General features: G+C 41.8%; 45 protein-coding genes (2 of these 45 running past the window's edge). 19 read left to right on the top strand and 26 right to left on the bottom strand.

Annotation, left to right across the window (positions count from 1 at the left end):
- From BMZ58_RS14645 to murJ, 3 genes are all read right to left on the bottom strand, one after another.
- Positions 1-910: the 5' portion of a glycosyltransferase gene (locus tag BMZ58_RS14645; RefSeq protein ID WP_208601422.1), read on the bottom strand. 173 nt of this gene lie to the left of the window's left edge; 910 of the gene's 1,083 nt are visible here — the first part of the coding sequence; its start codon is at positions 908-910; its stop codon lies off the left edge, out of view.
- 20 nt (positions 911-930) lie between these two features.
- Positions 931-1,722: a PIG-L deacetylase family protein gene (locus BMZ58_RS14640; protein WP_167360093.1), complete on the bottom strand. Its 792-nt coding sequence runs from the start codon at positions 1,720-1,722 to the stop codon at positions 931-933.
- A gap of 96 nt (positions 1,723-1,818) precedes the next feature.
- Entirely contained in the window at positions 1,819-3,330 is a 1,512-nt protein-coding gene (gene murJ / locus BMZ58_RS14635) for a murein biosynthesis integral membrane protein MurJ (protein ID WP_075037303.1), read from the bottom strand.
- A 329-nt stretch (positions 3,331-3,659) separates the two neighbouring features.
- On the opposite strand from murJ, the gene BMZ58_RS14630 reads away from it, so the two are divergent.
- Positions 3,660-4,646, top strand: coding sequence for a C40 family peptidase (locus BMZ58_RS14630; RefSeq protein ID WP_075037302.1), 987 nt, complete (start codon positions 3,660-3,662; stop codon positions 4,644-4,646).
- Between the two features lie 651 nt (positions 4,647-5,297).
- Here the strand turns inward: BMZ58_RS14630 and BMZ58_RS14625 are convergent.
- Positions 5,298-6,665, bottom strand: a complete 1,368-nt coding sequence (locus BMZ58_RS14625) for an N-acetylmuramoyl-L-alanine amidase (protein ID WP_075037301.1) — start codon at positions 6,663-6,665, stop codon at positions 5,298-5,300.
- 362 nt (positions 6,666-7,027) lie between these two features.
- Positions 7,028-11,371, bottom strand: a complete 4,344-nt coding sequence (locus tag BMZ58_RS14620; RefSeq protein WP_075037300.1) for a S8 family serine peptidase — start codon at positions 11,369-11,371, stop codon at positions 7,028-7,030.
- A gap of 221 nt (positions 11,372-11,592) precedes the next feature.
- On the opposite strand from BMZ58_RS14620, the gene secA2 reads away from it, so the two are divergent.
- Both secA2 and BMZ58_RS14610 read left to right on the top strand, forming a co-directional pair.
- Positions 11,593-13,980, top strand: coding sequence for an accessory Sec system translocase SecA2 (secA2, locus tag BMZ58_RS14615; protein ID WP_075037299.1), 2,388 nt, complete (start codon positions 11,593-11,595; stop codon positions 13,978-13,980).
- The gene (locus BMZ58_RS14610; protein WP_083412806.1) at positions 13,973-14,890 is read left to right on the top strand and encodes an accessory Sec system S-layer assembly protein; all 918 of its coding nucleotides are present in this window, start codon (positions 13,973-13,975) and stop codon (positions 14,888-14,890) included. The genes secA2 and BMZ58_RS14610 overlap by 8 nt, the downstream gene beginning before the upstream one ends.
- A 291-nt stretch (positions 14,891-15,181) precedes the next feature.
- On the opposite strand, the gene BMZ58_RS14605 is transcribed toward BMZ58_RS14610, so the two are convergent.
- Positions 15,182-15,400, bottom strand: coding sequence for a hypothetical protein (locus BMZ58_RS14605; RefSeq protein ID WP_075037298.1), 219 nt, complete (start codon positions 15,398-15,400; stop codon positions 15,182-15,184).
- A 173-nt stretch (positions 15,401-15,573) separates the two neighbouring features.
- On the opposite strand from BMZ58_RS14605, the gene BMZ58_RS14600 reads away from it, so the two are divergent.
- Positions 15,574-17,031, top strand: a complete 1,458-nt coding sequence (locus BMZ58_RS14600) for an S-layer homology domain-containing protein (protein WP_075037297.1) — start codon at positions 15,574-15,576, stop codon at positions 17,029-17,031.
- 55 nt (positions 17,032-17,086) lie between these two features.
- On the opposite strand, the gene BMZ58_RS14595 is transcribed toward BMZ58_RS14600, so the two are convergent.
- The 5 genes from BMZ58_RS14595 to BMZ58_RS14575 all read right to left on the bottom strand — a co-directional run bounded on the left by BMZ58_RS14595 (position 17,087) and on the right by BMZ58_RS14575 (position 26,034).
- Positions 17,087-19,297, bottom strand: a complete 2,211-nt coding sequence (locus BMZ58_RS14595; protein ID WP_139207349.1) for a 5'-nucleotidase C-terminal domain-containing protein — start codon at positions 19,295-19,297, stop codon at positions 17,087-17,089.
- Positions 19,298-19,634: 337 nt separating this feature from the next.
- Entirely contained in the window at positions 19,635-20,867 is a 1,233-nt protein-coding gene (locus tag BMZ58_RS14590; RefSeq protein ID WP_075037296.1) for an S-layer homology domain-containing protein, read from the bottom strand.
- Positions 20,868-21,052: 185 nt separating this feature from the next.
- Complete coding sequence (locus BMZ58_RS14585; protein WP_075037295.1) at positions 21,053-22,267, bottom strand: S-layer homology domain-containing protein; 1,215 nt, start codon at positions 22,265-22,267, stop codon at positions 21,053-21,055.
- Positions 22,268-22,465: 198 nt separating this feature from the next.
- Positions 22,466-23,206 carry a hypothetical protein gene (locus BMZ58_RS14580; RefSeq protein WP_075037294.1) on the bottom strand — a complete coding sequence of 247 codons (741 nt, stop codon included), beginning with the start codon at positions 23,204-23,206 and terminating at the stop codon, positions 22,466-22,468.
- A 74-nt stretch (positions 23,207-23,280) separates the two neighbouring features.
- Positions 23,281-26,034, bottom strand: coding sequence for an S-layer homology domain-containing protein (locus tag BMZ58_RS14575; RefSeq protein ID WP_075037293.1), 2,754 nt, complete (start codon positions 26,032-26,034; stop codon positions 23,281-23,283).
- Positions 26,035-26,561: 527 nt separating this feature from the next.
- Here BMZ58_RS14575 and BMZ58_RS14570 point away from each other — a divergent pair.
- Both BMZ58_RS14570 and BMZ58_RS14565 read left to right on the top strand, forming a co-directional pair.
- A complete protein-coding gene (locus BMZ58_RS14570) occupies positions 26,562-27,974 on the top strand; it encodes an MBOAT family O-acyltransferase (RefSeq protein WP_075037292.1) in 1,413 nt (470 codons plus the stop codon).
- Positions 27,975-27,990: 16 nt separating this feature from the next.
- Positions 27,991-29,202, top strand: a complete 1,212-nt coding sequence (locus tag BMZ58_RS14565) for a DHHW family protein (RefSeq protein ID WP_075037291.1) — start codon at positions 27,991-27,993, stop codon at positions 29,200-29,202.
- Between the two features lie 129 nt (positions 29,203-29,331).
- On the opposite strand, the gene BMZ58_RS14560 is transcribed toward BMZ58_RS14565, so the two are convergent.
- Both BMZ58_RS14560 and BMZ58_RS14555 read right to left on the bottom strand, forming a co-directional pair.
- The gene (locus tag BMZ58_RS14560; RefSeq protein ID WP_167360091.1) at positions 29,332-30,969 is read right to left on the bottom strand and encodes a S8 family peptidase; all 1,638 of its coding nucleotides are present in this window, start codon (positions 30,967-30,969) and stop codon (positions 29,332-29,334) included.
- Between the two features lie 65 nt (positions 30,970-31,034).
- The gene (locus BMZ58_RS14555) at positions 31,035-32,432 is read right to left on the bottom strand and encodes an N-acetylmuramoyl-L-alanine amidase (RefSeq protein WP_075037290.1); all 1,398 of its coding nucleotides are present in this window, start codon (positions 32,430-32,432) and stop codon (positions 31,035-31,037) included.
- 386 nt (positions 32,433-32,818) lie between these two features.
- Between BMZ58_RS14555 and BMZ58_RS14550 the strand changes: the two genes are divergently transcribed.
- From BMZ58_RS14550 to csaB, 4 genes are all read left to right on the top strand, one after another.
- Entirely contained in the window at positions 32,819-34,771 is a 1,953-nt protein-coding gene (locus BMZ58_RS14550; RefSeq protein WP_075037289.1) for an S-layer homology domain-containing protein, read from the top strand.
- A gap of 290 nt (positions 34,772-35,061) precedes the next feature.
- Positions 35,062-35,793: a WecB/TagA/CpsF family glycosyltransferase gene (locus BMZ58_RS14545; RefSeq protein ID WP_075037288.1), complete on the top strand. Its 732-nt coding sequence runs from the start codon at positions 35,062-35,064 to the stop codon at positions 35,791-35,793.
- Positions 35,790-37,343: a putative polysaccharide biosynthesis protein gene (locus tag BMZ58_RS14540; RefSeq protein WP_075037287.1), complete on the top strand. Its 1,554-nt coding sequence runs from the start codon at positions 35,790-35,792 to the stop codon at positions 37,341-37,343. The genes BMZ58_RS14545 and BMZ58_RS14540 overlap by 4 nt, the downstream gene beginning before the upstream one ends.
- Before the next feature lie 23 nt (positions 37,344-37,366).
- Positions 37,367-38,437 (top strand): polysaccharide pyruvyl transferase CsaB, encoded by a 1,071-nt coding sequence (gene csaB / locus BMZ58_RS14535; RefSeq protein ID WP_075037286.1) that lies wholly within the window; start codon positions 37,367-37,369, stop codon positions 38,435-38,437.
- A gap of 30 nt (positions 38,438-38,467) precedes the next feature.
- Here csaB and BMZ58_RS14530 read toward each other — a convergent pair whose 3' ends face one another.
- Positions 38,468-39,181, bottom strand: a complete 714-nt coding sequence (locus BMZ58_RS14530; protein ID WP_075037285.1) for a WecB/TagA/CpsF family glycosyltransferase — start codon at positions 39,179-39,181, stop codon at positions 38,468-38,470.
- A 16-nt stretch (positions 39,182-39,197) separates the two neighbouring features.
- On the bottom strand, positions 39,198-40,475 hold the full coding sequence (locus tag BMZ58_RS14525; RefSeq protein WP_075037284.1) for a nucleotide sugar dehydrogenase: 1,278 nt from the start codon (positions 40,473-40,475) through the stop codon (positions 39,198-39,200).
- Positions 40,476-41,020: 545 nt separating this feature from the next.
- Between BMZ58_RS14525 and BMZ58_RS14520 the strand changes: the two genes are divergently transcribed.
- Positions 41,021-42,472 carry an O-antigen ligase family protein gene (locus tag BMZ58_RS14520; protein WP_075037283.1) on the top strand — a complete coding sequence of 484 codons (1,452 nt, stop codon included), beginning with the start codon at positions 41,021-41,023 and terminating at the stop codon, positions 42,470-42,472.
- A 110-nt stretch (positions 42,473-42,582) separates the two neighbouring features.
- Positions 42,583-43,599: a GNAT family N-acetyltransferase gene (locus BMZ58_RS14515; protein ID WP_075037282.1), complete on the top strand. Its 1,017-nt coding sequence runs from the start codon at positions 42,583-42,585 to the stop codon at positions 43,597-43,599.
- A gap of 102 nt (positions 43,600-43,701) precedes the next feature.
- Here the strand turns inward: BMZ58_RS14515 and BMZ58_RS14510 are convergent, their stop codons facing one another.
- From BMZ58_RS14510 to BMZ58_RS14475, 8 genes are all read right to left on the bottom strand, one after another.
- The gene (locus BMZ58_RS14510; RefSeq protein WP_075037281.1) at positions 43,702-44,805 is read right to left on the bottom strand and encodes a glycosyltransferase family 4 protein; all 1,104 of its coding nucleotides are present in this window, start codon (positions 44,803-44,805) and stop codon (positions 43,702-43,704) included.
- A gap of 578 nt (positions 44,806-45,383) precedes the next feature.
- Positions 45,384-45,947 carry a hypothetical protein gene (locus tag BMZ58_RS14505; protein WP_075037280.1) on the bottom strand — a complete coding sequence of 188 codons (564 nt, stop codon included), beginning with the start codon at positions 45,945-45,947 and terminating at the stop codon, positions 45,384-45,386.
- 8 nt (positions 45,948-45,955) lie between these two features.
- Positions 45,956-46,093, bottom strand: a complete 138-nt coding sequence (locus BMZ58_RS14500; RefSeq protein ID WP_083412800.1) for an anti-repressor SinI family protein — start codon at positions 46,091-46,093, stop codon at positions 45,956-45,958.
- A gap of 38 nt (positions 46,094-46,131) precedes the next feature.
- Positions 46,132-46,350 carry a helix-turn-helix domain-containing protein gene (locus tag BMZ58_RS14495; protein WP_075037279.1) on the bottom strand — a complete coding sequence of 73 codons (219 nt, stop codon included), beginning with the start codon at positions 46,348-46,350 and terminating at the stop codon, positions 46,132-46,134.
- A 319-nt stretch (positions 46,351-46,669) separates the two neighbouring features.
- Positions 46,670-47,857 carry an AraC family transcriptional regulator gene (locus BMZ58_RS14490; protein ID WP_075037278.1) on the bottom strand — a complete coding sequence of 396 codons (1,188 nt, stop codon included), beginning with the start codon at positions 47,855-47,857 and terminating at the stop codon, positions 46,670-46,672.
- Positions 47,858-47,937: 80 nt separating this feature from the next.
- Positions 47,938-48,060 carry an anti-repressor SinI family protein gene (locus BMZ58_RS14485; RefSeq protein WP_083412798.1) on the bottom strand — a complete coding sequence of 41 codons (123 nt, stop codon included), beginning with the start codon at positions 48,058-48,060 and terminating at the stop codon, positions 47,938-47,940.
- A 235-nt stretch (positions 48,061-48,295) separates the two neighbouring features.
- On the bottom strand, positions 48,296-48,736 hold the full coding sequence (locus BMZ58_RS14480; protein WP_341864790.1) for an IDEAL domain-containing protein: 441 nt from the start codon (positions 48,734-48,736) through the stop codon (positions 48,296-48,298).
- Between the two features lie 480 nt (positions 48,737-49,216).
- On the bottom strand, positions 49,217-50,923 hold the full coding sequence (locus tag BMZ58_RS14475; RefSeq protein ID WP_075037276.1) for a phospho-sugar mutase: 1,707 nt from the start codon (positions 50,921-50,923) through the stop codon (positions 49,217-49,219).
- 271 nt (positions 50,924-51,194) lie between these two features.
- Here BMZ58_RS14475 and BMZ58_RS21200 point away from each other — a divergent pair, with 271 nt between their 5' ends.
- Positions 51,195-51,335: a hypothetical protein gene (locus BMZ58_RS21200; RefSeq protein WP_167360090.1), complete on the top strand. Its 141-nt coding sequence runs from the start codon at positions 51,195-51,197 to the stop codon at positions 51,333-51,335.
- Here BMZ58_RS21200 and BMZ58_RS14470 read toward each other — a convergent pair.
- Positions 51,332-51,553 (bottom strand): hypothetical protein, encoded by a 222-nt coding sequence (locus tag BMZ58_RS14470; protein WP_075037275.1) that lies wholly within the window; start codon positions 51,551-51,553, stop codon positions 51,332-51,334. The two genes, BMZ58_RS21200 and BMZ58_RS14470, sit on opposite strands and share 4 nt — an antisense overlap.
- Before the next feature lie 363 nt (positions 51,554-51,916).
- On the opposite strand from BMZ58_RS14470, the gene BMZ58_RS14465 reads away from it, so the two are divergent.
- The 3 genes from BMZ58_RS14465 to thrB are packed head-to-tail and all read left to right on the top strand — an operon-like array spanning position 51,917 to position 55,174.
- Positions 51,917-53,209 carry a homoserine dehydrogenase gene (locus tag BMZ58_RS14465; protein ID WP_075037274.1) on the top strand — a complete coding sequence of 431 codons (1,293 nt, stop codon included), beginning with the start codon at positions 51,917-51,919 and terminating at the stop codon, positions 53,207-53,209.
- Between the two features lies 1 nt (position 53,210).
- On the top strand, positions 53,211-54,266 hold the full coding sequence (thrC, locus tag BMZ58_RS14460; protein ID WP_075037273.1) for a threonine synthase: 1,056 nt from the start codon (positions 53,211-53,213) through the stop codon (positions 54,264-54,266).
- Complete coding sequence (gene thrB / locus BMZ58_RS14455; protein ID WP_075037272.1) at positions 54,263-55,174, top strand: homoserine kinase; 912 nt, start codon at positions 54,263-54,265, stop codon at positions 55,172-55,174. The genes thrC and thrB overlap by 4 nt, the downstream gene beginning before the upstream one ends.
- A 92-nt stretch (positions 55,175-55,266) precedes the next feature.
- Here the strand turns inward: thrB and BMZ58_RS14450 are convergent, their stop codons facing one another.
- Positions 55,267-55,770, bottom strand: coding sequence for a VanZ family protein (locus BMZ58_RS14450; protein ID WP_075037271.1), 504 nt, complete (start codon positions 55,768-55,770; stop codon positions 55,267-55,269).
- 153 nt (positions 55,771-55,923) lie between these two features.
- Here BMZ58_RS14450 and BMZ58_RS14445 point away from each other — a divergent pair, with 153 nt between their 5' ends.
- On the top strand, positions 55,924-56,304 hold the full coding sequence (locus BMZ58_RS14445; protein WP_075037270.1) for a hypothetical protein: 381 nt from the start codon (positions 55,924-55,926) through the stop codon (positions 56,302-56,304).
- A 37-nt stretch (positions 56,305-56,341) separates the two neighbouring features.
- On the opposite strand, the gene BMZ58_RS14440 is transcribed toward BMZ58_RS14445, so the two are convergent.
- Positions 56,342-56,836 carry a sigma-70 family RNA polymerase sigma factor gene (locus BMZ58_RS14440; RefSeq protein ID WP_075037269.1) on the bottom strand — a complete coding sequence of 165 codons (495 nt, stop codon included), beginning with the start codon at positions 56,834-56,836 and terminating at the stop codon, positions 56,342-56,344.
- Positions 56,837-56,996: 160 nt separating this feature from the next.
- Between BMZ58_RS14440 and BMZ58_RS14435 the strand changes: the two genes are divergently transcribed.
- Both BMZ58_RS14435 and BMZ58_RS14430 read left to right on the top strand, forming a co-directional pair.
- Positions 56,997-57,479 (top strand): sigma-70 family RNA polymerase sigma factor, encoded by a 483-nt coding sequence (locus BMZ58_RS14435; protein WP_075037268.1) that lies wholly within the window; start codon positions 56,997-56,999, stop codon positions 57,477-57,479.
- 43 nt (positions 57,480-57,522) lie between these two features.
- Positions 57,523-57,671, top strand: the 5' portion of a protein-coding gene (locus tag BMZ58_RS14430) for a hypothetical protein (protein ID WP_075037267.1). 136 nt of this gene lie beyond the right edge of the window; the window shows 149 of its 285 coding nt (coding positions 1-149); it begins with the start codon at positions 57,523-57,525; its stop codon lies off the right edge, out of view.

Below are 57,671 nucleotides of genomic sequence, written 5' to 3'. Positions count from 1 at the left end.
TCTTCAACAAATAGGATAAGCCGCCGACATCAGAGGCAACCACCGGAGTGTGACAGGACATCGCTTCCAGTGCCACTAAACCGAAACCTTCGATGTGAGACGGAAGCACAAAAAGATCGGCAGCCGCCATCCATTGCGCTACTACTTTCTGGTCTTTTGTTCCATGAAAGTGGACGAGTTCTCTATTCTCTGGTACAATACTTGCCTTCAGTTCATGGAGAAAATTTATATTTTTTTTACTACCAAGGATGTGCAGTTCTATTTCCTTGTTTTCCTGTCGAAGTTGTTGAAAGGCGGAAAGCAACTCGCGCAATCCTTTTGCTTCTATTAAATTTCCGACAAACAAGATATGCTGACTGTCCAGTGATAAATTCAGTTCTTTTTTAGCCTCTTCCGTATCTATCGGGGCAAAGACTTGACGGTTGACTCCCATATTGATTAGGGAGACTTTTTCTTCGTTCACGCCAAAATTCGTTGTGACCTCTTCCTTCAACGCTTCCCCCACCACAATCACATGGTCTGATTCCTTTAAAATGTACTCCGTCATTTTACGGATCCACCTGTTCTTTTTCGCCATCTGATCAAGATCCCCGCCGTGGGAAGTGACGACTAGTTTTGTATGAAAAAGCTTTTTGAACAAAAGGGCAGGTAACCCGCTCGGAAAGATATAGTGAGCATGAACCACATCAAAACTACGGCCTTTCCGAAGTTTTATCAGAGTCTTCAAAAGCCATATTCCATATTTCTTCAGTACGTTTACTTTTCCACCACGGTTATCCTTGTTGACGGCTATCTCAATATCGAGCCCCTTTTCCTTTAAGGCTTCCACTTGGTTCTTTACAAAAATTCCATAGGTTGGATTTTTACGACTAGGGTACATATTGCTGATTACGAGTACGCGTTTTCCCATGTTGAGCTCCTTCCTGACAACTAAAGAGAGTGGCGATAGAAATCTTTCTTTTGATCGTAATTCTTGAAGATTGCCCATAGAAGGGTATCTGTCCTGTTGACTTGTTTGAAAAGCTTCGGAAAGTTCAGTTGCTTTTGTTGTAAAGCATCGCAATGCTTGATAAAGTCTCTTTTCTCTAGTTCGATGAATCCCTCTGCGGATGGAATTCGATCTTTCGCTAAGTTCCCTTTCAATTGGTTCAACTCGAGAAAACCATCAAAAGCGATCGTCTGAGAAGCAAACACTTCGGTCGCTTGTACTTTCTTTCCATACTGGTCTGTCGTATCAATCAAACAGTTAATAAAGTCTGGCGGAAAAGCACAGTTGATTTCATACATACGGACAACGACTTCACGATTTATTTCTTTCAATGTATCCGCTAGAAGCTGAGCTGTTGCTGTATGGTCCGTATGTGCGTCAATGTATGGTGTCGTATAAATCACATCAGGGTTCAGTCTTTCGATCGTTTCTTTAAGATATCGAATGTTTTCCGGCTCACTACTCACCCCGCCATCAGGGAGATCCATATAGGAGACACTCGACAGCTTTAGAATGTTTACGACTTGTTCGATTTCATCTCGACGGCTTTGTTTCAATTCTTCTTCGCTCATATCACTGACACTGCCGCCACCATCTGTGATAAAAATACAGTGGATTTCCGCGCCATGTTCGGCATGCTTTCTTAATGTCGCTCCAGGGCCGATGGTTTCGTCATCCATATGGGGAGCAAGCACCAATATCGTCTGCTCCTTTTCCACCTGTTTTGTTTCCATGGATCCACTGTAATGATTTTTCAAGATGTTCCTTGTTAAAGGTCGATTGACGGGTCTAGTTACATTCATCAACCATTCTTTTTTTATTCATACCATTCACCCCTTACGTTTCGTTATGTTTCTTAATAAGAATAGGAATGCATGAGCTTTTAATAAATAAGCTGCCCCAATGAAGAAAATAGCCCCGACGATTGCCACAACGACGATTTCCAGTAGATTAGGCCAGCCTGCCACTAATTGCTGGACTCCTAAAACAGCCCCACTCATCACAGCAACGGCCAAAGTAATCTTCAAATAATCTTTCAATAAATATTTGAAATCCAGTCCTCCGACCAAGCGGACAAATACGACTAAACAAGCAGCTGTATAGAAAAAAGCCATCAGGGAAGCTGCCAGCGGGATGCCTAAATAGCCGAGCCATTCGGCAAACAGGAAGTTGAACAATACGTTAAAAGCGATCGACACACTGCTGATGATCAGGATGAGGTGCCCTTTCTTCATCGTATAGAACCCTTTGTTAATGACATTGTTCAAACTAAAGAACACCACAGAACCGAAGTATAGGTATGCGACTTGTGTCGTTGCTACGGTCGCTTCCTCACTGAAAGCACCGCGTTCATAAAAGAGCTCGATCAGGTTAGGCATCAATAACATCATTCCGATGACTGCAGGCAAAAGGACCAGGTACATTGTAGTCAAACCTTTTTCAATGCCTCTTTTGAACTGGTCCGTATCGTTTACTGTCACTGCCTTCGATAACAACGGAAAAATAATGGTCGCAATGGTGACACCGAAAATCGCTTGCGGCATGTGGACAAGGTTTTTCGCGTAGTTGATGTATGTTACCGCACCTTCTCCCTGATGACTCGCAAAAATGACACCAACCATCAAGTTGACCTGCCCCACAGCGACGGTTAACCCGACGGGCAGGAAGATCCAGTAAAACTGTCTCACTTCTCCCCAATCGATCTTCTGTTTTACATCCATTACCTTCCGCGGCACGACTATAAACAGTTTGAAAATCAAAGAGAAGATCGTTCCGGCTAAATAACCGAGCGCCAGGGAATAGGCGCCGATCTGATTCGCAAACAGGAAAGCAGCAAATATCGAACTTAAAATGACGATGATTTGTGAAACAATCGATAAAGAGAACTTGCTCTCCGCATCAAAAAATGCTTCCAAAACACTATTCATGCCTACAAAAGAAATACAGGCGAAGAATATGATCGTCACCCATGTAGCTATTTGTGTCGCTTCTTCATTAAAGTCCGGATAAAGGAGCGGCATTAATACTGGGGCAATCAACATGCCGATAATCGACAAAATGAACGCTAGTACAAATGACCCTTTGAATACTTGCCCAAGATAAACTTTTCCTCTATTTTCTTCTACCGATTCGATATAACTCGGTACAAGCGCATTTTTCATTCCATTCGTCATGAACAGGATCAACATATTCGGGATGATGAATGCCGCTAAGTAAGCATCAGCCACATAACTATCCCCAAAGTAGTAAGCGATGACCATATCGCGGATTAATCCTGATACTTTCAGGAGCAATGTCGCTCCGATAAATAATATACTTGCGATTCCTAATTTTGATTTCAATGTATATACCTCTTTCAATCCATAGCTTTTCTATATCAATGATTATCACTATAAATCAACTGCCATGATTTTACCATAGAACGAAGCCGTCTTTCAGTGCACGGAAAGTACTTCTATTGATAATAGGAAACTTTATCTAATTCATAAGCCACCTAAAACCACTGTTTCCTATTAACATGATTAAACGGTGGATTTTACCCGTTTGCCAAGGCAGTAAAACCTATGAAACTTAAATGTTACACAAATGTAAAACTATGACGAATATTGTTGTGTTACGCTTATAAAGGATTAAGAGAGTAGACAAAAACACAAGGGGAGTATTACTACAAATGAGAAAAGTCTTTACGTCACTTGTCGCATTCGCCACGGTCTTTCTACTATTTACACCAAATGCTTTTGCAGGCCAAAAGGTTCGGGACCAAGTAGTAGATATTGCACATCAGTATTCTGGTTCACCATATGTTTACGGAGGAACATCTCCGAGCGGTTTCGATTGCTCTGGCTTTACACAATATGTTTTCGCTAAAGCAGGAATCGACCTCAACCGCACATCACGTTCCCAGTATCAGCAAGGCGAATACGTCAGTCGTTCTGACTTGAAGCCAGGGGACCTGGTTTTCTTCGGCAGCCCGATCTGGCACGTAGGTATTTACATAGGCAATAACAAAATGATTTCGGCTGAAAACTCAAGAGATGATATTGAAGTTGCCTCCCTTTCAGGCTATTGGGGCCGTAACTATACAGGCGCGAAACGTGTGATTGATGACGAACCTGTCAAAGTTGCTGAAAAACAACCGGAAACACTTGATCAATATAACGACGTACGCGTTGGCTATTGGGCAGCAGATCACATCGAGCACATGAGCAATGAGGGGATCATCGAAGGATACAATGGTTCTTTCATGCCAACGAATAACATTACGCGTGGTTCTGTAGCGAAGATGCTATCAACTGCTCTAGGAATCAGCCCATCTAACGATCAACAGTTCTCTGATGTTCCTTCTTCCCACTGGGCTTCTGGATATATCAACGCCCTTGCGAAGAAAGGTTATATCACTGGATATACAGACGGTAAATTCGCTCCAAATGATGATATTACACGTGAAGAGATTGCTGCTCTATTCAACAAAGTATTCGACTTGGGTGGTTCGACTTCTGACTTCTCAGATGTTAATAGTAATCACTGGGCATATGACGAGATTCAGAGCTTAGCAGCTTCTGGTGTAACACACGGTTATACGGATAATACTTTCCGTCCTACAAATGAAGCGTCTAGAAGTGAATTCACCGTATTCCTCTACCGCGCTACTAACTAATAAACCAAAAAGGTTCTCTGCACTTAGCAGAGAACCTTTTTTTATTCAGTTATAGCTCCCTTACCTCGAAGACCCAGTTTCGAGACTTTAGGGGGAGATTAGGGACTTCGGGAAAAGGTTCGTCCAGTTCCATCGCCCAGGGCGATTCCACATTTGAACACTTTCCGTGGGGCGGGCGCTGAGCCCACAGGAGTCTCACCATTTCCCTCCTCCCCTTTCCATGATAAGTATCTCGAAACCGCTTCAAGAATAAGCGAAAATGAAGGTTAGTACGCGTTTTCAAAACCATGCGTCCCATGTCGTATAACGCACTCTATTAACACAGGACAGGGGTATAATGGAAGACATACATTTTGGTAAAGGGGTTTGTTTCTCCTTTACTTCTGATGGGGTGGTGAGGAAGCTGCGAGACTCCCGTGGGAGAAGGAGGTAGGCGAGATCCCTCAGGGCTTCAGCCCGAGGAAGCTCGCCAGGTCCCCCACAGGAAAGCGAGTTGCTTCCCCACTACCCCTGACACTTCATACGGCAAGAACCCCGGTTATCTCAAAATCGAGTCTTCCAGAATACTGCCATATAGGGGAATAATGATAGGTTTAGTGAAAATAAAAAAGGGAAAGCAGAGGATGGTAGCCCTGCTTTCCCTTTTTTGTGTTAACTCTCTTTCCATTCGAAATAATCGATAATACCTTCAGAAATTGCCTTCGCCGCTCGGTCTCTCCAGTAACTGGATCCTAGCTTGGAGGCATCTGAAGCGTTTGTCGTAAACCCTAATTCGACTAGTGTCGAAGGAATCGGCGTGCTTCTGATCACCCGGTAAGGAACGTCTTTAACACCTCGATCTTTGGTATCAATCGCTTTGTATAAACGATTCTGAATGAATGTTGCTAATTGTTTACTATCTGTAACTCTCTGACTTTGTGAGGAATAATATGTTTCTGTCCCATTTGCACTGGGGTCACTGAATGCATTGGAATGAATACTGACAAACGCATCTGCACCATGATTTACTGCATAGGCATTACGATCATCCAGCGGAATAAACGTATCATCATCTCTTGTCATAATTACTTCTACGCCAGCATTTTCTAAGTAACCTCGTATCCGTTTGCTTACATTCAAATTGATTTCTTTTTCTACTAATCCATTAAATTGAGCTCCACCATCGGCACCGCCATGTCCTGCATCTATTGCAATAGAGCGGTTACCGCTTACTGTACTGGCGGTATAATCACTATGTACATAACCATTGAGGTTTCCAGTTGAGATTCTCAACCATTCTCCATCCACATGATGTACCTTCACCGTAGTTCCTCTGGTAATTTGGCCGACACGAGAGTAAGAAGTACTAGGACCAGACCGTACATTCAGTACACCGGCAGTTACGACACGTTCTTCAATCGTATCCCCTTCTTGTGAAACTTTGAAATCATCGTTCAATCCGCGAGCGACGAGTAAAGAAAACTCTGTTCTAGTAATAGTTTTTTCAGGTTTAAAAGTACCATCACTATAGCCGTTTGCAATCCCAGCTGTTGTTACCTTATTAATCGCTTCATATTGCGACCCTGCACTTTCTACATCTTTGTAGGACACTGGGCTTTGTCTTGAAAGAGAAAATGCTTTAGAAATAAGATAGGCCATTTCTCCTCGTGTCATCGATTCCTTCGGCTTAAATGTGCCATCAGGGTATCCTGTGATGATTCCTTGTTCGTAGGCTGATTGTATGTAACCTGATGCAAATGAATCTGCATCCACTCCCGGAAACACAGTATTTCTTTTATTTCCATTTAATCCTAAAGCTCTTCCGACCATTGTGGCTGCTTGTTCCCGTGTAACTTCATCATTCGGCACGAAATCTCCACTAGGATAGCCCTTAACAATTCCCCGTTCTACTAAATAATTGATTTCTGTTTTATATTTAGCAGGAATATCATGCATCGCATGGGCTTTTCCTTGCGGGATAAATACGGCAATGGCGAAAAGCAAAATACCCAAACATCCATATAACCATTTTTTCGACATGTTCGACTACGCTCCTCCTTTATCTTACAAGCTTCTGTATATACATTATCTATTATACTATCTTTTATTTGCTAATAAAGGGGATAAATCGACTCATTTCGCATTTTTTCCAATTTATTTTCTTGCCACCATTCAAAAATTTCAGAGACAAGATTTAGAAATAGAGAATGTTATCTTCTCCCTAAGGATACGGAGTCTGAGAAACGACGATTTTCTGTATTCTGGATGAGCTTGTAGAAACTACATGTAACCCGGTTTCCTTCCGCTCTTCTTGTGGACGTTTACCAGCCCCCTTTGCTTTCCCACTTTTATAAATGAAAAAAGGGACCATTCGGAGGAATGGTCCCTTTTTCTGTATGCTATTATTCTTTGAAACGATCGTCTTCCGCTCTTGCCAGGAACATAGCAAACTCGGAACGTCTTGTTTCGTTATCAGGCTTGAATGTTCCATCTGGATAACCAGTGGTAATTTCATTTGCTGATAGAGTATTGATATAAGGAGCTGCCCAGCTAGCCGGGGAGACATCCTCAAATCGTTTTGAAGTCGAACCTTCAAGGTCATAAGCTTCGACTACGATTTTCGCCATTTCTGCACGAGTAAGGGTCTTGTCCGGCATAAACTCACCCTTAGCTGAACCTACCATGATACCAGCATTGGCAATGGCTGCAATTTCACCATAAGCTCGATCATTTGTGGCTACATCTTTCAATCCCGGATCTTCGACATTAGAAGTATCAAGATCAAAAGCACGGACAATCATTTGTGCCGCTTGACGACGCGTGATCGGATCGTTGATTCCGAAATCACCATTTGGATATCCGTTGATGACACCAGCAACATTCAATTTCTCGATAGCTTCTTTAGCAAAGTAGCTTTCATTAATATCATTGAATGCTTTTGGTTCTTCCTCACTACGGTAAATCGTAACTGTTTTCTCAGTCATGTTTCCAGCAGCATCTTCCACTTCTACTTGGAAGGTATTCTTGCCATCATCCAATTGAACCGTATGCGTATAATCCTTGTCAGTATTCTTCATATCATATGGTGTCTTATTTCCTTGAGCATACACTTCGCTTCCATCGACATAAAGTCTTAATGAATCGTCATTATCTTTCATGTTAAGAGAAAGATCGACTTCGCTTTCACTTGTTACGTGTGGACCATCCACTGTCAATTCAGGGCTTGTAGAATCAAGCAAGAAACGACGAGTGAACGAGATATCATTTCCGCTATCATCAACTGCGATGAACTCCAATTCTTTCAACCCATCAGATTTAAAGTCGATCGTCGTGTTGAAGTCAAAACGTTTTTCGGCAGAGTTCCATGTCAGCTTCACGTCTTTACCGTTGATGGTGAGACTATCCACTTCCGAATCGTCCTTAACATAACCGATGACTTGTACAGCTTTATTCGTCTGGAATTCCAGCGCCTCCGGAGTCAATGCAGTAACGTAAGGAATCGTTCCATCCTCACCTTCAAGCGCACTATCTGTCGTACTGTTACCAGCATAGTCGTGTGCGACCACTCTTACACTTTCTACCTCTTCTGTTTCAAGTTCAAAAGACTTTGTATCCGCAGATAAAGGTTTTTCTGTTACAGTTTCCCCGTTGACAACTACTTCAAAGTGGGAAAGACCTGCCCCTTGATCGGCAGCTTCCCATGTCACTTCATTTGTTTCCCCGTCATAATCGACATTCAAGTCTGGAGTTGTGGTGTCCACACGGACTGGAATCACTTTAGACTGCCAGTCAGCATCTGGATAGTCGACAACAGACTTGATTTCATAATAATACAATCCATCTTCTACGACTTCTCCGTCGACTTTCCCATCCCACGCAGCTTGGTCATAAATCGTGTAAGAAGGAGCAGCGCCTCCGTCGTAGTAGTGTTTTCTTATTTCATCTTCTGTCCTTAATGTGCGAAGTTCATTCTTATCTTCATCCAGAATATTGAATTCTACTTCTTTCGCATTTCTTAAGAATGATAGGATCGGCATCACTGTATCCGCCATCCCATCTCCATCCGGGGAAAAACCAAGATGAAGCTCGGATCCAGTCAATGCTTCTTCTTCCCCAAGAAGTGGATCGACCCCAAGATAATAGAGCTCTGCTCCGAATGGTGTTAATAGACCTGTTTGACCATAGAAAGATTCACCTTCTGTTTCGTAGATGGTGTCATCTACAATTGGTGCTTCGTCCCATTCACCATTGAAACCGACGTAAGGAACATTCAATGTAGGGTTCACATCAGCCGGGTCTACCAGTGTGATGAATCCTTCGACAAAGTAACCATTTTCAAAGATTTCATCTAATGGCTGGTTTCCGTACCAATCAATTGCATCTTCAAGATCAACGGTTACAGTGATCTCGGTGGAAGATCCTGCTGGTACGAATACTTGATAGTCCTCTTCAACTTGACGACCATTATCCGAAGAAATCTCTAATGGATACTCCCCAGCGTATGGCGCTTCTTCACTGATGGTTCCTTCTTTGTAGATTCCTTGTGTTTCTTCCAGGCTTGCGCCATCTGCCATCATGTCTGTCTGGACCGTACCTTCCACATTATAAGTAGCTGCTTCATCACTGAAGTTTTCTACCGTCAAAGTGAAGGACTCTTTCCCGTCGATCTCTTTAAGAGCGACTTTACCAAGTCCTGTTTCTTTTTCTGTGGCAATGGCAGGTGTCTGCATAGCTGCATGCAAGTCCATCAATCCTGCTCCCTGTCTTCTTGGAGAGAAAGCCAGTCCTGATTGATAATGATCATTGTAAAGACCTGTATCCAGTTGTGGCACAGACGTGTTCATCAAAATATTTTTCGCCATTTCGACGCGGTCTTCACCTGACAGGTCGAATTCGTCCTCAATGCGCTGCATTACAAGAGCTGATCCACCAGCAACGTGTGGAGCAGCCATCGATGTACCGCTCATCAAGCCGTATTCATCATCCTGAAGTGTGGATAGGATATTCCCGCCCGGAGCCGTGATTTCCGGTTTGAAATCCAGATTCGGTGTAACCCCCCAGGAAGTGAAAGAAGATAAGTTTCCGAATTCAGGGTTGATCGATTGTACTTCTTCCCCTTCAAAGGAAATTTCTACTGTATTCCCTTCTACTAATTCATCTCTTAAATTCTCGCCCAAATCTTTCATGATGGACAATTGAGGAATGTTGATTTCTCCACTTGATGCCATACTGATATAACCAGAAACGTTGTTGAAAATGATGACACCTTTAGCGCCACGTTCCTGGGCGTTCAGTGTCTTACTGACGAAAGTAGATTCTCCACGTTGAATCAACGCGATTTTCCCTTCCACATCTACACCTTCAAAATCATTTGCTTCAGGAGCTACATCAGAATCCCCGGGAGTTCTTCCTAAACCTGCATAAACGACTTCATGGTACCCTTCTCCCAGAGAGTCAGGGTGAACATCGCTGGCAGATAGGAATGGTACAGGAGTTCCTTCTTCTCCATTGATCCGTGTGTTGAATCCTTCCAGCATCAAGTATTCATTTTCGAAGGACGCTACCTGCAGGGAATCCGTGGAAAGACCAGGAGCTCCCACAAGACCGATGTCAGGGTTGGATGCTAATGGAGCACCGAATCCTTCACCGAATTTAGCTGAGTTACCAGCTGAGATAGCCATCATCACACCATTATCGACCGCTCTTGCAATCGCTTTCTGTTCTGGATCTTCCTCATCGACAAAGCTTGCTGTAGAACCAAGACTCATGTTGATGACATCTGCCCCTAATAGGATTGCGTCATCAATCGCTTTGACGTAAATATCTCCATAAGTGGATGGCATTTCAGGGTCGTTACCGAAAACTTTCAATCCGAGGATCTGAGCTTCCGGAGCTACCCCTTTCAAGCCACCGTTGTCTTCATCGCCATTGGCGCCGACTGTACCGGATACGTGCATCCCGTGCATGCTTGCCTCAGGGCCAAGATCCAGGACTTCATTATTTTCATCCGCATAGTTGTACCCATAAGGGACCTTTTCTGTGAAGTACTTGCCGTCCAGTTCCCCTGTCTCTTTCAATGCATCGACATCGGATGGACTGATTTCCGGATCTGTTTCTTCACTGAGGACCATGTCCTGATGATCAGGGTCGATTCCTGTATCAATGACACCGACCGTCATTCCTTCCCCTTTATAACCATATTCCTGCCACGTCTTTTGAGCTTTCACCAGTTCTTTACTATAAAGCATTTCCGGCTGCTCTGTCGGACGCTCGTATTCATTTGTGATATGTACTTCGCCCACGTTCGGTAAGCTCTCTATCACTTCGACAGACTTATAAGTCACTGTTCCACTGAAACCATTGACTACAGTCGTAAAGCTTTCTTTGTAGTCCATAGGAATCGATTGGCTTTGTATGGATGCCTTCACTTGCTCCTGGGCATCCAATGCCGCTTTCCTTAGTTTCTGTTTATTCGAATCAGATAGTTCACTATAACTCTTGCCTAAACTTTGCGCAGAATAAATCGTCGGTTCATCTTCTAGCTCAACGATCACTCGTACTTCTTCATTCGCATCATATTCCTTGTCCTCATCATCCGTCTGGAACACTCTTTCCGCTGCCTTTTCAGCTTCAGCTGGACTGGATTCCCCTAAATTTTTGTCAGGGAGACCGGTTGCTGCAAAAGCGGAGTTTGAAAAGGCCAGAAGGAAAATAAAGAACAAAATTAAACTTTTTTTCAAATTCAAAAAGGTTCCTCCTCCGATAATTTTTAGCTGATTACTAAATACTCCTCTCCTTTCTAGTAATTTACATTTACAATTATATTCAAATAATTCACACAAATCAATCGAATATCCTAAATATTTCGTCACTAAAAATAGTTTGATTGGTAGGATTGTAGAAAAAAAGTCTGATAACATGCTAAGATATGATATAATGACTATTTTTTCAAGGAGCGTCTGTATAGATGATAGAATCAATGAAAAAGATTTTGCCTGCCAAGAATGAACGTCAATGGAAGAAATACGATTCATCTGTCCAGTCCATCAATGCTTATGAAGATGAAATGATCCGTTTGTCGAATGAAGAATTGAGAGAAAAGACCGTTCAGTTTCAACAACTTTTACATAATGGAACGAGTATATATGAGATAAGAGAAGAAGCTTTCGCCGTAGTCCGTGAAGCTGCCAAACGGGTTCTGGGGATGCGCCACTTCGATGTACAGCTAGTCGGAGGGCTTGTATTGACGGACGGGGATATTGCTGAAATGGCGACAGGAGAAGGAAAAACTTTAGTCGCCACACTTGCCAGTTATTTAAAAGCGCTGGAAGGTAAAGGCGTCCATGTCATCACTGTCAATGAATATTTAGCAAGACGTGACTTTGAAATGATGGGACCTTTGCATGAGTTCCTCGGTCTGACTGTAGGCCTCAACGTCCCTGGAATCTCCCAGGCTGAAAAGAAAGCGGCTTATCAAGCGGACATCACCTATGGTATCGGCACCGAATTCGGTTTTGACTTTCTCAGGGATCATATGGTGAAAGACATCAATCAGAAAGTCCAGCGTCCGTATCATTTTGCAATTGTGGATGAGATTGATAGTGTGCTTGTCGATGAAGCGAAAACCCCATTAGTCATTGCCGGTAAAATGCAATCCAGTGCCAACCTTCATAAAGTCGGGGCAAAATTGGCCCGTTCCTTCCAACGGGAAGAGGATTATCAATATGACGTGGAAACGAAAAGCGTGACTTTAACCGAAGATGGTATTACAAAGATCGAGCGGGCGTTCGGCATCGACAATTTGTTTGATATCGAACACCAAACACTCTACCATTATATGATTCAGGCTGTCCGGGCCTTAGTTATGTTTGAACGTGATGTCGACTATATTGTCGAAGGGCGTGAACTGAAGCTTGTCGATATGTTCACCGGTCGCTTAATGGAAGGCCGTTCAATGTCTGATGGCCTTCATCAGGCTTTAGAAGCGAAAGAAGGATTAGATATTACCGAAGAGAACAAACCGCAAGCATCCATCACTGTGCAAAACTATTTCCGTATGTACCCGACATTGTCCGGTATGACCGGGACAGCCAAAACAGAAGAAAAGGAATTTCAAACGGTTTATGGGATGGATGTTATTCAAGTTCCAACCAACAAGCCGATTTTACGTGAGGATAGACCGGATAAAGTTTTCTTGAATAAAGAACAGAAATATGAAGAGCTTGTCCGGGAAGTAGCAGCTGTCCATCAGACAGGGCAACCGATCTTGATCGGAACCTCTTCCATTCTTCAATCCGACAAAGCAGCGGAATACCTCGATGAGGCTGGTTTTTCCTATGAACTGTTGAATGCGAAAAGTATCGAACAGGAAGTACGCCTTATTTCACTAGCCGGTCAAAAAGGGACGATTACGATTGCAACGAACATGGCAGGACGTGGAACAGACATCATGCTTGGTGAAGGAGTCCAGGAACTGGGAGGGCTTCATGTCATCGGTACGGAACGTCATGAGTCACGGAGGATCGATAATCAACTGAAAGGGAGGTCAGGCCGCCAGGGAGACCCTGGTTCCTCCCAATTCATCATTTCTTTAGAAGACGATATGATTGAAAGATTCGCTAAAGTCGAACGGGACCGTAAGCTAAAATCGATTAAAACGGATGACAATGGACAGGTGTTGAATAAAGATTTTCATAAGTTCATTGATACGGTCCAAAAAATCAGTGAAGGAAGCAACTATAATATCCGGGAGTTCACATTGAAATTGGATGATGTCATCAATGACCAGCGGAAAGTCATTTATGAATTACGAGATCGAATACTCCAAGAGAAAAACACTATCGAACTTGTTTCCCCGATGGTCACGGATTACCTCCAAAGCGAAATCGATCGTTATTGTCCGGAAACTGTCGTACCAGAAAATTGGCCGCTGGAGCACCTGGAAGAGGAATTACGACGCGGGATTCCTTTCGTTCAAGAATCCGGGCTCTCTGAAGGTTCTTATGAAAGCAAGGAAGATTTGGAAGAAAAACTTGCTCCTTTCGTCGATCATTATTTAGGTGAATTGAAGAAGTTTGAAATGGACACGGTTCTTCAAACCCGCTGGAAACAAGGGGCTGTCACCGCCCTTGATCAGCTTTGGGTCCGCCATCTTGAGATGATGAACCGGTTGAAAGAAGGAATCGGCATCCGACAATATCAACAAGAAGATCCGATTCGCCTCTATGAGAAAGATGGTCTGGATATCTTCCAGCACAACTTTACCCAGATCAAGAAAGAGCTGGTCATTCTCATGGCAAAATTGTCCCGGGCTCCTAAGAAGAAGACAGCAAAGGAGGCAGCGTCTGATGTTTAATTTCCTGAAAAAGAAAGAGCTCCATGAAGATGGTACTTTTGATGAAAGTGGTGTAGATGCAGGCGATTTTGTCGATCAGAAGCCGTTAGATGAGAAGGAGAGTGAAATCTACACAGACCTTTCCATCCATCCAGAATGGCACCTTCCAGAAGAAGAAGTGTACGTGTACCGGTTCTTGAATCAGGAACTGCCGCCACTGCAACCGAACCAGGTAAGTGTGTATGGGGTTGAAATCAAGGAAAAAGACGGCGGACTAATCGTCGATGCCTTTGTTCGAAATTCATTATCCAAAGGGATACAAATGAAGCCCGCCGCTATTATAATTTTAGATAAACAAGGAGAAACCGTCGCTCGCCAACCGTTTGATTTGAGCGCGGTCGGAACAATCCCAGGTAAGTCAAGTCGCCCATGGACTTTCTTGTTCCCACCTTCCAGCATTCGTGATTCGGAAAAGGAAATACCCGCCCAGGGGTGGCGTCTTGCGCTCGAGCTGAAAAAGAAGCCAACCAAGCATTCCTTAGACCTTTCAGACCACTGGAAAGAAAGCCTGCCTCAGGAAGAGGCGCAAAGACTTCATCAGCTGGTCGATTCGATGAAACCTCCAAAGGCAGGAGAAGTGAATTTCTTTGGTCTCGACGCCCGTCAGGCGGATAATGGCGATCTTCACGTCACGCTTTTGATCCGCAACGGCAGCGAGCAGGGTTTGACTCTTCGTCAGTTACCGCTCCGTTTCGAAGATAGGTCAGAGGAAGTAGTAGCAGAAGGCGGATTCAAACTGAAATCACTGACGGTCAACATGAACACAAGTAAGCCATGGACGTTCATTTTCCCTGCTGAGTCTTTGAAAAAAACAGGATTTGGATTTGTCGAAATGGAGGGCTTATCCAGTACAGAAGTAATGGAGATATAGAGAATAGAATGGAGCACGGTAAGAAGAATAGGCGCTAATATAGTGCCTATCTTTTTATTTCACTAGTTGGAAGGAAATAACGGATGGGGGCTTCTGGTCTGGGATACGACGATTTGCTGTGTTTGGTACGAGCTTGTAGAAACTACACACGTTCTTGCTTTCATCCGTTTTTCTTGTGGGCGTTCCGCAGACCCTGAGGCCCTCCTTTTATTTGTGCTGAAAGCTTTGATGCTCTGCGATAAGAAAAGTATATGGAAAAAACCGCTACTTGGGAGGTAGCGGTTTTTTCGGTTAATCATTTCTATATTGATTTTCCAGATTGGTCTTAATCAATTCATACATATTGAACTGCTTGGAGGCTGATGAGCTCTCCGCGTGAGTCAATTGACGGAGGAAAAACTGGGTAGAGAAAGACATGAAAGCGCTTTTACTAATACCCAGCTCTTTTGCCTTCTTTTCAATTTCATTATTCAAACTCTCTTCGATACGGACACTGACCTGTTTTTTCATACATTTTACCCCCTACGAAAACCTAAGATGCCTTTTATGTATACCTTTTACAGCATCTATTATACTTACTTTCCCAATCGTTTGCTAGCATTCTAGCAATCACCTTTTTATACTACCCAGATTATGGTATTCTATAAACTACGAATATTGAACTAGGAAGGGGAACCCTACATATGAAAAAAATCACCATTAGTGCGATCATGATTTTTAGCTTTCTAGCTTTTACTAACATACCTGTACATGCGGAAAGCACCATTTCTGAAAAATGTAATCTGGAAAATCTACCAGAAGAAAATCCTGATCTTCAAACCGTCAACTGTTTACTAACAGAAACTGCTCTGAAATATGATATACCTCCTGAAGTTGTCAAAGCTGTCGCTGAAAAAGAAAATGGCGATTGGAAACATTTCGATGAGGATGGGGAGCCAATCGTATCTGCTGATGGGGGCATTGGTCTGATGCAAGTGACGAACAAGCCTTTATTAGATGAAAAGCGCCTGAAATATGATTTGCCTTACAACATAAAAGCAGGTGTGGAAGTGCTTGATGATATGTTCGAAAGAAATGATCTACCTAAGATTAATGGGATGGAAAGAAACGTCATCGAACATTGGTATTTCGCTGTTATGGCTTACAACGGTATCAAGCCGGTGAACAGCCCCATCGACCGTGATGGAAAACATAACGATGGTGCTTACCAGGAACAGGTTTTCCAAATTATCGAAAAATACAGCTACCTGGACCTTGAATCCCTCCCATTCGAAAAAGATGACTTCGAGTACGATAGGGAGAGCAGCGACAATATTACATTCAATAAGATGAAATACGAAGTCAACCTGCCATTGACTAAAACACGCCACCACTTAGAAGATGGTTTCCAGGCGGAAGTGACCGTGGATACTAACCTAAGAAAGAGTCCTACAAGTGATAGTGAAAAAATCATGGGTGTTGATAAAGGGGAAAAAGTAGAAATCACCGGTCCATTCGTCTATGAAAAAGTGGAAGATCGCAAAAACCATTTTGTATGGTACCCGGTAAGAACGGAAGATGGGCAAACCGGCTTTTTGACTTCTATGTATTTAACATTCTCGTTCAGTGATGTAGCTGATGGTTACTATGCTCAAGAACATATCAATTATTTATATAACCGCAGTATCATTAATGGTATTCCTGGAGGAAAATTCGGTGTCGGAGATCCTCTGACACGCTGGCAGGCTGTTTTATTGATCACTAGAGCGAATCACACAGAAATCGGTGATCGTCCGGATCCCGGGTTTGAGGATGTTCCGAAAGATTACCCTTATTATGACGAAATCGCTGCAGCAGTGGATGAAGGGTTATTTCAGGGAACTGGGAATAATGAATTCAAACCTGGTGCTACGTTAACACGGGCAGAAATGGCTGTCGTCCTGCAACGTTTGTATGAATTCCCGGCAACAAATGAAAGCCATCCTTTCACTGATGTTGTGACTAACTCCTGGTATGATGAGGAAGTGAACCGTCTATATCATGCTGGAATTACAAACGGTTATGGTGATCCAAATACTTTTGCACCTAAAACAACCGTGTCCCGTGATCAGTTCGCCGTATTCATGACACGTGCCATCGCTCCTGGTTACCGAGTAGATTAAGAGTTTCATAGAAAAGGCGCAATCCCCATTAAGGATTGCGCCTTTTACTATGTTTTTATTCGCCTGCTACATCCTGGATACGATCTTCGATGACTGGTTCAACTGTTCCTTTTTCCGCTACATATTCACGGAAGACTTCCCAATCAGAAAGGCCAAGGTCCGTCACTCGACCTTCGTCATAAGCATTTGCAAAGACTTCATAACCGTCTCCACCTTTAGCTGTAAAGGCATTTGTAGCAATTACATATGTTTCGTTCTCATCTAATGCTACCCATTCACCGCCCTGGTTAAGGGTAACTTCCTGAACGCGCTCTCCTACAGCCTCTGAGCTATCATACGTATAGTTCAAGCCGGACACTTGCAGGAAGCCACCACTTTCGCCTGGAGCATTGCTGACACTATGTTCTAACGCTTCTTTCACCTCAGCACCTGTCAGCTCCATTGTTGCTAATGTATTACCAAATGGCATAACCGTCAGGATTTCACCGATTGTAATCGGGCCTTCATCAATCGAAGTACGAATACCTCCGGAGTTTTGGAAAGCAGCTATTGTTTCGCTGTTGAATTCTTGTGCTTTGGCAAGCATTCCATCTGTAATTAAGTTTCCAAGTGCTGTTTCACTATTCCTTACACTCGTTGGGTCTTCATCTGTTCCACGTGGATTAGGAAACGCTTCTGCAGCAACTCCACCACTTTCTTCATTTCTGACTTCTTCTACCTGGTCCGCATATTTTTCAAGGATTTCCGCAGCTTCCGGATCCTCTTCTTTTTCAGAGACATCGATCAATTCTCCAGCATAGCCGACGACGACACCGTTTTCGTCGAATTCAACATCTAATGTACCTAAGTTCCCTCCATATTGACCTGCTTGAACGATAATGGTCGGGTCTTTAGGATCACCATTCTCATCTGTCGTCACTTCCACCGGCTTATCTAATGCAGAGTGGGTGTGGCCACCAACAATGATATCGATACCGTCTACTTCCGCTAACAGTTGATCATTATCATAGGCTGAGTTATCGTCATAACCGATGTGAGTCAGAGCTACAATTTTATCGACACCGAGTTCTTCCAGTGCTTCTACACGATCCTCGGCTGTTTCGATGTAGTCTTCAAATTGGACATCAGCTGGACTGGAAATCTCTGCTGTTTCTTCCGTTGTGAGGCCGAAGAAACCAACCTCTTCTCCATCCACTTTCTTGATGACACTATTGTAAGCCATTCCATCAGAAGGTAGTTTACTGACATATTTTTTATACAAGCCTGCCATGTTTTCATCTTGACTGAAGTCCACATTTGAACTTACGAATGGGAACTCTGCTCCCTTAACAAAGTCAGCTAACGCCTCATGACCTTCTGGGCTTGAACCAAGATCGAATTCATGGTTTCCGAATGTCATCATGTCGTAATCCATCATGTTCATGAACTCCAGATCTGCCTGTCCTTTGAATTCATTGAAATATAAAGTCCCTGAGAACACATCCCCGGCATCAAGAAGCAGGGCATCTGGGTTTTCTTCCCGCACTTCTTCCACTGCTGTAACTCTGCGAGCGATATCATCTAAATGACCATGCGTATCATTCGTGTGCATCAAGGAGAGCTCATAGTTTTCTTTTTCAGGTTTCGGAAGTTTATCACCAAACTTATAGTCTGTTGTCGCTAATAACCAGGCAAAGTCTCCACGCTTAATTTTATAGTCAGGGCCGAACTCTGTTTCTGAGAGGCCGGAAATCAATCCGTGGGCGTACAATGTCACAACAGCCGACTCGTACCAGGACCCTTCTTTCAAATCTTCAAAAGGATGATCGATTTCTTTTATTTCCAAGTCGTAGGCATCCACAATCAGTTCCGCAAACTCCGCACGGCTCATTTCTCTATCTGGGGCGAACTTACCATTTCCAACACCATCAATATAGCCTGCCTCGCTAAGTGCATGGACAGAACCTGCATACCAGGCATTTTCGGAAACATCGGAAAACTTAGAATCGGTATTACTAGTATCCAAGTCCAACATGTTCGCCATCATCTTAGCTGCTTGTGCTCTTGTCACCGGGTCTGCGGTGCTAAAAGTCCCGTCGATATACCCATTTACAACTCCTGCTTCGTGTAGGTCATGGATGATGTCATGGTACATGTGGTCTTCTGAAACGTCTGGGAAAATGTGGTCAGCGGATACTGTTGCAGCTGGTGTAAGGGAAGCGGCAAGCATCGCTGCCCCAGCGGCTGTAATCGAAATTTTCCCTTTGTGGTTGTTCAAGTTCTTCATTGTAATGATTCCTCCTTGAATGGTTTCGAATAAACTACTTACGTCTACGTCTTTCTACGAACTGAGAGCCTATTTATCCCTCCTACTATCGCTCGAAGACTATGTATCTATAGTTTTATATTACAAGAATTTTCGCAGAATTCCTACATATTTTTCTAATTCAAGAGAGTTTTTACATACGCTTCATATTTATTACATGATGAAATGACGGGGATTCTTTTCCGGCTTTGTCGGGAAGGAGGTGCAGGGTATGTGGAAATAACAGATGAGAGTTTCTGTTCGGGATAAAAATGAAAGGCTTCTGTATTGTACAGAAACCTTTCATTCTTAGTAATTATTAGATTGGGATTCCACCAGTGGATGAATCTACTTCTATTTCATCTCCCGACTTATTATCCATGAATACGTATACTTTAGTGATGTAGTAATCGCCCTCTGCATCCTCATTATATCTATCATAAGAATACCAATAGCTGATATCCGTGGTGTTCGTATGATCTATAATCCTCTGCTTTGCTTGATCAACAGTCAGATTCAAATGGCGTCGGGCCTCAAACCTCTTCCAATCCCGAGCCTGCAGCTTCCAGTTCCCTTCTTCTTTCTGCAACGTTATTATTTCAAATGATCCATAATATGCATAATTTTCCAACTGCGCTGTTTCCACAATAATTTCATTTTGGTTATTTTCTAAAACATTCGTATGGATATCCCATGCGAAATTTTTCGCAAAGTATAAGCTGTCACATTCTACGCAAGCATTATAATAAGCACGTTCAACGACTGTATTGAAATCATCTGTTATATAAGGATTCAGATCGCCTTCTATTCTATTATAATCTCGATTATCTGAAGGATAAATCGCATGCTCCATCAAGTCATCATACATCGTATGGAATACCTTATCCTGGAGCTGATCCACTTTAGCAGCTATTTGGCTGTTGCTCAACAGCTCTGGAGTCGTGTCTTTCCTAAATGAGGGCTCAATCGTTGCAGCTAAGACCTTTGCAAATTCTGCCCGAGTAATATTCTTAAACGGTTTAAATGTGCCGTCTGGAAGACCATTTATAATATGGAGAGAGTTAAGGTCTAAAATACTTTCCGTTGCCCAAGAGATATTATTGGCGTCAGAAAAACCATAGACTTCTTCGTTCCGTTTTATTTCGTAAGCGCGATCCACCATGACCGCTACTTCTGCGCGGCTTATGTAATCTGTAGGTCTCATGTTTTCCCCATCACCTTGCATAATGCCTTTTTCATAGGCGACGACCAAATCATCATAATAATAGGCAGTTTCTGATAGATCATTAAAAGGCGGTTCAGCTCGGGGACTTTCATTCGGGTAAAGATCCCTTACTAACATAACGGCTACTTGTGCACGGGTTACATTAACCTTAGGGCCAAATTTCCCATCTGGTAACCCGTTAATAATTCCTTGTTCATTCAAGAATATTATTTCTTCTTTTGCCCAAGGGGTTGTATCCAAATCCGGGAAATTCTCCGCACTGACGTAGTAGTTAGAAAAGGATAATACCAATGTAATTGCAAACACAAATGAAACAATTTTCCTCAATATCCAACATCCTCCTGTATATGTAATATTCCAATTATACTATATATAATAAGGGATTTGTTGAGTTTTTAAGTCTTTTCACCTATGAATCTATTCTTCTATAAAGATTATTTTTCATTATAATCATAAAAAGGCTTCTGTATTGTACAGAAGCCTTTTTATGATTATCCTTTTAAACCCGTTCCTTAAAGCAGAATCCCACCGGTGGAGGCATCCACTTCTATTTCAGAACCGTCTTCATTGTTTTCGAATACATGAATATTGGTATAATAATAATCTCCCCCGAGATCCTGTGTGCGTTTTTCATAGGTGTATAAGAAAGTAACATCGTTTTCGTCTATCTCATCAGCTATTCTTTGCTCCGCCTGATCTACTGTAAGGTCAAGGTGGCGTTCATCATCAAAGCGTTTACCGTCGATAGCATCCAACTTCCATTTGCCATCTACTTTCAATAGGGTAATGGTTTCAAATGAACCCAAGTACCCAAAAGATTCTGGCTGTGCTGTTTCCACAATGATTCTTTCTCTGTTGTTTTCAATCACATTTGTATGGATATCCCATGCAAAATCATGGAAATAGTATAACGTGTCACAGCTTAAGCAGGCATCATAATAGGCTCTTTCTACTTCTTCGCTAAAGTCACCCGTTGCATACTGAGCGATTTCTTCTTCGATTCTTTGATAATTACGATCTTCCCTATCCGCTCCGTACTCTTTCAAATCGTCGTACAAAGTCGTGTGAACTTTATCCTGTAAGGTATCCACCTTTTGAGAGATTTGTCTTTCACTCAAACTACGAAAAGAGGGCTCTATTGTTGCGGCTAACACTTTAGCGAACGATGCACGTATAATATTTTCGAAAGGGTTGAATGTGCCATCAGGTGTACCATTGATGATGTGTTGGGAAGTCAAGTCTAATATGCTTTCCGTTGCCCACGGAATATTATCAGCATCAGGGAAACCATAGACTTCCCCATCTCTTTTAATGTCGTATGCGCGATCAACCATAACTACAGCTTCTGCCCGAGTTATTGAATCCTTTGGTCTCATGTTTTCTCCATCGCCCTTGATGATGCCTTTTCCATAAGCGACAGCTATCTCATCATAATAGTAGGCAGTTTCTGATAAATCATCAAAAGGGGGCGTTTTCTCAGCCGTTTGATCTGGATAAAGATCTCTAACGAGCATAACTGCTACTTGTGCTCGAGTAACGTTTTCCTTAGGACCGAATGTGCCATCAGGCAATCCATTAATAATTTCTTCTTCATGGAGATATAGTATTTCATCCTTCGCCCATTTTACCTGATCGAGATCCGGGAATCCGTCTGCAGCACTCACACTTGTGGTAAAGAGCGAAAATACAAATGTCAGTGATAGTACACACGTTAAAAACTTCTTCATAAGAATAACATTCCTCCTTACAGAAATTACTAATTTCATTGTACTACACACCAGGAGATAAATGTCACAATATTCGTGAATCTATATACTTTAAGAAATAACTAGGTGTATACACCTAGTTATATAGACCTGAAAATCAGCTTCAGAAGAGAAATCCTATTATTTTACTTTGCACTCCATAACTAACTGCTTTCTTAATCATTCATTTTTTGCCGTTTGATGAAACTGTTCAAATGTCTTTTCTTCAAAGGTGCTATCAACAATTCCCGTCTCTTCAATATCCTTTTTCACACTAGCAATTAATTTGTGAAGATCAGATAGTGTATTCACCTTTGAAAGGTCTTCTAAAAGTAATTGCTCTGCAACCTTTCCTGCTAACAAGTCACTTTCAAATGAAATATCCAGCTCTGCCAGACGGCTCATAAAACCTTCCGCTCTGTCATGTGCTTTAAGTAAAGACAGGTGTTCATCCAATAACGTAATTTTTTCATTCACCTGTTTTTTCACTTCTTCTTCTGTTAAATTTCTTATTTCTTCTTCATCGAGGCGTGCCACAACCCAACCTCTCCCAGAAGCACCTATATTGATAAAGTCAACTAGTTTTTGGCTGATTAGTAAGTCCTCCAAGGTTTCATGTGGAGACTTCGTTTCACTTTTTTGTAGTTTTCTATGTTTTTTATTCAGTTTACGTAATTTGAATAAACCTTCTTCATACCAATCAGTTTCCGCCGCCAGACCGTCCACTAAGGAACGAAAACCATCCAAGTCTTCTTTTGTCAGAGAATTTTTATTTAGTAGATCTTTATATTGCTCTTTCATCGTTTGATACTTTTGTTGAGGATTAATAAAGGGGGTGGATGTGAAAGTTACCTTTTTCATTTTAATTGGTTGAATGTGGACGGAAGCTCGTGTTCCAGTCTCTGTTGTCCTATTCATCATTTATATCAGCTCCTCCATTTATGTAAGAAAGAAGCCAACCAATGAAGGTTGGCTTCTTAAATATAGATTCTAGATTAGAAGTTTGCAACGATTTCAGAAATGGAAGTGTATCCACCTTCTGGAGCGTTGTTCAATACGTTTTCAGCTACTTCCAGCTGTTCAGCAGCAGAAAGTGCTTCGTACTCTTCTAGATCAAGAGTTGTTAATGCTCCATCCATTTCAGTGATGGAACCGGCATTGTTAACGTTAAACAGAAGCTCATAATAACCAGTTGCTTCTGTATCTTCTCCAGCTTCCACTCCAACCTCAGCTTCCAAGGCTTCTGTAACGGCAGTAAGAGAATCATACTCATTGTTGGCTAGAGTCTCCAAGAATAATTCAGAAACCTCTAAACGTTGAACAGTAGTCAGGTTATTGAATGCATCACTTTCAAGCTCAACTAGTAATGGCTCTAATTCAGCAGCAGTCTCTGCAGTTACAATTGCATCAAGCTCTGCTTCTGCTTCAAGGTCAACTAATTCTGCTTCTAGGGCTGCCAACTCCCCAAGATTAGTGATATCTCCTTCAACAACACCATCTCTGTCTGTTGCTGTAGTTACTAATTCACGTGCTGCTTCTACTGCATCAGCATCTTCTAATGTAAGATCCTCAACAGCTGGTAGCGCATCGATAGCTTCAGTTGCTGCATCAATTGCTACTTGGTCTTCAAGTTCTCCAAGCTGTGCTTCTAGGGCTGCCAACTCATCAAGATTAGTGATATCTCCTTCAACAACATCATCTCTGTCTGTTGCTGTAGTTACTAGTTCACGCACCGCCGCTACATCGTCAGCATCTTCTAATGTAAGATCTTCCACTGACGGTAGAGCATCTATTCCATCAATAGCAGCTTCTACGCTATTAGTACGATCAATAACCGTTTGAATTTCTTCTACTGTTTGACTTCCATCAATTGCTGCGTCATATTCAGCAATATAGTCAGTATTAACATTCTCAAATCCATTTTCATTTAGTGACTCTAGTAAACGAACTTGGCTCACTTGATCTGCCGCTAGAACATCATTTACAACACTTACATTATCCAGACGCTCTTGAAGGGTATCAAGGATGCTATTTCCTTCATCATCTACTAGATCAGATGGAACAGCCGCTACAGCATCGACAGCTTCCTGCAGTTCAGCATCATCACTTGGATTGGCTTCTGCCTCTTCAAGTTGAGCAATAGCATTGTCAACTACTGCTTGTGTAGCACCGTCTATAATAGCTTGGATTTCTTCTGCAGTATCTACCTCTGAAACGTCTATGATATTAGTAGCGTATGTTTCGATATAATCTTCACGAACATCAGAGAATACGCCATTCTCTTCACCAGATTGAAGAGCATCAAGAAGTTCTACTTGAGTATCTGCTGCTAGCACATCAGCTACTGCATTTTGTGTATCAATATCCACTTGGATTTCTTCTACTGTCTCTTCCGTGCCATCAAGTGCACCCTGATATGCTTCGATTAGATCGGAATTGACATTATTGAAGAATGCTGTAAGAGCATCATTCAATTCTACTTGGTTAGAAGCATTGTTAACAGAGTCTACTACTTCTGAAAGTACTGTGTCGACAGCTTCAGTTTGAGCATCTAGACGTGCTTGAAGTTCAGCTGTAACTTCTTCGTCTTCTACTAGCTCAAGGGCTTCTTCTGCTGCTTGAAGAGCTTCAGTTGCTTCAATATAGTCAGCGTATGTTTCAACAGTTAGTTCTTCGTAAGCTTCAACTGCTAGAGTAGCATTAGCTACTGTAGCGTCATAAGTTACTGTATATTCTTCTGTTGCTTCGTTTCCAGCTTCGTCTACTGCTGTAACAGTTACAGTGTTTTCGCCTTCTTCAAGTTCTACAGTGTAAGAACCATCTTCGTTAGCTTCAACTTCCTCTTCGCCAAGCGTTACAACTGGAGTTACTTCTTCGTCTTCGTTATCTGTTGCTTCCACTGTGAAAGTAACGGTAGATTCTTGAACTGTGCTTTCATCTTCCAAACCTTCTACAGTAAGCTCTGGAGCTTCTGTATCTGCTTCATAATTTACAGTTACAGTAAACTCTTTCCCATCAATGGTGAATGTAACTTCGTTATCACCATCAACCAATGGCTCATCAAGGTTGATTACAGTTTCTTTACCATTGCTCAAAGTGACGTTAATAGTAGTTGCATCAATAACTTCAGTGTTGTCTACAACTCCTAGTGCACGGTAAACCATTACTGCAAAGTCTTTACGGGTTACGTTATCTTTAGGCATGAATTCGCCTTTTTCATTACCTTCAATAATTCCATTTTCAGCAGCGATTGCGATTTCGTCTTCCGCCCAGCTACCTTCTTTTACATCTGGAAAGTCATGATCCGTGTCACCTGTTAGTCCGTAAGCACGCACAAGAATAGCTGCTGCTTGTTCACGAGTCAGGTTATCTTGTGGGCTGAACTCTCCGTTATTACCTTCGAAAATTGCTGGAGAAGTAGCACGGACAGCATTATAGAACCAGTCGTCTTCATCTACATCAGAGAAGTCTTCACTTCCACCAGGGGCGATCCCTTGTGCTTTCATTAGTACTTCTGCAGCAGAAGCACGAATGATTTCTCCGTCTGGATTGAAAGTACCATCTCCAGGGCCTTGAAGAATAGCGTTATCTGCTAAGTATTGGACGGCATTAGAGTAATACTCGCCATCTTTTACATCACTGAACACATGATCTGCGGATACAGCAGCTGGTGCTACTGCGGATGCTACAACAGCCGTTGTAAGAGCTGTAGCGTAAAATTTACGGTTTGATTTAGGTTGGTAAGACATAATGTTGTTTCCTCCTAAAGATATTTTTCAACTGATAATGTCCACCATATTTCCTTGAGCAAAATTGGTAACATAATCAGTAGATTTACTTAAGTCATTTAACCCGAATCTCACAATATGTATGTTTCTTAGGTGTTTTCGTGAGACTTATAGATTAATAAACTGGATTTATTTCTCTGTAATGGGTTAAATTTTCTCAATTACTAATTTTACAAGATTTCAATTTTATTTCAACCAATAAACTTTTAAAATTTGGTGAATTTTTGAAATGGTTGTCGAGAAACACCATTGCATAAGGTTATTTCGACATCATGATATGTAAAATAAAATTCTTTTTTTCTTCATTTTTGACGATATACTCCCGTAATAGTTCAGAATATTAATACTCCGTATAGGGTCTTATAACACAAGTCGTAAGTCCTTAAACATGAAATTGAATGATCGGAACGACAATCCTTATGAAAAAGTGATAGAATATAAGATGGTATTTTTTGTGTGCTATTCCTTTACATATACGGTGGTGCTTTATGGTATTCAGTAATTTAGTCTTTTTATTTTGTTTCCTGCCTATTGTTTTACTGGCTTATTTTCTATCACCTAAACTACTTAAAAATATAGTATTATTGCTTGCCAGTTTATTTTTCTATGCATGGGGGGAACCGATTTATATTCTCCTGATGCTCTTTTCGATCCATATGAATTATTTCTTCGGCAGGCTGATCGGGAAGAACCCGCAAAGAAATAGACTCTATCTCTCGTTAGCGATCATCGGAAATTTGCTGATTCTAGGCTATTTCAAGTATGCCGATTTCTTTATTGAAAACTTCAATCAGTTGTTCGGAACATCCTGGGAATTGCTCGAGCTTCCGCTTCCCATCGGCATTTCTTTTTTCACGTTCCAGGCAATGAGTTATGTCATTGACGTCTACCGGAAAAATGTCGAGCCGCAAAGGAATCTCATTTCGCTTGCTCTTTACATCTCCCTTTTTCCGCAGTTGGTCGCTGGACCGATTGTCCGTTACCACTCGGTCAATGAACAGCTGAGTAAGCGTAAGGTGACATTTGATAAGTTTTCCTATGGAGTGAGGCGCTTTATTACAGGTCTTGCTAAAAAAGTGCTGCTTGCGAATGCTTTCGGTGAGGTGGCAGACGGTGTGTTCAGCCGTTCGACAGATGAGTTGAGTCTCGCTACCGCATGGATCGGTATTCTTGCTTATACGCTGCAAATCTACTTCGATTTCTCCGGTTATAGTGATATGGCGATCGGGCTCGGAAAAATGTTTGGCTTTGATTTCTTAGAAAATTTCCGATATCCATACATATCCAAAAATGTTACAGAGTTCTGGAAACGTTGGCACATCTCTCTTGGGTCCTGGTTTCGCGATTATGTATATATTCCGCTTGGAGGAAACCGCGGCGGGTTGGCTAAAACCATACGGAACCTATTGATTGTCTGGACTATTACCGGCTTTTGGCACGGGGCAAGTTGGACTTTCATGGCCTGGGGATTTTATTATGGGGTGTTGATTACAGTGGAACGGCTGGGGCTTTCTTTATGGTTGGAAAAGTTGTGGCGTCCGTTTCAACATCTCTATCTCATACTGATTGTCATGATAGGATGGGTATTCTTCCGTGCCGATGATTTCACCTATTCGATAGCTTATATTCAAACAATGTTCGGTTGGGGTATCGACAGCATCATGGACAGTCAAAGCTATATTTATTGGAATGACTATTGGTACATTTTCCTATTCGGCATTTTATTCAGTTTGCCTGTGCTTCCTTATATCAAAGAGAAAACCTCACATTTATTAGAGGCGAACTCCGTCCGTGTCATCTTCCCATTGTTTGCTGCCGCATTTTATATGGTGCTGATGATCGGGTCTGTCATTCAACTCGTTAATTCTACGTACAATCCATTTATTTATTTCCGATTTTAAGAAGGGTGGGACCGGTATGAAAAAAATCACTAATATCCTTATAACTGCTTTTTTCATTTGCATGATTTTCATCTTCGGGATTCTTGTGATGATTACACCACCCAAAGAAACGTCCTACATTGAAAACCGTTCCCTTGCCCCTCCCCCTCCTCTTGAAAAGGAACAATTCATAAATGGAGGATTCATGCAGGATTTCGAGGCGTTTTTCACGGACCAATTTCCCTGGCGTGATAAGTGGCTGAAAGCTTATTTATCTATCCAATCTTCTCTCGGGAAAACGTTTTTGCTCGGCTATTATGTATCAGATGATGATTGGATAACGACTGAACCCGATCATTCCTTTCCAAAAGAGGAATTGACAGAAAGCGCTCAAAAAGTGAATGGACTCCATCAGTTGTTAGATAACGAAGGCATCGACTTTTATTACGTAAATACACCACACAAAGTGAGCAACATGCAGTTCCTGCTTCCTGATTACATCGAACGAGGGGCTTATGATACTGTCCGTACTCATTTCCTTTCTTCTTTAGACCCACAGGTGCCGAAGCTCGACTTACTAGACGCGTTCAATCAAACGTATTCGGATAAAGAAATGAAAGAATTATTCTTTAAAACCGATCACCACTGGAATGCCCGTGGTGCGTTCGAAGGGTATAAGAAAATGGTTGAGTGGCTGGGTGATCAACGTGAAAGTCTCCCTGCTCGTCCCGAAAAGCTTCATTTAGAGAATTACGAAGAAAGGTGTTTGCCAGATAAAAAGCTCATCGGCAGCTTCAACAGGCAGTTATATCTATCCGTCGATACAGAAGAAAAAAAGTGTGCATACTATCCAGAAGATAATGCCTACGATCAATTTATTGTGGAGAAAAATGGAGAAGTTGTGGATGCGGAAAACATTTACGGACGGGCCTTCGAGCAAACAGAAGAGGAAGTGTATTACAGTACCCTTCATACCGGGGATTATCGGGAGTTGAAAATTACCAATCCCGCCCTTGAAGAAGAGGGGGAACATGTCCTCATCATCAAAGACTCCTATGTCAATGCCTTAACTTTCATGCTTGCACAGCAATTCTACGAAACGACATACTATGACCAACGACATAATAAAGACCGTGCACTCATGGACTATATCGACCAACATGAGTTCGATTTGGTGATTATGATGTACAACGACCCTTCGAGTGATGGGGCTATATATGAATATGAAAAACCCTTGGAAAAACCTTAAAAAGTCAAGGACAGAAGTATAAATACACTCTCGCCACTTCGGAATATAAAACGCGTGGGATCAGAATTTCAAAATCTGATTCCACGCGTTTTACGTTCCGGCAAGTTTTTCCAAGCCTATTCTATTTAATTACAACGCTCGCGCTAAAATCGTCGCAAGCTCCGAGCGGGTAATGTATTTATCCGGACCGTACGTTCCATCAGGAAAGCCAGTAACGATGCCAGCTGTCGCTACAGCATTCACCGCATCATAACAATAACACTCCGGTGAAACATCAGGGAATGAGGTTTGTGTACCCGACTCCAGTTCAAAAACGCGATCAATAATGACAGCAACCTCGCCTCTTGTGATTTTTTGCTTCGGTCCGAAAGTCCCGTCCGGAAGGCCTTTGATTATTCCCTCTTCTACAGCTGAAGTAATAAATCCTGAACCAAAGGATGCCTTATCCACATCTGGAAAAGGGGTTTCACGTTTTTCTCCGTCCAGATCGATACTTCTGCCAACCATTGTGACGACTTCTTCGCGTGTAATTTCACCTAATGGAGCAAATGTTCCATCTTGAATTCCTTTAACGATTCCGCCCTTATACAATTGTTGAATAAACGGATAATAATAGCGATCTTCCTTAATGTCAGCGAAAGGCTTGTCGAGCGCCTGGACTAATCCATGACCATAATCGAAATCTTTCCCTTTTTCTCCTAAGTCGACGGCATGTTCTATAAGGAGATCTTTCAATTCATCCAGCTTTGTATTCGGATAGGCTTGCATAGTCAACGCTAAAGCTCCACTTACGTACGGGGCAGCCATAGATGTTCCGTTCATATTTTTGTATCCATCCGGATGCTTGTCTGTCGTAATATAAGAACTGTACACTTTCGTTCCTGGAGCTACAAAGTCCAACGACTCTCCGCCATAAGAAAACAGTGCTCTTGTTTGTTTCTCATCCACCGCTCCTACACTGATGACACTTTCATAGCGAGCAGGATACATGACATCGTTCAAATATTCGCCACTGCACAACACCCCATTACCTGAAGCAGCAACGACAGCAATACCGGAAGATTCTGCCCGTCCAATCGTGCTCTTCATGGCTGTCGAAGGTTGACAGGAGGTCAAACTCAAGTTGATGATGTCGACATTTTCCTTGATGGCCCAGTCGATACCCGCGATGATTTCACTTTCCCAACCATCCCCTTCCTGGTCCAGGGCTTTGACCGCATATATATCTGCCTCGGGAGCCATTCCGACCGTTCCAACCTCATTATCTTGAGCACCGATCACACCGGCGACATGGGTGCCGTGTCCATTGTCATCGACCCAACTATCGTGCTCTTCCAGGACACTGATTCCTTTTTTTACGTTCAAATCAGGATGATCAGGATCAATGCCAGTATCGATAATGGCAATTTCCACTCCGTCTCCATCCAATCCCCAAGCTCTCGAGTCAGGGGTATTAGTGGAGTTGTACCCCCAAGTTTTTGTTTGAGCACTTGTTTTTACTTTTTGATCCGTTTCTACCCACTTCACATCAGAGTGGGATTGAAGTTTTTTCATATCCGCTTCATCGATGGAAGCAGCTACCGCCTTCATTTCTTCATATGTATGATGGACTTCTACAGATTGGGTGACTGCTTGATTGATAGATTCATCAAAGCCGATTATGACTCTTACTGAATCCTCTTGTTCAGCAGCTGAAATATTCCCACCAGCTGAAACAGCGAATAAAACGATCAAAACAAAAGCGAGTTTCTTGATTGCCTGGTTCATAAACATTCCCCTCCCGGATGATAAAACAAATAGGAGCGAACAAAAGTGTGTCCGCTCCTATTACCTTATTCTTTCCAGTTATAATAGTCAACAATTCCCATTGCTATTGCTCTTGCAGCTGCTTCTCGATATTTATCCGTCTTCAATTTAGAAGAATCCTCATCATTCGTTAAGAAGCCGATTTCCGTAAGGACGGCTGGGAGTGGATTATCTTTGATCACTTTATAACCGACATCTTTGACCCCACGATTATACATGTCCATTTCCTTGTACAAACGATCATTGATGAAAGTCGCCAATCGGTAACTCGCATACTCACGATCTGATAAACCAGCGGAATAATAGAAAGTTTCTACCCCTGTAGCACTCTTCATAAATGCGTTCGCATGAATGCTCACAAAAGCATCTGCATTATTATCAGTAGCGAGGACGACACGGCCGGCTAGAGATGGATACCAATCTGTTTGGCGGGTCATCACCGTATCAATCCCGGCATTTTCAACATACTCCCGAACTCTCAAACCAACATCGAGAACGACTTCTTTTTCTATTAAGCCATTTGCTGAAGCGCCAGGGTCTCTCCCGCCATGACCTGGGTCGAGGGCGACCTTCCAATCTCCTTTTGGTTTATCCAGCAAATAATAGGAGTGGACATAGCCTTTAAGATTACCTGATTGAATATATCTCCAGTCTCCTTCTTTCTTATAAACAGAGACGGTTTCTCCTGTCATGAGCTTCCCTACGGTTTTATGTTCTGTTCCTGGGCCTTGACGGACATTCAAGAAGTCAGCATCCACGACTTTTTCACTGAGCGCCTTTTGGGCTTCCTCTTCTTCCTCTTCATCTTGAGAAACTTTAAAATCAGCATTTAACCCTCTTGCTATGAATAAAGAAAATTCCGTACGGGTAATCGTCTTGTCCGGCAGAAAATTCCCCTCAGGTGTTCCTTCTGAAATCCCTGCAGTTGTCAACAGGTTAACAGGGGTGGCAACATTACTCCCCTCTTTCACATCATGGTAGGACACTTCACTTGTCGCCTTTAAATTAAAGGCATTAGAAATCAAGTAGGCCATTTCTCCACGGGTCATAATGGATTTCGGTTGATATGTACCATCCGGATACCCTTTGATCACACCCGCTTCGACAGCTGATTGTATATAACCGGAGGCAAAGGAATTTTCATCGACATCCGGGAATTTCGTATCTCTTTGTTCTCCTTCTAAATCTAGTGCGCGACCGACCATTGTAGCGGCTTGCTCTCTCGTAACTTCATCAGAACCATGGAAGTGACCATCTGGATAGCCTTGTATAATTGATTTTCCCGTCAGAAACGTAATCTCGCTTTCATAAGCAGAAGGAATTCCCTCTACGGATGAAGCAGAAACTTTGATGGCGTCATTTTGACCTAAGACTAAACTCAACAATAGAAGACCTATCAACAAACTAGAAACTTTCTTAATCATTATATCGTCGTACCCCTTTTTGTTTTATATCCCAGAAGCGTAATTCAACAGTGAAACGAACGACTTATAACCTCCATCCCCCTACCATTCCATATTATGTAAGCATAGCCAGCATCTAGTTGTTCATTATATCGGATTTTACGACAAGTTTTTTATCCAACGAATTTCCTATTTTGCTAAATTAGTAGTAATATGCTATTTTTTATAGTTTTGTTTCCTATATATGTGGGTAATTATTTTTACTTTTTATAGACCCTTCCCTGTAAAAAACTCGTAATTATGTTAGCAAAAATTACTAAAATAAGTAGAAATAGCGCTATTCAGGAATCTCTGTTTCTGGTAGATTAATAGATGAATCTATTTTTCGACAGGGAGGAACAATTTATATGAAAAAGTTACTTCTTGTGTGCCTTAGTGTCGTCTTCATTGCCGGTGTGGTATCCCCATTGACCGCAGCCGCAGAAGAAGACGACATTACAGGTACACTTTTTGAAGATGACATGAGAGCACTTATAGACGCAGGAATCATGCAAGGGTACGGCAATGGCCAGTACGGCCCGGATGATAAAGTCACCCGTGCTCAATTCACGGCGTTTATTGTCAGGGCTCTAGACATCCAATACGGAGAAGAAGAAATCTCGGAAGTCGGTGCTTCTGAAGATTATAACTACGGCGATGTCGATCCTGCCAAATGGTATTACCCTTCTGTTATTGCAGCAACGGAAGAAGGGCTGATCCAGGGTTACCCGAACGGTAACTTCGGACCGACCGATTACATAACACGCCAGGATATGGCGATGATTATGGTCAGTGCTGCAGAAATGAAGGGTGTCATAAGTGAAGCGGAAGAGCTTAAGTTTGATGATAAGGATGAGATCAAACCGTATGCTCGTGAAGCTGTCAAACGTTTGGTGAATTTAGGAATCATTAATGGGAAACAGGAAAAAGATTCTCTTTTCTATGCTCCATATGACAAAACATCCCGTGGTGAGACTGCAGCGGTTATCAACCGATTGTTGAAAGTCCTGGATCCACCAAAAGAGTTAGATTATCAGGTAGCCAGCCTCAGCCAGGGGGAAGATCCTGTCATCCATGAAGAATTCGAAACTTACGAAGAAGCGGTTAGCTTCGCTGGTGATGATCAGGTTGTTTTAAAAGGGAATAATATCGTATGGATCGAGGAAGGTAAAGGAACGACGAATGCTTTCACCATCCTTTACGATACAGAAGCACTAACTTCAAACTCTACTTATGTAACAAGTGGTGTGGATGTGGAATTACTGGAAATCGAGGAAGATTGGGTCAAAATTCGCCTTGCCGACACGGAAGGTTATGTGGATCCGGACAAAATCAATTTAACACCTGACCACATGGTGAAGGATCGGTCTTACTATGAAGTACAAGACGGTCTTCTTTACCACCGGTTATACAATGCTATTACGGAAAGAAGTTCCCGGTACTTGTATGGAGAAGCTGCTGATTTCATGGAAGAGGACGGAAAGTATTACAGTGATAATGGAAATAGTTTTTACAATGAAAATGGTACCTTCGTCGGGGAGGCTTTCCAATACTTCAACAGGATGCCGTTATATACAGAAACATCCTATACAGGCGAACAATTAGATGAGTACCTGGCTCACGCCTCTCCAGACAGCCCGTTGATCGGCACAGGGGATTCCTTTAAAAAAGCGGAAGAGGAATATGGAACGAATGCGCTTTATCTACTTGCACATGCAATTCATGAAAGTAACTGGGGTAAGAGTGCGATCGCAAGAGATAAAAACAACCTATTCGGCATCGGGGCGAATGATGGAAACCCTTATGAAGATGCATGGGAATATGAAAGTTACGAAGAGGGAATTCTTGAGGCTGCGAAAGAATTCATCATCCCGCGATACTTTACATCAAGCTCCTACCTCTATAATGGCGCCCATTTAGGTAATAAGAGTACTGGTATGAATGTCAAATATGCCTCAGACGCTTATTGGGGTCAAAAGATTGCCGGTCATATGTTCCGTGCAGACCGGTATTTAAGTGAAAAGCTCGACCAGGCACCTGAAAATGGAGCTTTTGATTTAGCACAAACGGTCACTCCTTATGTAAATGTCCGTTCAGCTGCAGAAGTCGCAGACAATAAGCTTTATCAAATTCCTATGGATGGAGTGAATCTTCAAATTCTCGATGAAGTGGAAGCACGAGGAACATGGTATGAGGTTGCTCCGGAAAACTTTTATGGAAATGACGAAGAATATAAAAAAGCTTTCATCTATAGCGATGGCTACAGTGCTTATGGCACGAGCCTGAAAAAATTACCGCTTGCCGTTGACTCGGATTCGTAACAATAAGACACCACTACCGCTCGCAGAAAACATAAGGTTTTCTGCGAGCTTTTTTTGGAGAAAATTAAATCCCTGCTGTGAAGTTTATCTTCTCCACCTTTTAAACCACTTAAGGCTGCTCTTATTCCTTCTATTCTTTATGTAAAGGATTGTTTTTTCTGAATTGGAAAATAGTCAATAAATGACGAAGAAAGTCAAAAGCATGAAGGGAACATCTATATTGTATTGCCTTTTTTATGTTATTATAATTGGGAGTAGGATTGTGTAATTTAAAGGAGTCACAACATAAAATGAAGCAGGTAAACATATTAGGGATACCATTTACAAACATGGACCATGTCACGTTAGTCCAACAATTACAACTACATATAGAACAAAGGGAAAAGTCTTTTGTTGTTACCGCTAACCCTGAAATTGTGATGCGTGCTCATGATAATTCCTATTATATGGATTGTTTACAAGCCGCTTCATACATAACAGCTGATGGAATAGGAATCGTCAAGGCTTCTCAACTCTTGAAAAATCCTCTTCCAGAGCGTGTGACCGGTTATGATATTATGATGGAATTTCTCGAAATTGCTAACCAAAAAAAGCACCGGATTTTCTTGTTGGGAGCTAAAGAAGATACACTGCAACGGGCGGTGGGTAATATTCAGACCCATTACCCGGATATAGAAGTGGCTGGTTCACGAAACGGCTATTTTGAGTGGGGAGATCCAACGGTAGCAGAAGCTATCAATGAGGCACAACCCGATATTGTCTTCGTTGCTCTAGGAGTCCCGAAGCAGGAGCGCTGGATTGCAGAGAATTTTTCAAAGTTCAATAAGGGGATCTTCATATGCGTCGGAGGAAGTATAGATGTCGTAGCAGGAGATGTGAAAAGAGCCCCTATGAAATGGCAGAATATGAATTTAGAGTGGCTCTACCGATTGGTGAAGCAGCCCAGCCGGTGGAGGAGGATGCATGCTCTTCCCCGCTTCGCTTACCAGGTACTTAAGCAAAGGGCTGATCGCTCATCATGAAGCCAGCGACTTTTCTTAAAAGCACCCTCATTCTAACGATCGCAACATTGCTATCCAAGCTTTTAGGCAGCCTGTTCCGGGTGCCTCTTCAAAACATCGCAGGGGATGAAGTGCTCGGGATTTTCAGTCTTGTCTACCCTGTTTATATGGTTGCACTTATTCTTTCTGTTGCAGGTATCCCGATTGCAATCTCCAAACTGATTGCTGAAGCAAGATCCACTGGAACGGAAGCAGACATTTTTCATATTCGAAAAACAGCTCGTATTTTGGCCCTATTACTTGGTATAAGTGGTACGGGCCTTCTTTTGGTATTTTCGGAACCTTTGTCACAAATGATTGGTGGAAGTTCGACCCGACCATCTTTGATCATCATTTCTTTCACACTGATGATCGCTCCTTATATGGCTGTCGACAGGGGATATTTTCAAGGGTTTGAAGATATGAGACCGACTGCCATATCACAGGTTTTGGAGCAATTTGTCCGGGTCATTTTCCTCCTTTTCATCGCCTATACTTTGGCTAACTCTGCATTCAGCAATTCAATCGTTGCTGGCGGAGTAATGGTCGGATCTACCCTCGGTGTTCTAGCTTCCCTTGTTTATCTGAAGTTTCACTTGTCCCGATCTGACTTTGAGATTAAAAATGGCTATCCCTATCATTGGCCACAGTTCAAATACTGGGGGAAAAAGATACTTTCTGTTTCAATTCCGATTGCGATAGGGACGCTTACGATGGCACTTTTTAATGTTGTCGATAGCTTGACTGTACCGGGGAATTTACAAGGATTACATGAGGAAAAAGACATTACTTTCTTGTATGGAATTTATGGGAGAGGGTTAGCTCTTGTGCAGATTGCCACTGTTTTCGCTACCTCTGTCATTCTACCTTTGATCCCTTCGCTTACTAAGAGTATGAAGGATGGAAAACTTAATGAGACGCGTAATTTAATCGAAGGAACACGCTGGCTGACACACACTTTAGCTTGGCCCCTTGCTGTTCTTCTATTAGTGCTGACCATCCCCATCAACATGACACTGTTTACAGACACGCAAGGAAGCTTGACGATCGGTATCATGAACATAAGCACTATTTTCATTTCGCTCACCCTTGTAGGGACAGCAGTTTTGCAGGGGCTAAACATCTCAAGGACGGCAGCTTTCATAATAGTTGCAGGTGCTCTGATGAAGGGCGTCTTCAACTTCTTATTGGTTCCTGCATACGGCATCGAGGGGGCGGCTATCGGGACGTTACTTACTTATATAGCCATCGTCGCGATCAATACCTATATGATTCATAAGACCATCCGAATTCCGTGGATACCGCCACACTTTTTTAAAGTCGTCACGCTTTCCCTTTTTCTTGGTGGGTTGACTAGCAGCTTCTATTTATTCACTCAACCCCTCGAGTGGGAGCGTCTGGTATCACTCTGTGTGGTCCTGTTCACTTCCTTGTTTTATATGATTTTGTTTATCGTATGTTTATTTAAGTGGAAAGCGATCGACCAGCGAATGGTAGACCAAATCCCTTTCCTGTCAAAATTCACACGCTAACACCAATGAAAAGAGGCTGAACCATGAAAATCGTCTTATCCGGATATTATGGCTTTTACAATACAGGGGATGAAACGATTCTCCAATCCATTATCCGACAATTAAAATCTATCGAACCTGACACCCAGCTCATTGTTCTTTCCCAAGATCCTGTCTATACAGAAAAAACATATGGCGTTGAAGCTGTTAACCGGTGGAATATAAGGGAGATTATAAAAGCATTGAAAAGTTCAGACGGTTTGATCAGCGGTGGCGGGAGTCTGCTTCAGGATGCTACAGGTCCGAGGTCGATCATTTATTATACTGGCATCATGCATATGGCTAAATGGTTGAAAAAGCCTGTATATGTTTATGCGCAAGGGATGGGACCTTTTCATAAGAGGACGAGCCGACAGCTGGTAAAGCTGGCATTGAATCGTGTCGATGGATTATCCGTACGCGACTTCCCTTCTAAAAGGTTACTGGAAGAAGTCGGCGTTTCAAAAGACATCGATGTTTTTCCTGACCCCGTATTCGCCCATCCAACCTCTTTGCCCACAACGGATACTAAGAAAATGAATCGGAAAATCGCTGTGAGTATACGAGAATGGAAAAACGCTGATTCTTATATACGAAAAGTCGCATCTGCTCTTGATCATTTTGCTGAACAGGGAGAGGAGATCGTGTTTGTTCCTATGCATGGAAAAGCGGATGAAGCTTGCTCGGAACAGGTGACTTCTCATATGAAGGGGCAAGCGACCATCCACTCTGGGGATGCATCGATTGAGGAGAAACTTTCTGTAATAGCAAGCGCCGATGTTCTCATCGGAATGAGATTACACGCCCTTATCTTTGCATGTATTTGTCATGTGCCATTTGCAGCGTTATCCTATGATCCGAAAATCAAGGCACTCTCAGATGAGCTCGACTACCCAGTAACAGCAGATGTGGAAGGTGAATCTTGGACAGAGCAAGCGATTATCGACTCCGTCCATACGATTTTCACACGACTGGATGAGCATAAAGTTCAATTAAGGGAAAAGGTTGAGGTGCTTCAAGCGGATGCACGACTGGCTGCAGAGAAGGCACTCGATTGTTTCAGAAATAAAAAATAGAGAGCAGTTGTCCAGATGGACAGCTGCTCTCTATTTTTTTGATTTCCATACTTTCACTAAGAAGGTAGGCAATTTGATTTGCCTTTTTATTCTCCATGGCTCTTTAATCAGCCGATAAAGCCATTCCAAACCTAACTTCTGAAAACCCGCCGGAGCCCTTTTCACTTTGCCAGACAATACATCAAAGGATCCGCCGACACCCTGGAAGATACTGACGTCCAATTCTTCCATGTGATCGACGATCCAATGCTCTTGTCTCGGGCTTCCTAATGCAACAAACAGAATATCAGGTTTGGCTTCATTAATCGTTTCTTTTATCTGTTCTTGATCTTTCACGTAACCATCAAGTACGCCAGCGACTCGTAAATTAGGATATAGCTCAATCAAACGGTCTTTCGCTTCTTCCGCTACATTAGGTTTCGCACCATAAAGGAAGATAGATTTATCATGAAGAGACGCCTGTTCACATAAGGCAAGCAACATGTCGATACCGGTTACCCTTTCTTTGATCGAACCACCATTCAACCGGGAAGCAATCAGAATACCGACTCCATCCGGTATTTGGTACGTAGCTTTGTTCAAAAGGTTCAATAAGCCCCTATCCTTTTGTGCCTGAAGGATTTTTTCGGGGTTGATTGCCACAATAAAGGACTTCCGTTTCTCATTAATATCCGATATGATATTGTTTTTTAATTGATCGTACGTAAAGTTGCTTACGTCAACCCCTAAAAACTTTTCCTTCATGATTTCACCTAGACCCTCATCCGTTTTTTGAATCTCCTAAGCGTTTAGCAACGAAGCCTGCTTGTTTCCACTCATTTAACGATAGCGCATTTTTGGTATCAAAAACAAGCCTATTTTTCATTTTACCTTTAATATATTCAGGGTCAAGAGTTTTAAATTCATCATGGTCCGTCAGTATGACCAGAATGTCCGCTCCATCAAGAGCTTCGTCCATGCTTTGGGTCTGATTGGAAGCCACATTCTCTTTAATATGTGGATCATAGGTTGTGAAACTGATTCCCTTTTCCACTAATTCCAATATGACTTTCAATGATGGGCTCTCTCTTTGGTCATCAATATTCGCTTTGAAAGATAGACCGAATAGAGCGACCTTAGGATCATTGATGAACTGCTCTTTCGTCAATTTCTGAATTTGTTCTGCCGTGTAAACAGGCATGTTATCATTCGTATTACGGGACAGCTGGATGATCTTCGAAAGATCTGGTTCGATCTCCGCTAAGAACCATGGGTCGACAGCGATACAGTGACCTCCTACTCCTGGTCCAGGTGTATGGATGTTCACACGTGGGTGGAAGTTGGCAAGTTTGATCGCTTCCCATGAATTCACACCAATCTTATCACTGATCAAAGCAAGTTCGTTAGCAAACGCGATATTCACATCCCGGTATGTGTTTTCAATCACTTTGGCCATTTCAGCCGTAGTAGCATCTGTTAAATGAATATTCCCTTTAACGAAAGACTCATATAACTCTTTCGTAAGGACAGAGGACTGCTCATTGATTCCCCCGACAATCCGATCATTATCTACTAATTCCTGGAAAACTTTTCCTGGTATGACTCTTTCAGGGGAATGTGAAACATATACATCCTCACCGATATCAAGCCCTGTTTGTTCTAAAACGGGAACCATTACGTCTTCTACCGTTCTAGGTGGTACCGTTGACTCGAGAATCACTAAGTTTCCTTTCTTTACAAACGGAACGATCGCTTCTGTAGCCTTTCTTACATAATCAAGGTTAGCCGTCTTATCTTCTCTGATCGGGGATGGAACAGCGATGACAAAGACGTCTGCTTCCGCAGGCTCTAAAGAAGCCTCGAACATACCGGCATCTACTGCTTCTTCCAATCGTTCCTGCAGCCCATACTCTTCAATGTGGAGCTGTTTATTATTAATCATTTCTACTGCTTTATGGTTCACATCCACACCGTGAACTTTATGGCCGTGAATAGCAAACATTACGGATGTCGGGAGGCCGATATAACCCAGGCCAACGACGCACAATGACTTCTTCATTCCAAATACTCCCTTTCTTGTTTCCAATCATTCTAAGCTGATATTCAAAGTGCCTGATCCTCATACGGTAATAGGCAACTGGACAAATTACTGAATGACATATGATTAAGATGTTTTTTCTTGATTCCATAAATAGTGATAAGTGATTTTCATTTTCACTTCTTTCTCTTCCCTATAATAGGTCATTTTAAATCTGTGTATATTAAACTGTGTCTAGTCCATTCTATATTATTCGTTAACGAACGGTATTTGTGACGTTCCCTTTAAAAATCAAATGATAAAAGCTTTGGACTCTATGGCTTTTTATTATTTTCTTCACGTATTATCTGTATTCCATAGTCAGCCTATGCTTCTTAGCACCCTTGACAGTATGTAATTTTGATCATATATTCACATGATTCAATTATACTTGTTTCGCCTATGAGCCATCAACAATATTTTCAATCCAATTACAAGTTTACCAATAGATAGACAGTAAACGCTTAATGTATTATACTTCAATGTGGCTTATACCATAAATCAGGAAGTATATAGAGGTGTTTTACATGACCGGAAAATTAAACAGAGAGCATTTTGAAAAGCTTTTATTAATCTTTATCGTTTTCCAACCAGTATTAGATATTTTAACATACTTTTCTATTCAATCCTTCGATTTCAGCTTAACCATCGGAATCGTCATCCGCGTTTTATTTATGATCGGAGCTGTATGGTTTATCCTCTTTGGGAATAATAGCGATTGGAAGAAATATGTGATTACATATCTCGTTGCTTTGGCGGCCGTTTTGAGTATCGGCCTTATTTATAATTTCTTTACAAAGCCAGTATTCAATCCGTTTTTAGAACTCCAATTCATAGCTAAAACCGTATACTTCCCCATTATGCTTAGTGCCTATCTTTTGTTGTTTACCACAATTGATAAGGTTTCATTCGTACGAATGCGAATTCTGAAAGCAATTAGCGTTGCCATGATTATTATTGCTGTCTCGTTTTTCATTGCCATCCTGACAGGAACATCCTCAGAAACATATGAGTGGAATAAATTCGGCTTTAAAGGTTGGTTTAATTCTGGAAATGAAATTGGATCGATTATCGCAATAGCATTCCCATTAGTATATATCTATACCCTCAACAAAGTGGATCACATTAAAAAAATATATTATTTCATCCCTCTGGCGATGATCGCCCTTGTCTCTATATTGCTCGGGACAAAAGTTGGTTTTTTCGCTGTATTAGGAGCTTCCATTATCGTTTTTGCAAGCTACCTCATCTATTGGGTTATTTCTAAGGTGAAAAAGAAACAAGGGGAGAAAAACCTCCACTTGAAATTAATCACCTCACTTATCTTCTTAATCATATTCTTAGCTGCTACACCTTTCTCCCCTACTTTTTCTAACGTTTCTGGAGATGTGGGGCAGATTAATGAACAGAGAGAAACCACTCAAGATTCTGATGGAGACGGTATGGAAGAAGGTACAGGAGATAATGAATCCGGTTTACAAGATGATGGTACAAAAGGTGGCGACGATGCTGCAGCTGCCCTCGGAGAACAGGCATTGATTGAATCACCAATTTTGAAGATTATATTGAGTTCTCGTAATATTTACTACGCTCACATTTATGATATGTATGTAGAAGCAGATGTCATTCAAAAAACATTCGGAATGGGATATGCAGGGAATTATGAAGACATTCGTAAATTGATAGAAATGGACTTTTTTGACTTATTTTTCTCCTTTGGAATAGCTGGGATTATACTCATTCTGATTCCATTCCTATTTGTCGTCGCGCTGTTTTTAAAATTACTTTTCCAAATACCAGGGGAAATATTACACCCTCAAAACATTTTAATTCTATTATCCATCGGGTTCGGTACAGGGATAGCTTTCCTGGCGGGACACGTCCTTTATGCACCTGCTGTAAGTATATACCTTGCCATCAGCCTGGTACTTCTCATAACCAACATGCTCAAGTTAAATAATAATATAAAAGATTCATAAAAAATGTCCACCGAAAAACAAGGGAGCTCCTGCAAAAACGGGAGCCCCTTGTTTTTAAATAAATTTTGTTATCATTCAAAAATTGATGATACAAGAAGGGAAAGACCAAAATGACTGTAAGACCTTATAAACCTGGAGATGAAGTACAAATACAACTCTTATTTAAGAAAACCTTCGGAAATGACCGTCCTCTTAAAACATGGACATGGAAGTTTAAAGAAAACCCAAAGCAGGACTCACCATTTATTCTCGTCTATGAAGATAACAACAAAATCCTGGGTCACATTAGTTTATGGATAACCGAAGCCTATATTAACGGAAATGTTACCAAAATCGGTTTACGGGCAGATACAATGGTGGATCCACAGGCACGAGGCAAAGGCATATATAAAAAACTGAACGACACTCTTTTAGAAAAAGCAAAGCTTGAGGGAATAGACTATTTATATGGATTTCCAGCACCAAAAGCTAAAGAATTATTTCAAAAATATACCGGTGCCCACCATATGACAGATATGCCAAGATGGTTGTCCGTTCGACACCCTATGGCCCTTTTATCCTCTAAGTTTTCACCCTTACGTATCCTTAAGCCATTAGACAAAATGTACGCAAACTTTAAGAAGGTAAAAGTGAAGGACCACCCCTATGTATTCCGTGAGGTTACAGAATGTGATCACAATTTCGATGAACTGGCTTCTGAGACAAAATTCAACTCCAAAGCAATGGTGGTTAGAGACGCGGCGTATTTGAATTGGAGATATCACAACCATCCTGAAAAGACATACCGGATGTTCGGTTTGTATGATGGGGATAAACTTAAAGGTTATGTTGTAACCAATAAGGTCGAGGGAAGTTTTACAAATGGATTTATAGTTGATTGGTTGACTTCCGACGCTGAATTATGGCCAATACTTCTCGATTATGCTATGCAGGACCTCTATGAAGCTGACATCATCCAAACATGGTGCTTAACACATTCCGGCCCAGTTCACTCTTTAAAGAAGGCAGGCTTTATTCATAAAGATAGCCCTATGCCTCTCGTCGGAAAAGAAATTAACTCTGAGTGGGTCGAGCTTAAAGATCCACAGAAATGGTTCATCACTCCTGGTGATGTTGATTCTTTCTGATTAAAATCCTAAGCCAATTAAGTTTGAGGTAAAACCAGCCCATCCATGATAGAGACAATTGATACTGAGATTTAAAAACTAAACAAAAAGATCCTGGTAAAATTAACCAGGATCTTTTTGTTTATTGTTTTCATTTCGCTTGTTCTTTTGCTCTCTCGTAAAAAGGTCGATCAGAGGTCTCTTTCCCCTATAGACAACACCAGTCATTTCTGCAAACAAATGAAGAAGAAATAGCAAAACAAACGTAATGATTAGAGAAACCCCGAATGATGTTAACGAGAATAATAAGGCAAGGAAGCCAAACACAGCACTGAATGCGTAAATAATCAACACTGTGGTGCGGTGACTGAAGCCTGCCGCTAAAATCTGATAATGAATATGTTTGTTATCAGGCATCATGATCTTTTGTTTATTGATCAGCCTTCTCACAATGGAGAACAACGTATCAAATACTGGTATAGCCAGGACGATGATAGGGATAACAAAACTGAACAGAGTGACGTTCTTAAATAGACCGACCATCGAAATAACGGCCATCGAATACCCTAAGAAGAGGGAACCTGTATCTCCCATGTAAATTCTAGCAGGGTAGAAATTGTGAAATAGAAAGCCGATGTTACTCCCTATGAGTACGACACACAAGTAAACAATTGCTACTTGTGGCTCAATCGCTAATGCCATTACAGCAATGCTGATCAATGAAATCGTCGATACACCGGCAGCTAAACCATCCAGCCCGTCAATTAAATTGATAGCATTGGTTATTCCTATGATCCATAAAAAAGTAAATACAATGCTCACAAATTCGCTCAAAGTGACCATTCCGATAAACGGAATGCTCAATACATCAATCTTTAATCCAGAAAAAATTAAAATTCCGGTCGCCAATACTTGACCAGCAAGCTTGAAAATCGGACGAATTTGAAAACGGTCATCCAATAGCCCTGTTAGAACAATGATGATCGCTCCTATACAAATAGGAATAATGTAAGGGAGTTCTGGCCGTATAAAAAGAATTCCGGCAGCTGCCCCTCCAAATATTGCAAGACCACCCATGCGAGGGGTAATTTCTTTATGGATTTTTCTTAATTCCGGGTAATCCATCATCTTCCATTTCACTGCCAGCTTCATAACAGGAAAGACAAGCAAGTAACTGACAGTCATAGATAGTAATATCGCTATTAACATTTCTAAGTAGATGTTCATATGAATCCTCGCTTACTTCTCAATTTTACGTGAATAAGGCGATTACATTATACCATACAGAAGCAAGCCTGTTGGGTACACTATGTAATACTCATGCCAACTATTTTATCGCGAAATAAAACCGTCCGTAAACAACTCCTTCGTTTACGGACGATTCCTTTATTGTTGTAATTGTTCTATCAATTGATCAATAACTTCCTTAGATGATAGCAGCTCAGCGTCTTCGGTTTTCTGGATGATGTTTTGCAACACTTCTTTTAAATTATCCATGCTACCCACCTTTTCATTAAAGTTTCTGTTAATCTTCTTTTTAATCAAATCTTCGTTTTCAAACGACTTTTTATGAGGGCTTTCTATGTAACTACCCTATTAGACGTTTTTATATTCGTCGAAGTTTCAACATTTAATTATTATTTCCGAGGAAATATGGCAAAAATTTTCAAATAACTGTTCTTATCCTACCTCATTTTTCATAGAAAGGGAAGTGGAATATAAAGTTATATTATAATATGAAGGAATACAAGAGAGGTGAGGAAAACGATGAAAAAGCCTAGTGATGTTCACTAGGCTGGAGGTAGCTATGAAATTCTTGCCCATGTCCTTTGGAGGATTTTCAGTTTATAACTTTCATAACTGAAGCGATGGACATGCTTTCGGATCACTTCCATCCCTTCCTGGTGATAAGTGAAAAATATAACCGCAGGGTGCATCAAAGAATCATAGAAGAATATCGGGTTGAAACTTCTTTTCTGTGAACCAAAGTTCCAGTGACCCAACAAATCTAATTGAGCAATAGAATCATCATCGATAATTGCCTGAGAAATGACACCTGTTTTGTGATCGCTGTATTCCATCAGGTGGTGATAAAAAACAGAAGCCTGCAGATAGGATAAAGGGGATTCATCACCATTAACTCCAGCCAACAGGTCATCCGGGCTGACTTTCACTCCATTTACCACTGCATACACTTGGCCCCTTGAGCTGAAAATGTGCCACCCCGTCTCCAACCTTAGCTGAGAGTATTGGCTTATAACATCACTTAGATCAATAGTTTTCGGGCAATCCTTGAAGAAAATCGGAGGAGGAAAAACACGGATGTTTTTGGCTGCTGCTTCCCGTCGGAAAACTGTCTTATTTTTCATCGCTTTGCCTATTCTTTCATGATATAGAGCTCAGGAATTTGTTTATGTGCAAAAAAATCATAGATTTCACTAATGGTCAGCCCTAGATCTTTTGCTTCCTTCATTAAATCTATCCATTCTTTATCCATTTCTTCATTAACAGCCATCCCTTCTCCCCTTTCTATTCAATCCCTTCACCTCTACATTATTCCCGTTCCGCATATTTATGTGTTAACAGCTCTTCCAAAGAGATGTCCAACGTTTTTGCTAGCTTTCCCATAACGATTAAGGATGGATTTTTCTGCACTCCTCTTTCGATATTACTGATGTACGACTTAGAAACACCAGATTTCTTAGCAAATTCATTTACAGAGAAATCTTTTTCCATCCGCAACATACGGATTTTCTCTCCGATCGGCATCATTTTTCTTCTCCCCTTCCCAAATCAGCATCACACATAATGCTCCCTCTATTGTTCTTTATTAAGAATATTATAATAGTATGAACATGGAAAATAAATGTCTGAATTTCATTATTAAGAACACTAAATAACTATTATTCTTTACTTTTCAGCTTTATCCTCTGTTTTATTTTCTTTTCTGAGAACATCTATAATAATTAAATATCCAAAGAGGGTATCAGTCGAAAATTATCTGTGCTAGAGGAGAGGAACTTTCCCCAGGTTACTGAGGTTGAAAAGATTTTAGACAATAAAAAAAGTCGAGTGATCATGCCTCGACTTTTTATTCATGCACTTGATATTTTTGTCTGAATTCTCTAGGTCCAATACCTTCCATACTTTTGAACACTCTTGTGAAATAACTTTGACTGTTATACCCGAGCAACATACTAATATCCATCAGTGAATGCCTGGTAATACAGAGGAGTTCTTTCGCTTCCTTTATTCTTTGTTGATTGATGAAGTGGGTTATGGAAACACCATTCTCTTTAGTGAACACTCCTGACAAATAATTAGGGTTCACATTTAGTGCATCCGCGATCACCCTTAAAGTAAGATTTTCACTTAAATTTTGAAAAATGTACCGCTGTGTTCGATCAACAAGTGGTGAATTCTGTGGAACGTCATCTACTTTACGTATTCGATCAAGGAACGAATGAAGGATATTCAACTCTAGAGATATCAATTCTGCTATTGTGTCTTTCGTTTCTAAAAAATTTATATAAAAGTCACACAAAGATTCGACTTCATCTTGATGGGCGCCTTTATCCAAACAAATATAGCCTAACTCTGTAACCAGCCGGATCATTTGATTCTTCCTGCTGCGGACATCCTGATTCTCTGCTATTTTTTCTTGATATTGTTGATAGGCATCAATTGAACTTTCTTCTCCTTTTTTAAAAAGGTCTAAAAACTTCTGTTTGGATGCCACCATATCTGAATAAGAATGAAGAGACTGCGTGAAATTCTGATACTGTTTATGTATTTTTTCCTGATCCCATACATTCTTGACTTCTTTCTCTTGCTTCGGCAGCAGTTGGTTCAGCAATCCCTTGATCGAGTTCATTTGAACTTGATTGAGAATAGGAAGTTGTTCGAAGTATCCGACGAACTGTTCTTCAAGCGAACTATCCAGGCCATTCATGATCAAATTATTTTTCACATGCATCCTCAAGATTTCCTCTTCAAGAAATGGACCAACCCCGATCACCTGATCTTTTCCATGTTGATCTTTCACTGGGTACAGGAATAAATGTTGGTCATAAGGGTCTGTAAATAGCTGAATAGCAAAAGGACGTTTCTTGCTTTCCTCTATATAACTTCTATGTAACTCTCTTAAAACCTTGGGTGGATTCTCGAAGCTATCGGGGAAACGATAGATTAATTTATTTTGTTGATTAATTAATAGAACAGGGACGTTCATGGCAATAGAACAATCCTTCAATAGATTAATTAATTCAAACTTATTCAATAATGGCCCCTCTTTTCTCCACTTTTTATTCTATCTACTATATAATGGCAAAAAAAGAACACCCTTTCAAGTGAAGGGTGCTACCTAATTGTTCCTTTCCGCAAAAACTCTCTTATTTCATCAATACTCAAACCTAGTTCACGTGCTTCTTCTAATAAGTGAACCCAATCACAATCGACTTTTTGCTTAGGTAGCGTCTCCATTTGTTTGCTCCCACCCCTAATTGAGATAATTCAATCCTATACCCTATAAGTATTTTTCTAATGTATTTCTATTATAACTGAAAAAATAACAAACTTTTTAACAAAGTTCATATATTTTTAATTATAATCATGTATTTTTTGACTATTCATACAAATTTATTGTTGTTAATTGTAGAATAGAGAATAAATGAAATTACCCAGGTAAGAGGGCCCTCCTACCTGGGTATTTTGATGGTCATTTGTACATCTGATTCCATTTTTCAGTAAGAAGACGGAAGGTGTCTTCATCCTTTTGATCGATCGCCTTGTCGATGAGGCGTCGAAGGTTGTTTTTTTCTAATTCACGGATAAGTTCTTTCACTTCTTTAGATATTTGCTGGCTAATTTCGATCCCCTCTTCATAATACGGCGACACAATCGAGTGGAGGTGCGACAAAAACTCCGGCAGTTGAAGCAGGTCGGCGATGGAAACATAAACCATGTCCTTGCCTCGTTGAAAAACGAAAATATCGAAGACGTTATGCACCCGCTGACGATTGCGGTCGATAATAATTTCCCTTGATTCCATTGGAATGAACTGATAAAGCTTTTGGTCGATGAATAATGAAAAATACTGGTAGGCTAATACAACTCGAATGAACCGTTTGTCTTCCTTAACATAGTATGGTTTTAGCATTTTTATGTTCAACATGGGCCCACCCCTTTTTGAAATTTAGACACTGGTCCAATGGTTGTGATGAAGATTTCCGCGAGAAGAAGTCCGTTGTTTTCTGCAGATGTTATTTTGCCACATGGATAGTGACAGGCAGGTCTTATCAAGTGTATCTCGAAGAAGTTTAGCTTGTTTGTTTGGCTTGAACTGGGTACTGTGGTTAAATCTGAATTTTCAGTATTTTATTCTATTATCGCGTATTTGTCAATGGAATGAAAGCGATTTCTATGTTGTGGGTTGAAAATAGGCTGTGTTTGTTGGCTATGGGAAGAGGATTCGTGTTCTCAGCGTGTAGTGAGTTCTCTGGATTCGTGGAAAGTGTCTTATCGTGACTTAACCACAGGTGATTGTGTCCTAACTCAAAAGCAAAATGACTTATTTACAAAACATGCGTCTTAACGCAAAAAAACCGTTCCCGGAAATTTCCGGGAACGGTTTTTTTTATTAGATCAATGCATGTAAACGTTCGTTGACGGTAGCTTTTACTGCTGCCAACAGTTCTGCACTTTTTGCTTTGGATTCTGATTTTACACCATAATAGAACTTAATTTTCGGCTCTGTACCGGATGGACGAAGACAGAACCAGCAATCATCTTCAAGGATGAATTTGACGACATTGGATGTCGGCAGGTCCATTTCTTCTTGTTTGTCTTCCTGGACATATTTACGAACGGTAGTGGAATAGTCTTCGACGGCCACCACTTTTTTCCCGCCCGCTTCCTTGATATCTGCGTTGCGGAAGTCGTCCATAATGTTCCTGATTTGATCCGCGCCTGATTTACCTTCAAGCTTCATGGACTGAAGGTCTTCGAGGAAGTAGCCATGTTTTTCGTAAAGGTCATCTAATGCATCAAGAAGTGTCTTCCCCTGGTTCTTCCAGTAGGCACCGACTTCTGCTGCAAGGACAGCTGCTTGAACAGCGTCTTTGTCCCGGGCAAAGTCTTTGACGAGATAACCGTAGCTTTCTTCGTATCCGAACATGAACTGATGCTCACCTGTTTGCTCATATTCGCGAATTTTTTCCCCGATGAATTTGAATCCTGTCAATGTATCCAAAGAACTGATGCCATAGGAGTTCGCGATTACACGGCCGAATTCTGAGGTAACAATTGTTTTGATGAGCTGCCCGTTTTTCGGTAACTCTTTGGATTGCCCTAAAATATAATCAAGAAGCAGGGCACCGGTCTGGTTACCTGTAAGTACGACGTATTCACCATCTTCATTCGGAACGGCTACACCTAGACGATCGGCGTCAGGGTCTGTTGCCATCAAAAGGTCGGCCCCCACCTTTTTCCCTTGTTCAATCGCCAATTCAAAAGCCTGGTGTTCTTCCGGGTTCGGGGAAGCAACTGTCGAGAATTCTGGATCAGGCTTTGCTTGTTCTTCTACAATATGAACAGATGTGAAGCCGCTTTGCTCCAATCCTTTTTCGACGAGGTCACGTGCTGTTCCGTGCAGAGGAGTGAACACAAGGGATAGATCCTTTTTGATGTCTGGCTGGACGGTGACGGTTTTCAATGCTTCAAGGTATGCCGCATCGACTTCCTCATCGACCCAGCGAAGCAGACCGTTTTGTTCGAGCTCTTTTTGGTCGGCCGCTTCGATACTCAGTTCATTTTCGACTTTGTTGACAAAATCGATCATGATTTCTGCTTGTGCAGGCGGAAGTTGTCCACCATCTTCATTATATGCTTTGAAACCATTATATTCCGGAGGGTTGTGGCTTGCTGTTACGACAACACCCGCTGCGGCATTCAAATGACGGACAGCGAAGGACAATTCCGGTGTCGGTCGCAATGATGTGAATACATAAGAAGGAATGCCATGATGTCCAAGGACACGAGCTGTTTCTACAGCGAACTCCTTGGACATGTAACGAGAATCATAGGCGATGGCTACTCCTCGATTGGATAATCCCTGGTCATTGACATAAGTGGCGAGACCCTCCGCTGCTTTTCTGACCGTATAAATGTTCATCCGGTTCGTCCCAGGGCCGAGTTTTCCCCGCATGCCGCCTGTTCCGAATTCGAGATTCTTATAGAAAGCATCTTCTAAAGACTGCTCATCTGATGTTAATTCTTCTAGTTTAGCTGCAAGATCTGCATCCAGTTCGGTGAATTCTTTCCAACGGTTGTAATCATTTTTCCACATGCACAACACTCTCCTTTATTTCTAGTTGTTTTTTGAAACAGGGATACTACTTTTCATTGGAAGATCATTCGTCCGTTTTAAAATCTATCCATATGAATGATTCCAACATTTCTGCAAAGGATTTCCTACGTCTTTTCATTCGCCACTATTTGGCTGAATTCCTGTTTTTTCGGCTCATAATATGAAAATATTCTTCTTTTCTATACTTTTTACACTATGAGAAGGAATCGTTCAAAAATCTATGTATGCCTTTCCACTATTGTAGCATTTCATGTTTACGAATGTTATATGGAAATATTTGTATGACCTGGTCAACAAGAAGAGGGCAACAAGATATTTCCAACGACGGGCAAAAAAAGAAACGTTGTTCGCTTCCTATCAACAACGTTTCTTTTTGTCACTTCTTTATTAATTTATAATCAATCGGATAATGTGCTCTCTTATGCCAGTATAATAGGCCAAATCGTCAGTTGAGGATCCTAATTCCCGTTGTATCCGATACACGGCGGCCTTTCCCTCTCTAATAAATTCATCTGCTTTTCCAGTTAAACCCAATTCCAAGACAAGGTCCTTGATGTATGTTTCATACTTTCTAAGTGGACTTGGTAGTGGGCCGCCTAAGTTCACCATAGTTCTCACCTCCTAGTACATATTACATGTTAGTTATAAAACAATTTCCATTATTCGTCAAGTTACCTTATTTTTCCCAATTATTCTATTTTTATAGATTTCCTCATGGTTTATCATGAAAAGTGATTTTCCGGCTTGAATTTTATTTAATAAATAGTTTTCATAAAATTTTCTCTCTATGAAATATAATTTTCTTCTATTATATAAATTGTGTCCTTTTCCCTCGTTACAAGGCATCCTAAAAATGATTGCGCTTTCTTTTCAATCGTCGGATAATTCACTCTTGTACTTCAATTTCCTTTCCGTTACAATGTCCTTTATATAAAGAATAATGTTTATACCAAGTAGACAGGAGTGTGAACGATGAAAAATACCATTACCGTAGGACTGCTAGGACTAGGGACGGTCGGAAGCGGAGTCATTGAGATCCTTCGTGACCATAAAGAACGCATTGAACATAAAACAGGGTGTGATGTCACGATTAAGTCCGTGCTTGTCCACGACGTTTCTAAACCGCGCGAGGTTCCGGCTGACACCCAGTTGACGGATCGATATGAAGATATTACGAGAGATCCGGAGATTGATGTCATCGTAGAGGTGATGGGCGGGATCGATCACACCTTAACCATATTATTAGAAGCGATTGAACACGGGAAGCATATTGTAACCGCAAACAAAGACTTAGTCGCCCAACACGGGGAACAGCTTTTTGAAGCATGCCAAAAGCATAATTGTGACCTTTATTATGAAGCTAGTGTCGCAGGTGGAATTCCGATTATCCGCTCGATCATGGATGGGCTGTCTTCCGATCGCATTCGCAAAATGATGGGAATCGTCAATGGAACGACAAACTACATTATGACGAAGATGGCACAAGACGGCGTTGATTTTGATAGTGTCTTGAAGGAAGCCCAGGACCTCGGCTTTGCAGAAGCAGATCCGACGGCTGATGTCGATGGCCTGGATGCTGCCAGAAAGATGACGATTCTTTCAATTCTAGGATTCTCGATGCCTTGCAATCTGGAAGATGTCGATATTAAAGGAATCCGTGGTATCTCGTCTGATGACATCACATATGCTGAAGAACTCGGCTACCGCATCAAGCTGATCGGAATAGCGGAAAACGACCACAACGGAGTCTCTGTAAGTGTTGAACCGACATTGCTGCCGATCCAGCACCCGCTTTCCTCCGTGAATGATGAGTACAATGCGGTGTATGTATACGGTGATGCAGTCGGTGAAACGATGTTTTACGGGCCGGGAGCAGGAAAACTTCCAACTGCTACAGCCGTTGTTGCAGATCTGATAGCTGTTTTGAAGAACATCCGGTTAGGAACGACAGGTACAGCCTACGTTCAACCACAGTTCCCTAAGCAAGTGAAAGAGAAGAAAGACCAGCTGACGAAAAAGTATCTGCGACTTCACGTTGACGACCAGGCTGGCATGCTGAAGGAATTGACGAACATTTTTGCTGAATATGGCATTTCTTTCGACCAGTTCATACAGCGTTCTACCGAAAATGAAGGGGAACGAGAGCTTATGATGGTGACCCATCAAGTGAGCGAAGAAGATTTTGAAAAAGCGAAACAGGACCTGGAAGGATTACCTTCTGTCCGACAAATTGATAGCATCTTCCGCGTAGAAGGAGGCGACTGACATGTGGCAAGGCTTGATTCATGAGTATGGAGAGTTTTTGCCAGTATCAGAGAAGACACCGAAACTGACACTGCATGAGGGGAACACTCCTCTCCTCCCGATTCCGTCCATCTCTAAGGACCTCGGGATCGAAGGGTATGTAAAAATCGAAGGAGCCAACCCGACAGGCTCTTTTAAAGATCGCGGCATGGTGATGGCCATGGCTAAAGCGATCGAAGAAGGTTCTGAAGCGGTCATTTGCGCCTCTACCGGCAACACTTCCGCCTCAGCTGCGGCATTTGCGGCTCGAGCTGGGTTGCGTTGTATCGTCGTCATCCCTGATGGAAAAATCGCAGAAGGGAAACTTGCGCAGGCTGTCATGTATGGGGCAGAAATTTTTGCAATCAAAGGAAACTTCGATGATGCCCTCCGTATGGTACGTAAAATGGCCGAAAATGAACCTGTGACACTAGTAAACTCGGTGAACCCTTACCGCATCGAAGGACAAAAAACGGCCGCATTTGAAGTGTGTGATGATTTAGGTGTTGCCCCTGACATTTTAAGCATCCCTGTTGGAAACGCAGGAAACATCACGGCCTACTGGAAAGGGTTCAAAGAATACAATAACCGTCACGGGTACGGGTTGCCGAAAATGATGGGATTTGAAGCAAGCGGCTCTGCAGCAATCGTTCGTAATCAAGTGATTGAAGATCCAGACACCCTTGCCACAGCGATCCGCATCGGAAATCCGGCGAGCTGGGATAAAGCATTGACCACAAGAGATGAATCCAAAGGTTTAATTGATGAAGTCACAGATGAAGAAATCGTCGAAGCTTATCAATACCTGGCGGAAAAAGAAGGCGTATTCGCAGAACCTGCCTCCTGTGCTTCCATCGCAGGCATGATCAAGAAGGTGAAGGATGGAACGATCCCACAAGGTTCAAAAGTCGTCCATGTGCTGACAGGCAACGGATTGAAAGACCCGACGACTGCAATGGAACAGAGTCCGATAAAACCTGTACGCATCGAGAATGATTATGATGTATTCGCATCTGCCGTCACAGGAGTTCAATCATGAGCCGGTTTCAAATAAAGGTTCCGGCAACATCTGCGAATCTCGGTCCCGGTTTTGACTCTGTCGGAATCGCCCTATCAAAATATGTGACACTGGATTGTGAGCCTGCAGAAGCGTGGTATTTTTCCGTACCAGAAGAGGATCGACCATACATTCCATCAGGAAAAAGCAATCTCATTTATAAGACGGCACTATTTACAGCGGAAGCGCTTGGGTTTGACTCGCTTCCTCCCACTCACGTCGAGATGACGAACGATGTTCCGATCGCTCGCGGACTAGGCAGCTCTTCTACTGCGGTCGTCGGGGGAATTGAACTGGCCGATCGTCTTTTGAATCTTGAGTTGAGCCGTTACGAAAAATTCAAGATTGCCTGTGATATCGAAGGTCATCCAGATAACGTAGGACCAGCCATTTTCGGTGGTATCATGGTCTCCAATTATGATGGAGAGCAGTTGGATTATGTTCCTTTCACAGATGGAATGGAACAACTGACCTGGCTTGCGATTATTCCTGATTACCATTTAGAAACGGAAAAAGCACGCGGGCTTCTGCCGGTGGAAATCGATTATAAAGAGGCCGTGAATAATAGCGGCAGTGCAAACGTCCTCGTTGCCGCCCTTGCAACGAAGAACTGGGCATTGGCAGGAAGGATGATGCAAAGCGATCAGTGGCATCAGCCATACCGTCAAGTGCTCATCCCTGGATTTTCTTCGTTTAAAGAGGTTCTTGAAAAAGAAGGATCGCTTGGCCATTACATCAGTGGCGCCGGTCCGACGACTGTCGCGCTTTTTGATGAATGGAATGATGGGAAGGAAGCGCGATTGAAGGAAACTCTTTCTGATTTCAAAGTGGAACCTCTGCATGTGAACTTATCTGGTGTGCAAACATTGGTTCCTGCCTCTGAGAAATAGTCGCTCCATTATGAAATACTTATAAGCGTCAGAGGCTACGGAAAACAGAATCGAGCCAAAGAATTAAAACATAAAACCCCGAACCAGTAGGATTATCTGCTGGTTCGGGGTTTTTGTCGCCAAAGGATTAATACGATGAACAGAAGGCCGGTGAATCCTCCTACACTATCTAATACAACATCCCCTATGTATGGTGTACGGCCGGGTGTGAGCGACTGGTGGTATTCATCGAAAGCGGCGTAAAATACTGTTACTACGTATGAAAGAAGCAACTTACTCCCTGCTCTCCAGTTAGTATTTTCGTTAAGAGCGAGAAACATTGTTACCATCAATAGGAAAAACACGGTCAGATGGGCGGCTTTTCTAATAAGAAATTCCAGCATACCATCGATGCCGCGAGTTTCAATAGAAATGGTTTCTCCGTAATAAGTAAAACGGACAGGTTCAAGGATGGGCTTAAGTAAATCTAATGGCACATAGAGATTCATAGAAGGTCGCAGGTCCTGCTGCTCATAAGGTTGGGAAGAGAAGAAAAAAATCAAACCCATCACCCCGAGCGGTAATAAGGCAAATACTATCTTTTTTAACAAAGTCATTCACACTTTCCTACAAAAAATATCTTCAATTAAATATTATCTTACAACAAATGTAAGGGTTTTAGGAAGATTTAAAGAATTAATAACCTATACTATTAAAATAACTAAAAATTGTATACAATGTTAATAGAATATGAAAGGGGGATTCGACGAATGGCGAAGAAGAGTAAGCAATACGATTATGATCTTAGCGAAGTAAAGCGCTTGATCGGTGAGACAGATAAAAACTATCGAGAAATCGCTGCTGAGACTGGCTGCCCGTACGCGAGCGTCGTTTATCATGGTCGTAAAATCCGTGGACGTGTCAATCGAATGCGTCATGAGGAGATAAATGAAGAACAACCGCAACCAATTTTTACAATCAAAGAAGGTCACCATACATCAGATGAAGCGACTATGTTGTCTGGCGGGACGACATTGAGCATCTCTAGAAACGAAGTCCATATCCAGGATGCAGAACAAGAAGCTGCGAAAATGATAAAAGCTGCTCGTGCATTGGGATTGAACAAAATAAACATAACGATTAATAAATGATCTTTTTTAGTCCTGGGGATGCGCTCTCCAGGGCTTTTCAAAGGATTTCTCCTAATCCTTGCAGCCTCTTCCTCGCATGACGCCCCCAGTTCTTCACCGCATCTGTCGTGACTTTTTCTATGTGAGCGATTTGGACAACGGATCGATCCATGATCATCGTATGGTACACCCATTTCCATTGATTATTCGTAAGAGACTCTCGAACTTGATTCCATAATAATTCATCTGTGATATGATCTTCCCACTGATACATTTCTTCTGTCATCATTCGTTCCATGATCTCTTCCTCGTGTGCCTGTTGCTTTGAATCTTTACGTATCTTATCAATCAATGCATTACGGATTTTCCAATTGATATAAGAGGTGAAAGTTCCAGCTTCCGCGTCGTATGTACGATAGGCCTTCCACAATGCAAAGAGCCCTTCTGCATAAAAATCGCCATTGTGGTCGATGATATGCAGTTTATGGATATGATAATGAATCAACCTTTCACTGTCTTTTACGATTCTTTCAAACTTTTCATCTGTCAACATGGTACACCCTCCCAATTGTTCTTTCATACTATAATCGTTAAAAATTGGGAATTTGGTGTCACAAAATGAAGATTTTTTTAATTTTTTCAGGAGAAAATTAAATTTTTCTTTTCTTCCAATGGAAAATATAGGATAATAGTCTTACAGAAAGGAGAGTGCCATGAAAAATAGTCTTCCCCCATTCGCCGATTGTGAGCGTCTCGTATATTTCACTTTAAACTTATTGAACATCCCAGAGCCTCATGACGATTACTTTCAAGAAAGTTATTTAGTCTACAACCGCTGCCTTGAAAAGTATGACGGGACTCTGAGTAAGTTTTCGACGTATTATATCCAGCGTCTTTACCACCATTTCCAAACACAACATCGGAATGAACAACGTGAGCGTGAAGCCTCTTTCCTTCTTTCCATCCAACACACACCTTCTGATTCGGATCCACTCCATGAATCCCTTCTTCTCTTTGATATCCACCACCATACTATGCTCGATTCAAGAGAACGACTTATTTTCGACCATAGCTACTCGGGCCACACCGTCAATGAAGTAGCACAGCTGATGAAGACGAGCCCATCGACGGTCAAACGAGTGCGAAAGTGTATTAAACTCAAATTAGAGAAATTACAGTGTTTACCAAATCCATAAATAGGGAATATAGTTGTTATCCTAATGTAACGGAGGAATCGCCTTGGAAGAGACGTCCCGATCCTTGTTTCCTCTTGCAAACATCTGGTTAGATGACACCCCGACAATGTTCGCTCACGCTTTTTTAGAATGTCTTGCCTATGAATGGATGGTAGAAATCGTAAATCCATACCCAATCCCCCTTTTAGAAGA

The organism is Halobacillus dabanensis, assembly GCF_900114165.1.
GTDB lineage: Bacteria > Bacillota > Bacilli > Bacillales > Halobacillaceae > Halobacillus > Halobacillus dabanensis.
The sequence above is the reverse complement of the archived record's forward strand: the minus strand, read 5'-3'. Positions and strand labels throughout refer to the sequence as shown.

What these genes read in the sequence shown, in the direction of transcription:
- BMZ58_RS14640 (WP_167360093.1), bottom strand. Translation starts at nt 1,722, where the DNA reads ATGGAAACAAAACAGGTGGAAAAGGAGCAGACGATATTGGTGCTTGCT.
- BMZ58_RS14630 (WP_075037302.1), top strand. Translation starts at nt 3,660, where the DNA reads ATGAGAAAAGTCTTTACGTCACTTGTCGCATTCGCCACGGTCTTTCTA.
- BMZ58_RS14625 (WP_075037301.1), bottom strand. Translation starts at nt 6,665, where the DNA reads ATGTCGAAAAAATGGTTATATGGATGTTTGGGTATTTTGCTTTTCGCC.
- secA2 (WP_075037299.1), top strand. Translation starts at nt 11,593, where the DNA reads ATGATAGAATCAATGAAAAAGATTTTGCCTGCCAAGAATGAACGTCAA.
- BMZ58_RS14610 (WP_083412806.1), top strand. Translation starts at nt 13,973, where the DNA reads ATGTTTAATTTCCTGAAAAAGAAAGAGCTCCATGAAGATGGTACTTTT.
- BMZ58_RS14605 (WP_075037298.1), bottom strand. Translation starts at nt 15,400, where the DNA reads ATGAAAAAACAGGTCAGTGTCCGTATCGAAGAGAGTTTGAATAATGAA.
- BMZ58_RS14600 (WP_075037297.1), top strand. Translation starts at nt 15,574, where the DNA reads ATGAAAAAAATCACCATTAGTGCGATCATGATTTTTAGCTTTCTAGCT.
- BMZ58_RS14595 (WP_139207349.1), bottom strand. Translation starts at nt 19,297, where the DNA reads ATGAAGAACTTGAACAACCACAAAGGGAAAATTTCGATTACAGCCGCT.
- BMZ58_RS14585 (WP_075037295.1), bottom strand. Translation starts at nt 22,267, where the DNA reads ATGAAGAAGTTTTTAACGTGTGTACTATCACTGACATTTGTATTTTCG.
- BMZ58_RS14580 (WP_075037294.1), bottom strand. Translation starts at nt 23,206, where the DNA reads ATGATGAATAGGACAACAGAGACTGGAACACGAGCTTCCGTCCACATT.
- BMZ58_RS14575 (WP_075037293.1), bottom strand. Translation starts at nt 26,034, where the DNA reads ATGTCTTACCAACCTAAATCAAACCGTAAATTTTACGCTACAGCTCTT.
- BMZ58_RS14570 (WP_075037292.1), top strand. Translation starts at nt 26,562, where the DNA reads ATGGTATTCAGTAATTTAGTCTTTTTATTTTGTTTCCTGCCTATTGTT.
- BMZ58_RS14565 (WP_075037291.1), top strand. Translation starts at nt 27,991, where the DNA reads ATGAAAAAAATCACTAATATCCTTATAACTGCTTTTTTCATTTGCATG.
- BMZ58_RS14560 (WP_167360091.1), bottom strand. Translation starts at nt 30,969, where the DNA reads ATGAACCAGGCAATCAAGAAACTCGCTTTTGTTTTGATCGTTTTATTC.
- BMZ58_RS14555 (WP_075037290.1), bottom strand. Translation starts at nt 32,432, where the DNA reads ATGATTAAGAAAGTTTCTAGTTTGTTGATAGGTCTTCTATTGTTGAGT.
- BMZ58_RS14550 (WP_075037289.1), top strand. Translation starts at nt 32,819, where the DNA reads ATGAAAAAGTTACTTCTTGTGTGCCTTAGTGTCGTCTTCATTGCCGGT.
- BMZ58_RS14545 (WP_075037288.1), top strand. Translation starts at nt 35,062, where the DNA reads ATGAAGCAGGTAAACATATTAGGGATACCATTTACAAACATGGACCAT.
- BMZ58_RS14540 (WP_075037287.1), top strand. Translation starts at nt 35,790, where the DNA reads ATGAAGCCAGCGACTTTTCTTAAAAGCACCCTCATTCTAACGATCGCA.
- csaB (WP_075037286.1), top strand. Translation starts at nt 37,367, where the DNA reads ATGAAAATCGTCTTATCCGGATATTATGGCTTTTACAATACAGGGGAT.
- BMZ58_RS14530 (WP_075037285.1), bottom strand. Translation starts at nt 39,181, where the DNA reads ATGAAGGAAAAGTTTTTAGGGGTTGACGTAAGCAACTTTACGTACGAT.
- BMZ58_RS14525 (WP_075037284.1), bottom strand. Translation starts at nt 40,475, where the DNA reads ATGAAGAAGTCATTGTGCGTCGTTGGCCTGGGTTATATCGGCCTCCCG.
- BMZ58_RS14520 (WP_075037283.1), top strand. Translation starts at nt 41,021, where the DNA reads ATGACCGGAAAATTAAACAGAGAGCATTTTGAAAAGCTTTTATTAATC.
- BMZ58_RS14515 (WP_075037282.1), top strand. Translation starts at nt 42,583, where the DNA reads ATGACTGTAAGACCTTATAAACCTGGAGATGAAGTACAAATACAACTC.
- BMZ58_RS14510 (WP_075037281.1), bottom strand. Translation starts at nt 44,805, where the DNA reads ATGAACATCTACTTAGAAATGTTAATAGCGATATTACTATCTATGACT.
- BMZ58_RS14505 (WP_075037280.1), bottom strand. Translation starts at nt 45,947, where the DNA reads ATGAAAAATAAGACAGTTTTCCGACGGGAAGCAGCAGCCAAAAACATC.
- BMZ58_RS14500 (WP_083412800.1), bottom strand. Translation starts at nt 46,093, where the DNA reads ATGGCTGTTAATGAAGAAATGGATAAAGAATGGATAGATTTAATGAAG.
- BMZ58_RS14495 (WP_075037279.1), bottom strand. Translation starts at nt 46,350, where the DNA reads ATGATGCCGATCGGAGAGAAAATCCGTATGTTGCGGATGGAAAAAGAT.
- BMZ58_RS14485 (WP_083412798.1), bottom strand. Translation starts at nt 48,060, where the DNA reads ATGGAGACGCTACCTAAGCAAAAAGTCGATTGTGATTGGGTTCACTTA.
- BMZ58_RS14480 (WP_341864790.1), bottom strand. Translation starts at nt 48,736, where the DNA reads ATGCTAAAACCATACTATGTTAAGGAAGACAAACGGTTCATTCGAGTT.
- BMZ58_RS14475 (WP_075037276.1), bottom strand. Translation starts at nt 50,923, where the DNA reads ATGTGGAAAAATGATTACAACCGTTGGAAAGAATTCACCGAACTGGAT.
- BMZ58_RS21200 (WP_167360090.1), top strand. Translation starts at nt 51,195, where the DNA reads ATGTTTACGAATGTTATATGGAAATATTTGTATGACCTGGTCAACAAG.
- BMZ58_RS14470 (WP_075037275.1), bottom strand. Translation starts at nt 51,553, where the DNA reads ATGGTGAACTTAGGCGGCCCACTACCAAGTCCACTTAGAAAGTATGAA.
- BMZ58_RS14465 (WP_075037274.1), top strand. Translation starts at nt 51,917, where the DNA reads ATGAAAAATACCATTACCGTAGGACTGCTAGGACTAGGGACGGTCGGA.
- thrC (WP_075037273.1), top strand. Translation starts at nt 53,211, where the DNA reads ATGTGGCAAGGCTTGATTCATGAGTATGGAGAGTTTTTGCCAGTATCA.
- thrB (WP_075037272.1), top strand. Translation starts at nt 54,263, where the DNA reads ATGAGCCGGTTTCAAATAAAGGTTCCGGCAACATCTGCGAATCTCGGT.
- BMZ58_RS14450 (WP_075037271.1), bottom strand. Translation starts at nt 55,770, where the DNA reads ATGACTTTGTTAAAAAAGATAGTATTTGCCTTATTACCGCTCGGGGTG.
- BMZ58_RS14445 (WP_075037270.1), top strand. Translation starts at nt 55,924, where the DNA reads ATGGCGAAGAAGAGTAAGCAATACGATTATGATCTTAGCGAAGTAAAG.
- BMZ58_RS14440 (WP_075037269.1), bottom strand. Translation starts at nt 56,836, where the DNA reads ATGTTGACAGATGAAAAGTTTGAAAGAATCGTAAAAGACAGTGAAAGG.
- BMZ58_RS14435 (WP_075037268.1), top strand. Translation starts at nt 56,997, where the DNA reads ATGAAAAATAGTCTTCCCCCATTCGCCGATTGTGAGCGTCTCGTATAT.